General features: G+C 59.5%; 46 protein-coding genes, 8 pseudogenes and 1 riboswitch. Of the genes and pseudogenes, 15 read left to right on the top strand and 39 right to left on the bottom strand.

What is annotated here, in order from left to right; genetic code table 11:
* The first annotated feature begins 51 nt into the window (after positions 1-51).
* From A3AU_RS0131445 to metE, 4 genes and pseudogenes are all read left to right on the top strand, one after another.
* On the top strand, positions 52-744 hold the full coding sequence (locus A3AU_RS0131445) for an OmpW/AlkL family protein (protein ID WP_027056406.1): 693 nt from the start codon (positions 52-54) through the stop codon (positions 742-744).
* 97 nt (positions 745-841) lie between these two features.
* A complete protein-coding gene (locus A3AU_RS0131450) occupies positions 842-2,074 on the top strand; it encodes a cytochrome P450 family protein (RefSeq protein WP_027056407.1) in 1,233 nt (410 codons plus the stop codon).
* Between the two features lie 6 nt (positions 2,075-2,080).
* Positions 2,081-2,308, top strand: a pseudogene (locus A3AU_RS1000000138555) (cytochrome P450); the annotation flags it as partial.
* Positions 2,309-2,588: 280 nt separating this feature from the next.
* Positions 2,589-2,788: riboswitch (cobalamin riboswitch) on the top strand.
* Between the two features lie 92 nt (positions 2,789-2,880).
* A pseudogene (gene metE / locus A3AU_RS1000000137100) lies at positions 2,881-5,235 on the top strand (5-methyltetrahydropteroyltriglutamate--homocysteine S-methyltransferase).
* Between the two features lie 720 nt (positions 5,236-5,955).
* Here the strand turns inward: metE and A3AU_RS1000000138560 are convergent.
* Together A3AU_RS1000000138560 and A3AU_RS0131475 are read right to left on the bottom strand one after the other, a co-directional pair.
* Positions 5,956-6,204 carry a DUF982 domain-containing protein gene (locus A3AU_RS1000000138560; RefSeq protein ID WP_044549107.1) on the bottom strand — a complete coding sequence of 83 codons (249 nt, stop codon included), beginning with the start codon at positions 6,202-6,204 and terminating at the stop codon, positions 5,956-5,958.
* A gap of 271 nt (positions 6,205-6,475) precedes the next feature.
* Positions 6,476-6,778, bottom strand: coding sequence for a DUF982 domain-containing protein (locus tag A3AU_RS0131475; RefSeq protein ID WP_027056410.1), 303 nt, complete (start codon positions 6,776-6,778; stop codon positions 6,476-6,478).
* 244 nt (positions 6,779-7,022) lie between these two features.
* Between A3AU_RS0131475 and A3AU_RS0131480 the strand changes: the two genes are divergently transcribed.
* Entirely contained in the window at positions 7,023-7,487 is a 465-nt protein-coding gene (locus tag A3AU_RS0131480; RefSeq protein WP_027056411.1) for a Ros/MucR family transcriptional regulator, read from the top strand.
* 258 nt (positions 7,488-7,745) lie between these two features.
* Here the strand turns inward: A3AU_RS0131480 and A3AU_RS1000000140855 are convergent, their stop codons facing one another.
* The 7 genes and pseudogenes from A3AU_RS1000000140855 to A3AU_RS1000000137105 all read right to left on the bottom strand — a co-directional run bounded on the left by A3AU_RS1000000140855 (position 7,746) and on the right by A3AU_RS1000000137105 (position 14,516).
* A complete protein-coding gene (locus A3AU_RS1000000140855) occupies positions 7,746-8,372 on the bottom strand; it encodes a cold-shock protein (protein ID WP_272481107.1) in 627 nt (208 codons plus the stop codon).
* Positions 8,373-8,716: 344 nt separating this feature from the next.
* Positions 8,717-9,709, bottom strand: coding sequence for an adenosine kinase (locus A3AU_RS0131490; RefSeq protein ID WP_027056413.1), 993 nt, complete (start codon positions 9,707-9,709; stop codon positions 8,717-8,719).
* Between the two features lie 100 nt (positions 9,710-9,809).
* Positions 9,810-10,985: a methionine adenosyltransferase gene (metK, locus tag A3AU_RS0131495; RefSeq protein WP_027056414.1), complete on the bottom strand. Its 1,176-nt coding sequence runs from the start codon at positions 10,983-10,985 to the stop codon at positions 9,810-9,812.
* 58 nt (positions 10,986-11,043) lie between these two features.
* On the bottom strand, positions 11,044-12,381 hold the full coding sequence (locus tag A3AU_RS0131500) for a serine hydroxymethyltransferase (protein WP_027056415.1): 1,338 nt from the start codon (positions 12,379-12,381) through the stop codon (positions 11,044-11,046).
* Complete coding sequence (locus A3AU_RS1000000138570; RefSeq protein ID WP_209444687.1) at positions 12,378-12,758, bottom strand: winged helix-turn-helix domain-containing protein; 381 nt, start codon at positions 12,756-12,758, stop codon at positions 12,378-12,380. Before A3AU_RS1000000138570 ends, A3AU_RS0131500 begins: the two co-directional genes overlap by 4 nt.
* Before the next feature lie 305 nt (positions 12,759-13,063).
* Positions 13,064-13,408, bottom strand: a complete 345-nt coding sequence (locus A3AU_RS0131515) for a hypothetical protein (protein WP_027056416.1) — start codon at positions 13,406-13,408, stop codon at positions 13,064-13,066.
* Positions 13,405-14,516: pseudogene (locus A3AU_RS1000000137105) on the bottom strand (IS5 family transposase). The gene A3AU_RS0131515 and the pseudogene A3AU_RS1000000137105 overlap by 4 nt, the downstream one beginning before the upstream one ends.
* 78 nt (positions 14,517-14,594) lie before the next feature.
* Here A3AU_RS1000000137105 and A3AU_RS1000000140625 point away from each other — a divergent pair.
* Positions 14,595-14,840 (top strand): annotated as a pseudogene (locus A3AU_RS1000000140625) (transposase); the annotation flags it as partial.
* A gap of 43 nt (positions 14,841-14,883) precedes the next feature.
* Here the strand turns inward: A3AU_RS1000000140625 and A3AU_RS1000000137110 are convergent.
* From A3AU_RS1000000137110 to A3AU_RS0131540, 3 genes and pseudogenes are all read right to left on the bottom strand, one after another.
* Positions 14,884-15,052: pseudogene (locus A3AU_RS1000000137110) on the bottom strand (helix-turn-helix transcriptional regulator).
* A gap of 162 nt (positions 15,053-15,214) precedes the next feature.
* Positions 15,215-15,460, bottom strand: a complete 246-nt coding sequence (locus tag A3AU_RS1000000138575) for a helix-turn-helix domain-containing protein (protein WP_080680407.1) — start codon at positions 15,458-15,460, stop codon at positions 15,215-15,217.
* A 215-nt stretch (positions 15,461-15,675) separates the two neighbouring features.
* Complete coding sequence (locus tag A3AU_RS0131540) at positions 15,676-15,888, bottom strand: helix-turn-helix domain-containing protein (protein ID WP_027033328.1); 213 nt, start codon at positions 15,886-15,888, stop codon at positions 15,676-15,678.
* A 125-nt stretch (positions 15,889-16,013) separates the two neighbouring features.
* Here A3AU_RS0131540 and A3AU_RS0131545 point away from each other — a divergent pair, with 125 nt between their 5' ends.
* On the top strand, positions 16,014-16,265 hold the full coding sequence (locus A3AU_RS0131545; protein ID WP_027056419.1) for a DNA -binding domain-containing protein: 252 nt from the start codon (positions 16,014-16,016) through the stop codon (positions 16,263-16,265).
* Positions 16,266-16,294: 29 nt separating this feature from the next.
* Here A3AU_RS0131545 and A3AU_RS01000000136535 read toward each other — a convergent pair whose 3' ends face one another.
* From A3AU_RS01000000136535 to A3AU_RS0131605, 12 genes and pseudogenes are all read right to left on the bottom strand, one after another.
* Positions 16,295-16,723, bottom strand: coding sequence for a DUF2285 domain-containing protein (locus A3AU_RS01000000136535; protein WP_027056420.1), 429 nt, complete (start codon positions 16,721-16,723; stop codon positions 16,295-16,297).
* A gap of 121 nt (positions 16,724-16,844) precedes the next feature.
* Entirely contained in the window at positions 16,845-17,096 is a 252-nt protein-coding gene (locus A3AU_RS0131555; protein WP_032918492.1) for a transcriptional regulator domain-containing protein, read from the bottom strand.
* 1 nt (position 17,097) lies between these two features.
* Positions 17,098-17,721: pseudogene (locus tag A3AU_RS1000000140860) on the bottom strand (acyl-homoserine-lactone synthase).
* A gap of 100 nt (positions 17,722-17,821) precedes the next feature.
* Complete coding sequence (locus tag A3AU_RS0131565) at positions 17,822-18,547, bottom strand: LuxR family transcriptional regulator (protein WP_027056422.1); 726 nt, start codon at positions 18,545-18,547, stop codon at positions 17,822-17,824.
* 684 nt (positions 18,548-19,231) lie between these two features.
* The gene (locus tag A3AU_RS0131570) at positions 19,232-20,638 is read right to left on the bottom strand and encodes an aminotransferase (RefSeq protein ID WP_027056423.1); all 1,407 of its coding nucleotides are present in this window, start codon (positions 20,636-20,638) and stop codon (positions 19,232-19,234) included.
* Between the two features lie 162 nt (positions 20,639-20,800).
* Entirely contained in the window at positions 20,801-21,298 is a 498-nt protein-coding gene (locus A3AU_RS0131575; RefSeq protein WP_027056424.1) for an Lrp/AsnC family transcriptional regulator, read from the bottom strand.
* A gap of 65 nt (positions 21,299-21,363) precedes the next feature.
* A complete protein-coding gene (locus A3AU_RS0131580; RefSeq protein WP_027056425.1) occupies positions 21,364-22,908 on the bottom strand; it encodes a fumarate hydratase in 1,545 nt (514 codons plus the stop codon).
* A gap of 6 nt (positions 22,909-22,914) precedes the next feature.
* A complete protein-coding gene (locus A3AU_RS0131585; RefSeq protein WP_027056426.1) occupies positions 22,915-24,348 on the bottom strand; it encodes an NAD-dependent succinate-semialdehyde dehydrogenase in 1,434 nt (477 codons plus the stop codon).
* Between the two features lie 170 nt (positions 24,349-24,518).
* Positions 24,519-25,445 (bottom strand): LysR family transcriptional regulator, encoded by a 927-nt coding sequence (locus tag A3AU_RS0131590; protein ID WP_027056427.1) that lies wholly within the window; start codon positions 25,443-25,445, stop codon positions 24,519-24,521.
* 134 nt (positions 25,446-25,579) lie between these two features.
* Complete coding sequence (locus A3AU_RS0131595) at positions 25,580-26,482, bottom strand: HpcH/HpaI aldolase/citrate lyase family protein (protein WP_032918495.1); 903 nt, start codon at positions 26,480-26,482, stop codon at positions 25,580-25,582.
* Positions 26,483-26,604: 122 nt separating this feature from the next.
* Positions 26,605-27,756: a CaiB/BaiF CoA transferase family protein gene (locus A3AU_RS0131600; RefSeq protein WP_027056429.1), complete on the bottom strand. Its 1,152-nt coding sequence runs from the start codon at positions 27,754-27,756 to the stop codon at positions 26,605-26,607.
* A gap of 18 nt (positions 27,757-27,774) precedes the next feature.
* A complete protein-coding gene (locus A3AU_RS0131605; protein ID WP_027056430.1) occupies positions 27,775-29,028 on the bottom strand; it encodes a methylaspartate ammonia-lyase in 1,254 nt (417 codons plus the stop codon).
* 547 nt (positions 29,029-29,575) lie between these two features.
* On the opposite strand from A3AU_RS0131605, the pseudogene A3AU_RS1000000141045 reads away from it, so the two are divergent.
* Positions 29,576-29,771 (top strand): annotated as a pseudogene (locus A3AU_RS1000000141045) (IS481 family transposase); the annotation flags it as partial.
* A gap of 177 nt (positions 29,772-29,948) precedes the next feature.
* Here A3AU_RS1000000141045 and A3AU_RS1000000140640 read toward each other — a convergent pair.
* The 6 genes from A3AU_RS1000000140640 to A3AU_RS0131640 all read right to left on the bottom strand — a co-directional run bounded on the left by A3AU_RS1000000140640 (position 29,949) and on the right by A3AU_RS0131640 (position 35,527).
* A complete protein-coding gene (locus tag A3AU_RS1000000140640; protein WP_245235618.1) occupies positions 29,949-30,344 on the bottom strand; it encodes a MerR family transcriptional regulator in 396 nt (131 codons plus the stop codon).
* A complete protein-coding gene (locus tag A3AU_RS1000000140645; protein ID WP_245235619.1) occupies positions 30,338-30,514 on the bottom strand; it encodes a hypothetical protein in 177 nt (58 codons plus the stop codon). Before A3AU_RS1000000140645 ends, A3AU_RS1000000140640 begins: the two co-directional genes overlap by 7 nt.
* The gene (locus tag A3AU_RS1000000137120; RefSeq protein ID WP_245235620.1) at positions 30,471-31,460 is read right to left on the bottom strand and encodes a recombinase family protein; all 990 of its coding nucleotides are present in this window, start codon (positions 31,458-31,460) and stop codon (positions 30,471-30,473) included. Before A3AU_RS1000000137120 ends, A3AU_RS1000000140645 begins: the two co-directional genes overlap by 44 nt.
* A complete protein-coding gene (locus A3AU_RS0131625; protein ID WP_027056433.1) occupies positions 31,450-31,647 on the bottom strand; it encodes a hypothetical protein in 198 nt (65 codons plus the stop codon). Before A3AU_RS0131625 ends, A3AU_RS1000000137120 begins: the two co-directional genes overlap by 11 nt.
* 705 nt (positions 31,648-32,352) lie before the next feature.
* Entirely contained in the window at positions 32,353-33,579 is a 1,227-nt protein-coding gene (locus A3AU_RS0131635; protein ID WP_027056434.1) for an ATP-grasp domain-containing protein, read from the bottom strand.
* A 1,297-nt stretch (positions 33,580-34,876) separates the two neighbouring features.
* Positions 34,877-35,527 (bottom strand): GntR family transcriptional regulator, encoded by a 651-nt coding sequence (locus A3AU_RS0131640; RefSeq protein ID WP_027056435.1) that lies wholly within the window; start codon positions 35,525-35,527, stop codon positions 34,877-34,879.
* Between the two features lie 157 nt (positions 35,528-35,684).
* Here A3AU_RS0131640 and A3AU_RS0131645 point away from each other — a divergent pair, with 157 nt between their 5' ends.
* The 4 genes from A3AU_RS0131645 (at position 35,685) to A3AU_RS01000000136550 (ending at position 41,832) form a co-directional block, all read left to right on the top strand.
* Positions 35,685-37,094 (top strand): malonyl-CoA decarboxylase, encoded by a 1,410-nt coding sequence (locus A3AU_RS0131645; RefSeq protein WP_027056436.1) that lies wholly within the window; start codon positions 35,685-35,687, stop codon positions 37,092-37,094.
* Positions 37,091-38,617: a malonate--CoA ligase gene (locus A3AU_RS0131650; protein ID WP_027056437.1), complete on the top strand. Its 1,527-nt coding sequence runs from the start codon at positions 37,091-37,093 to the stop codon at positions 38,615-38,617. The genes A3AU_RS0131645 and A3AU_RS0131650 overlap by 4 nt, the downstream gene beginning before the upstream one ends.
* A gap of 648 nt (positions 38,618-39,265) precedes the next feature.
* Complete coding sequence (locus A3AU_RS0131655) at positions 39,266-40,783, top strand: acyl--CoA ligase (protein WP_032918498.1); 1,518 nt, start codon at positions 39,266-39,268, stop codon at positions 40,781-40,783.
* The gene (locus A3AU_RS01000000136550; protein WP_051355519.1) at positions 40,780-41,832 is read left to right on the top strand and encodes a 2-dehydropantoate 2-reductase; all 1,053 of its coding nucleotides are present in this window, start codon (positions 40,780-40,782) and stop codon (positions 41,830-41,832) included. Before A3AU_RS0131655 ends, A3AU_RS01000000136550 begins: the two co-directional genes overlap by 4 nt.
* On the opposite strand, the pseudogene A3AU_RS1000000141050 reads toward A3AU_RS01000000136550, so the two are convergent.
* A pseudogene (locus A3AU_RS1000000141050) lies at positions 41,776-42,089 on the bottom strand (transposase); the annotation flags it as partial. The gene A3AU_RS01000000136550 and the pseudogene A3AU_RS1000000141050 overlap by 57 nt on opposite strands.
* A gap of 523 nt (positions 42,090-42,612) precedes the next feature.
* Here A3AU_RS1000000141050 and A3AU_RS0131665 point away from each other — a divergent pair.
* The gene (locus A3AU_RS0131665) at positions 42,613-43,941 is read left to right on the top strand and encodes an aspartate aminotransferase family protein (protein WP_027056439.1); all 1,329 of its coding nucleotides are present in this window, start codon (positions 42,613-42,615) and stop codon (positions 43,939-43,941) included.
* A 14-nt stretch (positions 43,942-43,955) separates the two neighbouring features.
* On the top strand, positions 43,956-45,032 hold the full coding sequence (locus A3AU_RS01000000136555; RefSeq protein ID WP_032918500.1) for a phosphotransferase: 1,077 nt from the start codon (positions 43,956-43,958) through the stop codon (positions 45,030-45,032).
* 649 nt (positions 45,033-45,681) lie between these two features.
* On the opposite strand, the gene A3AU_RS0131675 is transcribed toward A3AU_RS01000000136555, so the two are convergent.
* The 8 genes from A3AU_RS0131675 to A3AU_RS0131715 form a co-directional block, all read right to left on the bottom strand.
* Positions 45,682-47,220, bottom strand: coding sequence for a gamma-glutamyltransferase family protein (locus A3AU_RS0131675; RefSeq protein ID WP_081709744.1), 1,539 nt, complete (start codon positions 47,218-47,220; stop codon positions 45,682-45,684).
* A 410-nt stretch (positions 47,221-47,630) separates the two neighbouring features.
* Positions 47,631-48,392, bottom strand: a complete 762-nt coding sequence (locus A3AU_RS0131685; protein WP_027056441.1) for an aspartate/glutamate racemase family protein — start codon at positions 48,390-48,392, stop codon at positions 47,631-47,633.
* 8 nt (positions 48,393-48,400) lie between these two features.
* Positions 48,401-49,573 carry a M24 family metallopeptidase gene (locus A3AU_RS0131690; protein WP_027056442.1) on the bottom strand — a complete coding sequence of 391 codons (1,173 nt, stop codon included), beginning with the start codon at positions 49,571-49,573 and terminating at the stop codon, positions 48,401-48,403.
* A 115-nt stretch (positions 49,574-49,688) separates the two neighbouring features.
* Complete coding sequence (locus A3AU_RS0131695) at positions 49,689-51,137, bottom strand: amidase (RefSeq protein WP_027056443.1); 1,449 nt, start codon at positions 51,135-51,137, stop codon at positions 49,689-49,691.
* A 29-nt stretch (positions 51,138-51,166) separates the two neighbouring features.
* Positions 51,167-53,242: an ABC transporter ATP-binding protein gene (locus tag A3AU_RS01000000136560; RefSeq protein ID WP_051355521.1), complete on the bottom strand. Its 2,076-nt coding sequence runs from the start codon at positions 53,240-53,242 to the stop codon at positions 51,167-51,169.
* Positions 53,235-54,092 (bottom strand): ABC transporter permease, encoded by an 858-nt coding sequence (locus A3AU_RS0131705; RefSeq protein ID WP_027056444.1) that lies wholly within the window; start codon positions 54,090-54,092, stop codon positions 53,235-53,237. The genes A3AU_RS01000000136560 and A3AU_RS0131705 overlap by 8 nt, the downstream gene beginning before the upstream one ends.
* Complete coding sequence (locus tag A3AU_RS0131710; RefSeq protein ID WP_027056445.1) at positions 54,089-55,042, bottom strand: ABC transporter permease; 954 nt, start codon at positions 55,040-55,042, stop codon at positions 54,089-54,091. Before A3AU_RS0131710 ends, A3AU_RS0131705 begins: the two co-directional genes overlap by 4 nt.
* 74 nt (positions 55,043-55,116) lie before the next feature.
* A complete protein-coding gene (locus A3AU_RS0131715; RefSeq protein WP_027056446.1) occupies positions 55,117-56,772 on the bottom strand; it encodes an ABC transporter substrate-binding protein in 1,656 nt (551 codons plus the stop codon).
* Between the two features lie 95 nt (positions 56,773-56,867).
* Between A3AU_RS0131715 and A3AU_RS0131720 the strand changes: the two genes are divergently transcribed.
* The gene (locus A3AU_RS0131720; RefSeq protein ID WP_027056447.1) at positions 56,868-57,206 is read left to right on the top strand and encodes an ABC transporter ATP-binding protein; all 339 of its coding nucleotides are present in this window, start codon (positions 56,868-56,870) and stop codon (positions 57,204-57,206) included.
* The last annotated feature ends 465 nt before the right edge of the window (positions 57,207-57,671 follow it).

Genomic DNA, 57,671 nt, shown 5'->3' on the forward strand with positions numbered 1-57,671 from the left:
GATTCAATCAAGGCGCAGTGCGTCGTTTCTGAAGATCAAGGAGAGAAGAGTATGGCGAGAGCGCGAATTGGCGTGGCGCGGGCAGTGACAGCGGCCGTCGTCCTCATCGTTGCGGGACAGGCCGGCGCGGCAGATGTTGGGCAAGCCGCGAGCGTCCCGCAGGCAGAAGCCTGCGTCGCGGAAGCGCCAAGCCCCTGGCAGATCCGCCTGCGTGCGTTGGGGGTGATCACCGAGGATTCGGGCTATGTCAATGCGGTGCCCGGCTCCGGTCTTTCCTATTCGAACACCGTGACGCCGGAACTCGATATCTCATATTTCTTCACGGACAACATCGCCACCGAACTCATACTCGGCACCACCTATGCCAACATCGATGGCCAAGGTGCGATCGGCGGGCTGGGCAAGGTCGGCAAGGTTTGGCTGCTGCCGCCCACGCTCACATTGCAGTATCATTTTACCGATTTCGGCGCCTTCAAGCCCTATATCGGCGCCGGCGTGAACTATACGATCTTCTATCATCAGCAAGCCGGCAGCGCCGATGATCTCAAGGTCAAGAATACATTCGGCGCCGCGCTGCAGGTCGGATTCGACTACATGGTGGACCAGCACTGGGGCGTCAACTTCGACGTGAAGAAGCTTTTCCTTAAGCCCGACTTCGACGTCACTGTCGCCGGCACGAAGCTCACAGGCAAGGCCAAGCTCGATCCCTGGCTGGTAGGCGCAGGTCTCACCTACCGCTTCTAATGTCGAAAGGACCCTGAAGGGGCACTTTTCGAAGTCCGCGCGCGGATCTTCCGTGCCGAGAAGTGGACCCGCGATGGTTCTTAAAGGAGTTGTTGGCATGCGCGTAGAAAACGATCATTGCGACGTGATCGGTGTGCCGGCCGCTCCCACGCAACTTGATCGTCTTTCTTCTGCGATTCTGCGGCAGGGGGGGATGGCGCGAGTGTCGCTGCCAGGCGATGTGGTGACCTGGGCGGCAGGCCGTCACCAGACGCTCAGGCAGATGCTTTCCGACCAGCGTTTCAACAAGGACTGGCGACAGTGGCGGGCGCTGCAGGACGGCGAGATTCCCGAGGATCATCCGCTGATCGGGATATGCAAAGTGGACAACATGACCACGGCGCACGGCGCCGATCACCGGCGCTTGCGCGGCCTGCTGTCCAGCAGCTTCGCGCCCAGTCGTATCGCCTTGCTGGCGCCACGGGTCGAACAATGCGTCGATCGACTCCTGGCCGAGATGGCGCAGCGCGGCGGCAGTGCCGATCTGATGTGCGAGTTCGCTGCTCCGCTGCCCACCAACGTGATCGCCGAACTGTTCGGTTTGCCGGACGAACAGCGCCAAGAGATCGTCGCGCTCACCTACAGCCTGGCCAACACCTCCGCCACAGCCGAAGAGGTGCGACAGACGCGGCAGCGCATCCCGGAGTTCTTCCGTCGCCTGATCGCGCTCAAGCGGGGCCAGCTCGGCGATGATCTGGCTTCGGCCCTGATCGTCGCGCGTGACAATGGCGAGCTCGTTTCCGACACCGAGCTCATCGACATGCTGTTCATGGTGCTCTCTGCGGGCTTCGTGACCACCGCCGGCGTCATCGGCAATGGCGTGCTGGCATTGCTGACGCATCCGCAGCAACTGCACCTGGTGCGCAGCGGCCAAGTTCCGTGGTCACAGGCGATCGAGGAGATCCTGCGCTGGGGCAGCTCAGCGGCCAATCTGCCGTTCCGCTATGCCACCCAGGACGTGGAGATCGACGGATGCATGGTCCGCCGCGGCGATGCCGTCCTGATGGCGTTCCATGCGGCGAACCGGGACGAAAAGGCATTCGGTCCCGGCGCCGACAGGTTCGATGTCACCCGGCGGCACAACCCGCATTTGTCATTCGGCGAGGGGCCGCATTCCTGCCTGGGCGCTGCGCTGGCGCGCCTGGAATTGCGCTGCGCCTTCCCCGCGCTGTTCGGGCGGCTGGAGGATCTGGCGCTGACCATCGCTGCGGAGGACGTCGTCTACATGCCGTCTTACGTCATTCGCTGCCCGCAGCGCCTGCCGGTCACCTTCCGCCCTTCCGTCGCTTAGAGAAGTGCGGCATTCACCCCGGATTCGGTGATTCTCGGTTCTCCGGGAGGCTGGACTCGCACGAGGGGGGCGAGCATGCCCGGTTACGCACGATCGTGGCGCCGGCCTTCAGCTGCTCGCGCAGCAGGTCGAGGCGATCGCCGCGCAGTTGTTCGAGACGCTGGCAGCCCAGCCCCAACCCGCCAACCTGAGGCGCCCCTCTCCTTTCCGCTTCCGGCCATGGTCCTCAGCGCTGATGGGCGAATGCGCAAGCACGCTGAGCGAAGCCGAGCGGGAACAACTACTGGGGTTTCCGGCGGACTGTGACGACCTGGCCCGACTTTACGCCTTTGAGCCCGGCGACCTCGATCTGATCAGGCGTCGCCGATGGGGACAAGGACCTCGCCGAGCCTGCACCGATGAGAGGCCGCATCGTATGCGGCTTTGGGCGAAAGAGACCGATCCGCGCAAGGGCATTATTCGCATCATCACATAAACATCTCGTTATATGTATTGACAAGGAGCGAAGCGGATGTGATTGTGCGCATGTCGTGGTTCTCCGCGCGGCACTGCCGTAGCGGAGCTAAGAGGGAAGCCGGTGCGATGCCGGCGCTGCCCCCGCAACTGTTAGCGGCGAGCCAAGCCCATTGGTGTCACTGAGGCGAACGGCCTCGGGAAGACGGGCAGAGGCTTTGACCCGCGAGCCAGGAGACCTGCCACGACGAACAACGTCCACGGGCGGGGTGTCTCGGTGGCCGCGGTAGCCTGGCTTCGTGCCGCCTACTCGCGCGTTCCTTGTCCCCACGCCCCAACCATCGGGGTATGGCATGACTGTCTCTCAACACATTCCTGTGGCAACGCTCGGCGTGCCGCGTATCGGTCGACGGCGGGAACTCAAATTCGCGCTTGAAAGCTACTGGTCCGGAAAATCTCCCGCTGCCGACCTGCTCGCGACGGCGAAGGCGCTACGCGCCGCCAGTTGGAGGGAGCAGCACGATCGCGGCGTGTCGAAAATCCCCTCCAACGATTTCTCGCTTTATGACCATGTGCTCGACACCGTCGCCATGGTCGGCGCCGTGCCGGCACGATACGCCTGGACTGACGGCGAGGTCCCACTCGATACCTATTTCGCAATGGCGCGCGGCAACTAAGGTCAGGCCGCTGATTGTGGACATGCCGGTGACGAGCATGCGGCCAACGGGCATGGCCTTGCCGCGATGGAAATGACCAAATGGTTCGACACCAACTATCACTACATTGTGCCGGAACTTACGGACGATCAGAGCTTTGCCCTCTCGTCGGCGAAACCGGTCGATCATTTCCTCGAGGCCAAGGCGCTCGGCATCCACACGCGCCCGGTCCTGCTTGGACCGGTTACCTTTCTCAAGTTGGCGAAGTCACCTGAGGAAGGTTTCAACCCTATCGCGCTCCTGCCACGGCTGCTGCCCGTCTACGAGGAGCTCCTGCGGAGGCTGAAGCTCGCGGGAGCCGATTGGGTGCAGATCGATGAGCCGGCGCTCGTGGTCGATCTGGTTCCCAACGAACGGGATGCGCTCCAATTCGCCTACTGCCGGCTGGCAAAAGCAGCACCGGAGTTGAAGATCATGGTCGCTACCTATTTCGGATCGCTGGGAGACAATCTCGAGACCGCAATTTCTCTGCCCGTGGCGGGACTGCACGTCGATCTCGTGCGCGCTCCAGAGCAGTTGGAGACCGTCGGCCGGCTCGCGCAGAAGGAACTTGTGCTCTCGCTCGGGCTGATCGACGGCCGCAACGTCTGGCGCGCGAACCTGCCTGCCATGCTTGACCGCATCAAGCCGATCGTCGCCGGCTGGCCGTTGGACCGCGTGGAGATCGCCCCGTCCTGCTCGATGCTGCATGTGCCGATCGACCTGGACATGGAGACGGCACTCGATGCGGATGTGAAATCGTGGCTCGCCTTCGCGGCGCAAAAAACCGACGAGCTGGTCGTGCTCGCCCGTGCCCTGGCTGAAGGCCGGGACGCGGTCGCCGCCGAACTGGAGGCGTCGGCTGAGGCTGCCGCCGCTCGCGCGACATCCGCGAAGGTGCATGATCCGCTCGTTGAAGGTCGGGTCGCCAGCATCAAGGTCGCCATGACGCGCCGGAAGAGCGCATTCGACGTGCGCTCCAAGCTTCAGGGCGACACGTTTGGCTTGCCATCCTTCCCCACCACGACGATCGGCTCCTTCCCGCAAACAGCCGAGGTTCGCAAGGCGCGGGCAGCCCATGCCAAGGGCGAGCTGAGTTACGTCGACTATGAGGCCTTCCTGAAAAAAGAGATAGAAGCCGCCGTTCGCTGGCAAGAAGAGATCGGACTCGACGTGCTGGTCCACGGCGAATTCGAGCGCAACGATATGGTGCAGTATTTCGCCGAGCAGCTCTGCGGCTTCGTCTTCACGCAACACGGGTGGGTGCAGAGCTATGGCTCGCGCTTTGTGCGACCCCCGATCATCATTGGAGATGTGTCGCGACAACAGCCGATGACACTACACTGGTGGCGATATGCCCAGTCGCTGACGCCCAAGCCGGTGAAGGGCATGCTTACCGGCCCGGTGACGATCCTCAACTGGTCCTTCGTCCGGGACGACCTTGCGCGCTCAGCCGTCTGCCGCCAGGTCGCGCTCGCCATTCGCGATGAAGTGGGCGACCTCGAAAAGGCCGGCGCCAGGATGATCCAGATCGACGAAGCCGCACTGCGCGAGGGCTTGCCGCTGCGCGAGGCCGAGTGGCAGGCCTATCTCGACTGGGCCGTCGAATGCTTCCGGCTGGCTTCAACGGCGGTCGGCGATGCGACCCAGATCCACACCCATATGTGCTACTCCGAGTTCGGCGATATCGTGGACGCGATTGCCGCAATGGATGCCGATGTGATCTCCATTGAAACCTCGCGCTCGCAGATGGAACTGCTCGATACGCTTCGAACCTTCAAGTATCCGAACGAGATCGGTCCCGGCGTCTATGACATTCACTCGCCGCGGGTCCCGGAAGTGGGCGATATTTCCAACCTCATCATGCTTGCGCGCGAGCGATTGCTGGATGGCCAACTGTGGGTGAATCCCGACTGCGGTCTCAAAACGCGCAGGTGGGAGGAGGTCCGCCCTGCCCTGGTGAACATGGTGGCTGCAGCACGCGCAATTCGGGAAAAAGCGCAGACGGCGTAGGGCTCGGTGCCACTCGCCGGCGGTGAGCGGCAACGCCACACACAGGGCGATCTTGGGGGAGTCTATCCGGCGCGCCCAAGGCAATCGCGCTGCCAGTGACGAAGCGCCTCGGCAACCTTGTCCTGGCTGAGCCCTTGTTACGGCGGGTTGAAGTCAGCTGTTCCAGAAGCCCCGCGTTGGCAGGCGATCGAAGGAGGCCGGCCGCAAATGAGCCGGCCAGAAACGAGACGGCTCACGGCCAGCCAGCTTCGGATTATTCCGTAGTCGATAAAATCCAGTATCATTATCATCTCCCCGATCTTGATCGCCGAAACCCCGCTCCCGACCGTCGGAAGAAGCATCGGCGATCACGCGCCGCCGGTCCGCGGAGCGCGTTCCAGGAGACCGGATGCAGGGCAAGCTGGGGAAACGTTCAAACGGCACTTCTGGAGACGATTGAGGCGGCATCGACGCTCTGCCATCTGCAGCGGGCCAACTCCCGCTCAATGGCTCCGTCTGCCTCTGTCTCCAATCACGATCGCCGCGAAGGCGAAGCCGAGCGGCCGCAGCTGGCAGGCGGACCCCTTCTGTTTTGATGGTCAAGATCCGGCGCCGGGACCAGCAAAGCCGTCGCGGAAATTGCGGGGTTAGCTTGCTCCTGGCCGATGCCGGCAGGGGTGTTCGGACCGCGCCCAATCGCGATGTGCAGACGGCCGAAATTCACGAGCGGCGTCCCAAATCTCAATCACTGCGCAGAATGCGTGCTTCGAGTGCGGCTGCGACGAAAGCTCGTCGAGCGGCTGGGGGATGGGTCTTACCGCGTAAAACCTGCAGACAGGTGTCCATCGCTATTCTGCGTTTATCGGTCTCATGATGCAGATCCCGCAGCAAGATAGCGGCCGCGTCGTTGACGTCGAACACGATACGCTCCGAGCTGCGGCGGCTAAGCTGAACAACGACTGGCCTCTCAAATCTGATCAACCCGGTCATCCCCCTCCTCCACAGCCACTAAGCGGCAAACAGCCCGGGTCGCATTTCTTAACTCAGCCGAACGCGACCGCTGCACCTGCGCCATTGAGCCTGGCCATTGGCGGGCAAGCGATCGCCATGAGGCGCGTCCGGCCATGGTCAGCTTGCGTGCGATCTGCGGTTGTGCAGTCGATGGTGAGGAACTGCTTCTCATTCGCGTGGTCTAGCTGTGAAACCTGAACATAGTGCACTGTTTGACGCGCCTCGCCAGTCTCAAACATGTCGTCGATGTCTACACCTGCACTTTTCCACTGCCCGATCTGCAGGCGGCGATCCACTGCATCGCGGAGGTTGGATCTTCCAATATGGCGACCCGCTTGGCAAAGCCGAAAAAGGCATTGCGCGCCGTGCTTACCGGCTTGCGCCCATCGTATGCATCGTAGCATGCTCTCAGGGCGGCTTCGTGGATCAGGTCTCTGCGATCTTCCGGCCATTCATTGAGAAAATCGATTGCATCCGCAAGGCCGGCAATCTCTTGGATGATGTGCGTTGCGCGCTTCACGAAAAGGGGGCTGCTGAAAGCCTCAGCGTTCATTGGTTTCTCCCAACTTTCTAAATAGCCAATTTGCGGTGAAGAGGCGCCGCATCGACACGGCGACCATGGCACAATGTGTTGTCAGGGCGATGACGGTTCAAGAGGAAGATCCGCGCCTGCGACCGGGCGTGCAGCGATCCGCCAACACATCATGCAATGGCTTGGTTGCCATCAAAGGCGGTCGTCACTATTAAGCTATGAAGTGATTCATAACCGGCTAGTCTAATTCCGCAGGAGCGTTTTCATGACCGACGAAACCGAGAGCAAAGCCGACAACCTCATCGAACTCACCGCCCATGTCGTCTCAGCCTATGTTTCGAACAATCCGGTTCCCGTCGGTGAACTGCCTGGGCTTATCGGCCAGATACACATCGCATTGAAAGGCACTGCTGGTGGTGCCGCACCAGAAAAGTCAGAAGCTCTCAAGCCTGCCGTACCGATCAGAAAATCGGTTACACCCGATTACATTTTCAGCCTTGAGGACGGTAAGAAGTTCAAGTCGCTCAAGCGTCACCTGGCCACCCACTATGGCCTTACGCCCGACGAATATCGCGCGAAATGGGAACTGCCGGCGGACTATCCCATGGTGGCGCCGAATTACGCTGCGGCGCGCTCGGCATTGGCCAAGACGATGGGTCTGGGCCGCAAGCCGAAGGAACCGGGAACGCCGGCACCTGCCAAGCGTCCCCGCAAGAAAGCCGCAGCCTGACCGCACTTTTTCAGGATCGACGAAGCGGGCCCGGCATGATTTCGCACTCGCGAGATAAAATTTGTGCGTTGCAATATCCGGGGCGATCGGTATGATCATGGTGTCGGCCATCTACTCCTCCCAGATGTGGTGCCGACGCTGAATGGGGCGCACCTCCTCCCGCGTCTCATTCTAAATCGAGCCCGCTGCCACCTCCTCCCGGTAGCGGGCTTTTTCTTTGTCTGAGGCGCGATTTCGGTAGGGCCAATGCATTTGGCTCTAAGCGAGGCGAAGGCTCCGAACTTCCAGGCCTTTCTTGCCCTGCCCGCATTGGACAAACACCTTCTGACCCTCCACCAGCATGCTCAATCCTGAGCGGGTCAGCGCGGTGGCATGAACGAAGATGTCCTTCTCACCATTTTCAGGAGCAATGAAGCCGAACCCCTTTTGGGGATTGTACCACTTGACGGTGCCCTCGCTCTCCAACTGGGCACTCGTCCCGGCGGTGGACTCTCCAGCACATCGAGTATGCAGCTGAGTTTTCGCGGTCTGATCGCCGACCGCCAGCACTCGCGCGACCTGGTGACCACCTCTTGGACTTTCTTGCGTTGTGACCTTGAGACGCATTCCCTCGGAAACACCGCTGCTCCCCGCCGCCTCCAGCACCCGGATATGCAGATAGGCCTCGATGCCCTCCGGCAATTTGACAAAGCCAAAACCCTTGCTGGTGTTGAACCAGATCACTTCGGCGTCAACAGGATCCGCGGTTACGGTGGACGAACGCTGAAAGTAGCTTGGCTCGGATGGCCGTTCCGCAAAAGAAACGGCGTCATCGTCATGGCGATGCCGTCGTGGCTCACGATGGTCTTTATATTTGCCCATGATCGTCTCGACTTGCTTGAACAACGCACTGCGCTCCCGGCAGGATAATCTCAATCGGGCGATGGGTTCATGTCAATTCACCAGTTGGCCGCTTACCCCTTCTATCGCATCACGATCCGGGCCGACCTGTTGCCACACGAAGTCGACGATAGCGGGTGAGCAATATGCGACAGGTCGAGCTGCTGATCCGAACGCTTCCCTATATCGCACGGCAGAAGGTTCGCACTGGAGTGCGACACCGCGATCAACCGTTTCGATCGTGACATCCAGCGGCTGCGTCTTATGCGGATGCCCAGCCGACATTTCGATTTACGCGCACTTTCCCGCACAGCCTGCACGAGGGGGCAGTTCGTCGTTGAATCGCCCGGCTAGATCAACCCCGCCTGCTCGGCCTCGCGGCGCAAATTTTGGCGTGGCCTGGGTCCGATCTGCTGGATCACCAAGCCGGCCGCCAGGGAGCCAAGGTCGCCGCAGGTCTTGAGGTCGCGGCCTTGCGTGTAGCCATGCAGGAAACCGGCTGCGTAGAGATCGCCGGCGCCCGTCGTGTCGACCAGCTCCCTGATGGCGGTCGCCTGGATGACCACGGTCTCGCCGCCGCGCACGATCACCGAACCTTTTTCCGATCGCGTCACGGCTGCGATCCGGCAATCCTTGCGGATCTGCGCCAGCGCCTCGTGGAACGAAGCCGTCTGGTAGAGCGACTTGATCTCGTGGCTGTTGGCAAAGACGATGTCGACCGTGCCCGATCGCATCAGCTCGAGGAACTCGTCCCGGTAGCGGTCGACGCAGAACGAATCCGAGAGCGTCATCGACACTTCGCGTCCGGCCTCGTGTGCGAGCTTCGCCGTCTGCCGGATCGCCTCCTTGGCGCGCGGCGGGTCCCACAGATAGCCCTCGAAATAAGTAACCTTGGCGCCCGACGCCTTATCGGCCTCGACGTCCTCCGGCCCGAGCTCGATACAGGCGCCGAGATAGGTGTTCATCGAACGCTCGCCGTCGGGTGTGACGAAGATCATCGAGCGCGCCGTCGGCGGCTGACCTTCGAGCGGCCTGGTGTCGAAGGCAACGCCCTGGGCATGAATGTCATGGGCATAGATTTCGCCGAGCGGGTCGTTCGATACCTTGCCGAAGAAGGCAGCACGGCCGCCGAAGCTGGCGACGCCTGCGGCCGTGTTGCCGGCGCTGCCGCCCGAGGCCTCGATCGCCGGGCCCATGCGGCTGTAGAGCAGTTCGGCGCGCCTGGTGTCGATGAGGTTCATCGCGCCCTTGATGATGCCGTTGGTCTCGAGGAATGCCTCGTCACACTGGGCGATGATGTCGACAATGGCATTGCCGATGCAAAGCACGTCATAATCCGGCATCAATGTCTCCGCCTGGGAACCTGCCGGCTTTCTTGCCACGCCGGCCGGGCGCGGTCTGGCGAGTTGAAATGGGTTGCCGCATGCGCTTGATTCACGACCTTCACGCAGCTGCCGGTCCTGCTTCACGCAGCAAGTCGTCGGCTTTGTCCGTCTTCTCCCAGGTGAACTCAGGCTCTTCACGGCCGAAATGTCCGTATGTCGCGGTCTTGCGGTATATCGGGCGCAAGAGATCAAGCATCTTGATGATGCCTTTCGGTCGGAGATCGAAAAGCTCAAGTACAAGGCGCTCGATCCTTTTTTCCTCGATCCTTGAAGTTCCGAAGGTGTTGACCATGACAGAAACCGGACTGGCCACGCCGATCGCGTAGGCAAGCTGAACCTCGCAGACCTCCGCAAGTCCGCTGGCAACGATATTCTTCGCGACGTACCGCGCCGCATAGGCCGCCGAGCGGTCAACCTTAGATGGGTCCTTGCCCGAAAAGGCGCCGCCGCCGTGACGCCCCGTTCCACCGTAGGAATCGACAATGATCTTGCGTCCAGTGAGGCCGCAGTCCCCGGCAGGCCCACCGACCACGAACCGGCCGGTTGGGTTGACCAGAAATCTGATCTCCGAAGTATCCAGGTGGGTCGGCAGGACCGGTTTTATGATCTCCTCAATGACGCCTTCGCGGACTGTTTCTTGGGAGACCGCCTCGTCATGTTGCGTTGACAGGACTATGGTGTCCAGCGCCACCGGGCGGAGACCCTCGTAGCGTACGGACACCTGAGATTTTACGTCCGGACGCAGCCAGCCAAGCTGTCCCGCTTTCCGGACCTCTGCCTGTCTTTTCGTCAACTGGTGAGCGAGTTGGATCGGCAAGGGCATCAATGTATCGGTCTCGTTGCATGCGAATCCAAACATGAGGCCCTGATCTCCCGCCCCCTGCTCGAGATCCTGCCCTCGTCCCTCGTCGACGCCCTGGCTAATGTCGGGCGACTGCTCGGTGAGGGCCAGAACGACGGCGCAACGTCGACCGTCAAAGCCGATGGCATCGTCGTCGTACCCAATATCGAGAATCGTATCGCGGGCAACTTGGCTGTAATCGATCTCTGCGTGGCTGGTGATCTCGCCAGCCAGAACGACCATCCCTGTCTTCACCAACGTTTCACAGGCGACGCGCGCCTTCGCATCGGTGCGGAGGACCGCATCGAGGATGGCATCGGAGATGTTGTCTGCCATCTTGTCGGGGTGTCCCGCGCCGACGGATTCGGAAGAGAACACGAACTGCCTGGTCATGGAATGTCCTCGCTTCAAGTGTTGGAGTTAGGTGGGGAGTTTCTGGATTCGGGCGGCCTTACCGGTCGCTGATGCCGGGGACGTCGAACGCAGTGCAGAAGTCGGCGACGTCTCTTCGTACGCTTGCATGAACTTCCTCGTCGTCGGGCTGGCGGCAGACCAAATCAATAAAAGCGGCGATCTGCACCATTTCCCGCTCACGCATGCCCATGGACGTCACTGCCGGCGACCCTAACCGGATCCCGCTTGTAACCGCCGGATCGCGCGGGTCGCCCGGCACCATGTTGAAGTTCGTAATGATGCCTGCCTTGGCCAAGCGCTCGGCATAGGCTTTGCCTGACAGCGGCCGGTCCCGCAGATCAAGGATCAGCATGTGATTGTCAGTCCCGCCGGTGACCAGGTCATAACCGCGATCCAGAAGCGCCTCGGCCAGAGCCTTGGCATTCCTGACAATCTGGTGACCGTAGGTGCGGAAAGAGGGGGTCGCGGCTTCCTGCAAAGCGACAGCTAGCGCGGCGATGGTATGCACATGGGGCCCGCCTTGCAGTTGAGGAAAGACCGCGCGGTCGATCCGTCTGGCGAGATTGTATTTACTCGTGGGATGATAGAGCGCCTGATAGCGATCTTCATTCTTCGACAAAATAAAGCCTCCACGGGGCCCGCGGATCGACTTGTGAGACGTGCTGGTGACGACGTCGCAATGGTGCACGGGATTCGGATGCACTCCTGCGACAATCAGGCCGCTGATGTGGGCGATGTCAGCCACCAAATACGAGTTCACCTCCGAAGCAATTTCGGCCGTTGCCGCGTAGTCAAAAACACGCGGATAGGCTGTCCCGCCGACCCAAATCAGTTTCGGCCGTTCCCGTCTGGCTGTCTCGCGCAAGCGGTCGTAGTCGATCTGCTTCGTCTTTTCGTGCAGCCCATAGGGGATGCGTTGATAATCAGTGCCGGAAAAGTTGACGGGCCACCCATGAGTCAGATGGCCGCCTTCGGGCAAAGGCAGCCCCATGACTTTGTCACGGGCGCTCAAAAGCGCGCGATAGACAGCCTGGTTGGCTGGTGAGCCCGAATAAGGCTGGACGTTGGCGTGCTCACTGCCAAATAGCGCTTTCAGGCGCTCGATCGCGAGGGTCTCAAGCTCATCGACGATCTCGTTTCCCGCGTAGTAGCGCGCGCCCGGGTAGCCCTCGGCATATTTGTTCGCGAAGATAGAGCCGGTCGCTTCCAGTACGGCTGAGGAGGCAAAGTTCTCAGATGCGATGAGTTTGAGCATCGTCCGCTCTTGCCGCCTCTGTCGTAGAAGCAGTTCGTGAACGCGGCAATCGACATGGACCAAGGAAGACCGTCCGAATGTGCCGGGCTCTGCGATGGCTGCGTCAGCGGAGTTATTCATGGTAGTTTCGCACTCCCGCAGATCTTTTCACGATTAAGCAGCAGTCCCCTTCGACCACGCGTATGTACCGCCTCGAGCCGCTCCAGGTCCCGCTTATGATAGCCATCGTCGTGGGGCAGGAGATCGACCAGGAATTGAACCAACCCTCCGTCCTTGCCCCCTGCATTGAGATGATATGAGGACCAAGGACGTTGTCCGTTGCCGCAAAGAAAGTCGGCTCTGGCCAGCATCCGGACGTGTCGCGCGACGCGCTCCCGACGAAGATCGAGAATCTCCGCCAGTTCGCGGACAGTCAGGTCGGCATGCGCGCAAAGGCCCAGGATCCGTAGGCGATCAAGATGTGCTGCTGTCATTAGGCGATCGACAAGTATCATCATTGGTCAGCACGGCGCCAAATAGAAGAACCGAACCCCTCGTCCTGCTCGCTTTTTCATGTCGGGCTCTTCGCAAATGCTGTTCGGCAGCGGAACATAACCACATCAGATTTCTGCCACCACTGAACTTGAAAGTTGTGGTGAGCGTACCATTGACAGCGATTTGTGGTCGCAAAGATTCCATAAATTTCCTTGAAGGATCTGTTGCAAGGCCTAAACAAGAACGCAACGAGACTGGCGAGGTGCTGGTAAGACGGCAAGCTGGCAAACAGCTTGGCCAACAGGGAGGCGAGCGGCGCCACCTCTACCTAGCAGGCTGTTGAAGAAGGATCACGCTTGGCCTTGAGGATGGCTTCGTCGCCGTTGTGGTAGGCGAATGTGATCTCGATCGAGCCGTCGTCGAGCAATTCGGCATGGCCATCGCCTGTGACTTCGTCCATCTCGTCACATCCGCCCCATGTGAAGTGAACTATTGAGGGGCTGTAGCTGAGATCGAGGCCGGCTTGCAGGGCGCCAAAGGCGATCTCGCCGTTGTTGTCGCCGCCGATGGTGATCATGGCGGGGCCGCTCAGGTTCAGGTAGCCGCGATCCCACAGATCGGCTTCGATGATCCGCCAGCGGCCGATCAGTTGGCAGCCCGCGGGCGCGGTCATGTCGGCACCGCCAGGAGCTTCGGTAGCGGCACCAGATTGTAGGCGGCAGCCGCGAAGATGAAGGCCCACCCGACGCGGTCGCGTCCGCGCAACTTGGACTTCTCCTGCCCGGCGACCGTCTTGATCCAGCCGAACGCCTCTTCGATGCGCTTTCTGACGCGCTGGCTGACGGCATAGCCGCCGTGCCGCGTCGTGCGGCGATCGATCGCCGAACGGCGGCCGTTCGTGTTCTGCGCTACATGCGGCGTCACCTTTATTGAGCGCAACTCGTTGATGAAGTCCTCCGCGTCATAGGCCTTGTCGGCGCCGAGCGTGATCGCCTGCGGCCGGTCGGCGCAGGGTTCGATCATATGCAGTGCGGCCACTCGCTCGGCATGCCCGTCGGCCAGCGTCAGGCAGGCATCGACCAGCAGGCCATGGCGGTTCTCCACCCGTGCCCCATGAAGCAGAGCTTGGCCTCCTTGCCCCGCCCCTTGCGGTAGAGCCTGGCATCGGGGTCGGTGGTCGAAGCATGCGTCTCGTTCGACCGTTTCTGGCCGTGGAAGTCCGCCTCCGTGTTACGCCCACCGCCCTGAGCCGGCGGCTCGCCTGAGTCATTCCCCGGCTCTTCGCCCGAACCGTCCTTCGGCTTGAGGCTCTTCATCGACGCCCAGGCCGCGATCAGCGTTCCGTCGACCGAGAAGTGATCCGTGGAAAGGAGCTTCTTCACCTTGGGCTGCGCCAGGACTGCACTGAGGAACTTCGCCGCGATGTTGCCCTCAAGCAGCCGGTCGCGGTTCTTCGAGAACACCGAATGGTCCCAGGCTGCGTCGTCGATGCCGATGCCGACGAACCAGCGGAACAGAAGGTCGTATTCCAGCCGCTCCATCAAAAGCCGCTCCGAGCGGATCGAATAGAACGCCTGCAAAAGCATCGCCCGCAGCAGCTTCTCCGGCGGGATCGAGGGCCGTCCGATCGGCAAGTACAGCGCCGCGAACTCGCGCTCCAGCGCCGACAGGGCTTCATTCACGATCGTCCGGATCGCCCGCAACGGATGATTGCGCCGAACCCGGGCTTCAAGGTCCACGTAGCTGAACAGTTCGCCAGTTCGATCGTCGCCGCCGCGCACCTCCGAATCCCTTCGGAACAGTGAATCACCGCTGCGGTCCGGTGGCGAGTGCCTTTTTCAACAGCCTGCTAGGCGACAGTGCTAACCTGCATCGTGCACCTGATCCGCCATCTGTTCGTGTCGCGGAAGGTCGCGAAGCCGTTGTGCCGACGCTCAGAGCCATCTGCCGGGGGCGGACGCTAGGCCGGCATGAAGGCTCTGCAGGACTTCGAGGCCGGCGACACCCGGCGATCACTCAGAGCTGGCGGCGCGACTGGCAGCACGTCGTGCCTCTTCCCCTATCCGAGTGTGCGCAGCATCATCTACACGGCGGATGCGGTCGAAATGTCCGTGGCGCGTCGGCCATTTCCAAATAGCGCTTATCTGGTCAGTTAGGTCGCACCCCTTCGATGTGGCTGACACGGAGGGCTTGTGCCAGTTCATAAAGCGTGACGATGGTGGTTCCCTTTGCCCTTCTCCAGCCCGCTGATTTCCTGCTGGCTGAAGCCGGAGATCTCGGCAAGCTGCTCCTGCGTCAAGCCGGCCTTCTCCCTGATCCTGCGTGCATTTCGTCAGACCAGCTTGCGGTCTCCATGCGAAGGTCAGCAAGTCAAAGCCATTGAGTTTATGCCATCGATGTGCCCGAACCATCTGCCGCCGGGGGGCAGCAAATCCAAGGCTACGATTTTGGTGACTTGTCGCTTGCCAAGCAGCACAAGCTATCGGTCACGCAAGCGACGCACACGTGCGAGAACCTCGCAAGGGTCGATTTCGAGCGCTTCCGCTACATCGAGGAACTCAATGACGTCCATGCGACGTTCACCGCCCTCATACTTGGCCACGAAAGACTGCGGGCGGCGAAGCGCTTCGGCAACCTTGGCCTGGGTTAAGCCCTTGTTCTTGCGCGCCGCTATCAGCTGTTCCAGCAGCCGGCGTTGGCGGGGCGATCGAAGGGATTTCGGCATCAGATGAACCGGCCAGAAGGGAACCGGCTCATCGACTAATCCCAGTTTCGGATTATCCCATTTTAGGATATATTTGCAATCCACAAGGCAAGCCGCGCCATGGAGCAAACTGTATGGTCGAGACCATGTCGAAGAAAAGCGGGCTCAGTTCATGGGCGGCGGTTGCGCGTCATCCAGATCGATTTCGGCAATCCGGGATGGACTGATCGCCTTTGTTACTGCGGCGGCCTAATCAACTCACAAGGATCAACGTCAAACGCTTTTGCGAGCCGGCCAAGCACACTGACACTTGCGGAAACCCGAGCACGCTCGATCGAGCCCACATAGCGCATGCTCAGCTCTGCGCGGGCAGCCAATTCTTCCTGCGTCAGGTCCTGATCATGGCGCAAACGACGCATGTTGATCGCCATGACTTCCGTGAGGTCCATGGCGAGATAGGGACCAGAACCGGAACTATCGTTCTAGGAACGATCGTTCCTATTCGCTATGATGAGCCAACCGAGGAGAAGCCGTGCCCGATCACAACAAACCCCAAACCGGCAAGAGGGTCGCGATGAAACGCAAAGTCCAAGACGAAGTCCCCTGGTCGGACAGCCTGACCGCTTACGACAATGAGCACTTCGCCATCTATATGAGGCTCCTGGACGCGTCCGCCGACGATGCCAGCGAAGACGAGATGGCGCAGCTCGTCCTCGGCATCGATCCGATGCGAGAACCTGAGCGCGCCCGAATGGCGGTTCGCAGCCATCTCGATCGGGCAAACTGGATGGTTACGACTGGATACAAAGAACTGTTCGCGCGCTGACAGGCTCCAGGTGAGCTATTCCAATCATCTTAGACGAGGAAATCCCGATAGCCGCGATCCATGAGCATGTGACCGCGCCGGACGGCACGGCGGATTCGATCGCGAAGGTGGTTGCGCGGATCCGTCCAGTCGGCCTGGACGCGTTGTCGAGCCAACAGGGCCATTGCGATTTGGCGATGCGATGCCCCGCCTAGCGAGCCGTCGAGCGCCTGAAGAACAAAGCGCAGACGGCTAGCGCGCGCTTCGGGGGGAAACAGCCTGTCGGGAAATTGTCCAGTCGCGTGAAAAGCATTGAGGCATTCGAGCGCATTCAGGTGCTGCCTCATCCGATCGGCGGGCCAGATCGCGTCGACGGAAAGCTGAACGGGGCGCAAAACCTCCGCGCCCTCCACGACAAGTTGGAGGTCCCGGTGAGCATTTCGCAGCATGACGTGCTGTCGACCGTCCGCCGTGATCATGAGTGCCGCCCGGCATGGCAATGTAGCGAGATCAAACGAAAGCGTTTCGGGCGACAGTGCCTTTTTCGCAATGACCGGCAGGACATGCGGGCATTGGCGGGAGCACCAGAACACAGCCGCATCAGGCCTCAACGAGCTTGCGAAACAGGAGCCCCCACTGCGTGAGATCGAGCGACGATCTCATCACTTCTACCTCGAACCACCTTTCTGCAAATTCTGCGTGCTCAAGCGCGTGCCTGCAGTCACGCTGGAAGGCCGGATTGCGCCGCAGGAATTCCCAGGCCCAGCCGCGTCGCGTCAAGTGCCGCGTATAGCGATAAGATTTCTCATCCTGCCAGTCCGGCCAGTCGGCGTCATTACCTATCATAGCCATGTCAGGCGCCCGTGCAGAGCATCGGCGCCCACAGTACGGGACCGCCAAGACTGCCACTGTGGCGGACCGCAGCAAGGCTCGCCTCTGAGACATCCAAACAGCCGGCAACGGCGCGCGTGGTGCCGATTGTCGTGGCGGACCGATCCGGGCCAGCGGCCATCCGGCGCGGCGCAGAGTTCGCTCCATGCGCAAATCGGTAACCGTGACGATATGGGTGAGCTGCCGCGACAGACCGAACTCGATCATGCCAGCGAGGACTCGCGACACCAATACACCCACTGCCCTTCGGTGCAGACGGTGGAAGATCAAGGGCGAATCGGCTGCTTTCCCAGACACTTGGTTGCTCGGGTGCCGTTCTTCCCTCCAACAGCCTCGAAAAGACTTCTCGCAACATCGTCGGCCCTGTCGAGGGCAGGAGGCGTACGCAGCCCCCGACGCGACCGGCGGAATCGCGCAACACAAGATAGTGCGGTTTCAGGGAATCGAATGAACCGATCTCGAAGCCGCCCGTCGTGCGCACGTTCCAGTCGAGTCGCTCCTTGAAGATGCGGTAGCGCAGGCGGTGCATTTCGTGAAGTTCGTCGGCAAAGGCGCCGTACCAGCCGGGCGCAATAAGCTCAATCATGATGGTCTCCTCGCAGGTATGACCCTGCCATTGGAGGCGAACCTTCATGCCGCGACTGCCTGTGCATTTGTACAGGTAGATCAGAGAGGGATTCTGTTCCTCAGAGGATTGATGATCGTGAGGAGGCCAGCAGCGTCACCGCCTGATTTTTGGTGCGCACGCCGAGCTTCTTCTTGGCATTGTCCAGATGGAAAGCGGCCGTGCGCTCCTTGATCCCCAAGATGCAGCCGATCTCCCAGGCGGACTTGCCCTTTGCCGTCCATTGCAGGCATTCGTACTCACGGGGCGTCAGCGAAACACCATCCACCGCCAGACCACCCGAAAGCTTGCGGCGAACGCTAATGTGAAAGCACATCGCCATAATCTCGAGCGCCTGTTCATATTGCTCGGCGATGCGCAGGAAGGTCGAATCGAGCCTGTCTGCCGCGAAGGTCATCGCAGCGACACCGCCGCGGCGATCGACAAGTGGAATCGTCAGTCCGCAGCAGATGCCGAATTCGGCAGCCTCATCGAAAAGCTGTTGCTGTCGCGTTGAAATGCCGGCATGGCCGAAACCCGGTCCCCACTGAAAGGGACATTCGCTGCACCTTGCCCATTCTATGACCGGGTCGATCTTTTCGTATTGGTGGCGCAAGTAGTGCGACGTCCAGCCGGAATGATAGTTCGATATCAGCCTGGGTTTTGTGACGCGATCAGACACCAGAGACAGATAGGCGAATGCGGGAATGTCGAAGGCGCCGGCGGCGCTGGCCAGTGCGTTATGGAAGTCGACTTCATCAACGCTCAAAGACAACTGTTCCAGCAAAGTTTCGAAGACGAGCTGCATTTTCTCCAGCGGCTGTTTTCAATTAGACATGGGACTTTCTGGCTTCTTGGCAGCTACGGCGAGAAGACTCGCCCCCCAAGATATTCGACGCTGGAGAAAATACACCGCGGTGACTGCTCCCCGGACCTTTGATCATATGAAAGCAGGTGCATGCGACCTCGACGCCGGCTGCCGTAAGCCGCTGGTCCGAAGCTGCGATTGTGGGCGGTTGCCATGGTGTAGTAGAAATATTGAAGCTTGATGTGCCATCCGGGTATGCAGATGACCTCCTTCTCGAACTTTCGATTGCGGACGCGCTACAATCACGCAGATCTAGCGGGGCACCCAGATCCGGCGGGTCAAAAAAGGCGCCCTGCCGGCGGGGAGGTACACCGGCAGGGCGCGCCGCACAAACACCCTGGTCGTTGGGCAACAGGACAGCGGCGGCAGAACTGATTTGGTTATCGCTTGCGATCGAAGGTATCCGAAGCATGCTTAGAATCTGACGGCTCAAGTTTAGCAGTTTCGGTCGGCTCGGCGCGAAATGCGCTGTCAACCCGCCTTCACCAATGGGACACCGTGGGCGACCAGCCCTAACGACAGGCTGACGTCAAAGCGCTTGGTCCGTGGGAAAGTTCCTCCCAGGGACCACTTTACCCGGGACGGCGTCGAACCCGGGGCTCGCTTCCGTCGGCACTCGCATATTCATATCGCACCCTCGGCCTTCAGCGCGCGATAGGTCGTCTCGACTGATTTCGCGGTTGCGTCGACGATTATGTCGATCTCCTTCCGCGTGATGATCAAAGGCGGGGCAAAGCCGAGGATATCGCCGTGTGGCATGGCACGGCCGATGACACCATTCTCGAACAGAGCAGCGGCGGCTCGAACCCCGACCTGAAGATCGGATTCAAACGGTATTCTCTGCTTTGGATCTCGCATCAGCTCTACGGCGGAGAGGATTCCGACACCACGAACCTCTCCGACGATGGGGTGTCCCGCCAGTTCGGCATTCATGCGGGCATGCCAATACGGTCCGACATCGCGGACATGCTCCAGGATATTTCTTTCCTTTAGGAGTCGAATATTGGCGAGCGCGGCCGCAGCGCAAAGCGTGTGACCTGAATATGTCCAGCCGTGGCCGAGAGCGCCGTGCTTCTCTGTTCCTTGTTCCAAGACCGACCAGACCCGGTCGCCAATGATTGACCCCGAGATGGGCAGGTAGGCGGAACTCAAACCCTTGGCGATGGTCACGAAGTCCGGCCGCATGCCATAGAGGTGGGAACCGAATTGCTCACCGGTTCGTCCAAACCCGCAGACCACCTCGTCGGCGATCAGCAGGATATCGTACTTGTCGAGCACGCCTTGGATCGCGGTCCAGTATCCTTTTGGGGGTGGAACGATACCGCCTGTCCCAAGCACCGGCTCGCCAATAAAAGCTGCGACGGTCTCCGGGCCTTCAGCGAGGATAAGGGCTTCAAGTTCATCCGCGCAGCGTGTCGAGAACGCTTGCTCACTTTCGCCGTCATGCGCCTGGCGATAGTGGTGCGGCGTCGTGGTATGGCGCACTAAATCCAGCGGCAGGTCGAAGAAATTATGGAAGAAGGCAAGGCCTGTCAGGCTCCCGGTGACCAGCCCAGACCCGTGATAGCCGCGATGTCGCGAGATGATCTTCTTCTTTTCAGGGCGGCCTAGAATGTTGTTGTAGTACCAGACCAGCTTGATATTGGTTTCGTTGGCGTCGGAGCCGGAAAGGCCGAAAAACACCCTTCGCATGTTCTTACCAAAATATTCGACGACGGCCTCTGCCAAGAGGGCGACTGGCTCTGTTCCTTGACTTGCATAGACATGAGCGAACGGCAATTCGTGTGCTTGCTTGGCAATGGCCTCGGCAATTTCCGTGCAGCCATACCCCATGTTGACGCAGTAGAGCCCACCGAAACCGTCGAGGCTCTTTCGGCCTTCGCTATCCCAGATGTACACGCCTTCCGCACCGGCCATGATCCGATTTGGGGTCTCGCCTCGACTGTGCTTGGCCAGATGCGTAGACGGATGAAAGACGAAGCTTCGATCCTTCTCTCTGAGTTGCTCGGTTCCCAGATTGCTCAACCGCATAGTCCCTCTCCTCGCGATGGATTGGCGGAGGGCACTCGGCCGGCCGCCTCCTTAGCAATTAGCATACCGCAAACGCCTCTCCAGTTTCGCGGGAATGCACGTCCTTCGCCGACGAATTCGCGGAATCTGGATCAAAAGCCGTGGAAACCAAGGCCTCGGCGTTTACCGTCGCCTTAGTGCGGACAAGGGGATTGGTGAATTGGATTTGACTGGTTTGGTCACGACAAGACTGTAATATTGATCGATCCCCAAGCCTGCCTGCAGCAGCCCCTCCATGAAATCCTGATACGCAGCCATAGAAGGAGATGCGACGCGCATCAGATAATCGATCCGCCCGCCGATAGCCCAGCAATCCAGGATTTCCGGAAATTCTCCGATCACAGTCTCGAAGTGTCTTTGGTCCTCGAGGCGATGACGTTCCAGCACGACCTCCACCATGACAAAGACCATGCCGCCGATGAGGGCCGGACTCAACCGCGCGTAGAACCCCTCAATAATCCCTGCGACCTCGAGTGCACGGAGCCGCTCCGAGCAGGCCGACGCCGAAAGATGAACGCGGTTTGCAAGCTCGCTTTTTGAAATCCGGCCGTCCGACTGAATCTCGGAGAGAATCCGGAAGTCGCAAGCGTCCAGGCGCGCAGGATTGGGTTTCGACTTCATGAGCTTCTGCTTAGCCGGTGTCGACAATGGAATTGACGCCAACCAACCGAGCTCGGTCGGAAGGCTCAAACGCCGATGTTGCGTGCGATGCTATCGGCCGCCATGCGCTTGCGCCACTCAAGAGGCCCGGAATTGTGAATGGAGTTTCCCTCAACATCGACAGCCATGATGACAGGCATATCCTGCACCTCAAATTCATAGACTGCTTCCATGCCCAGGTCTTCGAAGGCAATCAGCCGCGCTGACTTGATTGATTTTGATATCAGGTAGGCAGCCCCACCCACTGCGATGAGATACGGCGTTTTGTGTCTTACAATCGACTCGATGACAGCCCGTCCTCTCTCCGCTTTGCCCACCATCGCGAAAAGCCCGGTTTCGGCGAGCACCTTGTCCGTAAAATCGTCCAAGCGGCTGGAGGTTGTTGGGCCAGCCGGTCCGACGACCTCATCTCTCACGGCGCGGACGGGTCCAACGTAGTAGATAACGCGCCCCTGCAGATCGAACGGAAGCGGCTTGCCGGCGTCGATCAACTCGACGATTCGCTTGTGGGCGGCGTCCCGGCCTGTCAGCATCTTTCCGGACAGAAGAAGTGTTTCACCGCAGCGCCACGATGCTGTCTCCTCCTTCGTCAGCGTATCGAGATTGATCCTTTGGACGCCGGCCGAACTCAATTCGTCGGTTCCGATGTCTGGCCATTCGCGCAAATCGGGAGGTTCCAGCCGGATTGGTCCAGAGCCATCCAAGCTAAACTTCAGGTGCCGGTTGGCGGCGCATTGAGGAATGAGCGCCACGGGCTTGGACGCCGCATGGGTAGGATAGGTCGCAACCTTGACGTCGACGACTGTCGTCATGCCACCAAGGCCTTGGGCGCCGATCCCCAGCGCGTTAATCCGTTCATAAAGCTCGATCCGCAGTGCCTCCTCCACACTTGATGCCCCCCTGGCGATCAATTCCACCATGTCGATGGGCTGGTTCATGGCCTCCTTGGCCAGCAGCATCGCCTTTTCAGCGCTACCACCGATGCCAACGGAGATCAGGCCGGGCGGACACCATCCGCTGCCGAGGGTGGAAACGGTATCGACCACCCAGTCGGAAACGGACCCGCTGGGGTTCAAGGTGGTAAAGCGCGCCTTGTTCTCTGACCCGCCGCCTTTTGCGGCAATGGTGATCTCGATCTGGTTGCCTTGCACAAGGTCGACGTGGACGACTGCCGGGGTGTTGTCACGGGTGTTGACCCGTCCGGCAAGCGGATCGGCAACGATCGATGCCCGAAGGGGATTGTCACGGTCCAGATAGGCCTGACGGACGCCCTCATTCACGAGATCTGCGAAACTGACCGTTGATTTGATGCGGGCTTCCATGCCGACCTTTGCGAAGACCACCACTAGGCCGGTGTCTTGGCAGATCGGGCGCCGCCCGAAGGCCGCCATGCGGGAATTCAGCAGAATCTGCCCCATGGCGTTCTTCGCCGCTGGGCTCTGTTCACGCGCGTACGCCTGCGAAAGAGACCGGATATAATCTGGAGGATGGTAGTACGAGATGTACTGAAGAGCGTCTGCCACGCTCCCTATGATGTCCTTTCCGGCGATGGTCCGTGTTCTATTTCCCACCGGATTTCATCCAGATGAGCTGAGGCCGTTGACCATTTTCAAGATCTGGAAGCTCCGCACCCCCTGCTCGCCTCCTTCATATCCATAGCCGCTCTGTTTGACGCCTCCATAAGGCGCATCCGCTGAAACCCCTTTCAGGTAATTCACACTGACAGCGCCCGCCGAAAGACCGTTGGTCAGCTTTCGTTGCGTATCGGCATCGTCCGTGAAGAAGTAAGCGGCCAAGCCATACTCAGTGGCGTTGGCTTCCTCGATGGCCTCTTCGAGCGTATCGAACGGAGCGACGGTGAGGATCGGTCCGAACGGCTCTTCATGAAGCACTCTGGCATCCTTCGGCACGCCCGTCAGGATGGTTGGCGGCCAGTAAAAGCCCGGTCGGTCGAGGCGGGTGCCACCAGTCTCGATGCGGGCGCCGCGATCGACCGCATCCTTGGTCAGACGCTGCATGGCCTCGATTCGCCGCGCGTTTGCCATCGGTCCCATCTCCGTTGCAGGGTCGTCCGGTTGGCCGATCCTGATCTTGCGGGCTGCTTCTATCATCCGGGACAAGAATTGCTCATAGAGAGACCGAGCGACGAGAATCCTGCTAGGCGCATTGCAGCTCTGGCCCGCGCACTCGAACTTGTATTCCGAAATTGCCGGTATCGCCTTTGCCAGGTCGGCATCCTCACACACAACGACCGGGGAGTGCCCACCGAGTTCAAGGATGCAACGCTGCAAATTATTTGCGGCGAGCGTGGCTAGCTGCTTTCCAACCGCGGTTGAGCCCGTGAAAGTCAAGACCTTCACGATTGGCGAGCTGAGCAGATGCCGCGATATATGCACCGGCACGCCGAAGACCAGATTGACCACGCCCTCCGGGATCCCTGCTTGGTGCAACGATTCAACGATATGGACCGCCACGCTCGGGGTCTCTTCAGCCCCCTTTAGGATTACCGGGCAGCCTGCCGCCAGCGCGGGGGCGAGCTTGCGGGCTATGAGAACGGCCGGATAGTTCCAGGGCGTGAAAGCAGCAACGACACCAAGGGGCTCGGGGACGATCATCCGGTTCGGGCCCATCGGAATAGGGGCCGACAGCTCTTCGGCGTGCGCGCCGTTCCACTCCAGTGTTTCGACGGCACGTGCGTACTCACCTGTCGCTTCGGCAATCGTCTTTCCGTGTTCGGCCGACAGGTCCCTAGCTGCTGCTTCAATCTTCGTTGCCAAAATTCTTGCGGCTGCTACCAGGATCTCGCCACGATATTTGGCTGGCTGTGAGGACCACGCCTTGCGGCTGCGCTCTGCCGAAGCGAGGGCCTCATCCAGATCGGACACCGTCGCCGAGGCCACCGAGGCAAATACCTTCTCCGTTGCCGGATTAATCACCGACAACGTCGCTTTGCTACTACCGGGCCGCCATTTGCCGTTGATGAAGAGCTCGTGGCTCCTGGCGTCGGACATCGCGTGCTCCACTTGGGTGAATTTTTGCCATACGAGCGCTGTTCGATATCGAAACCATCGCTTGAGCCAGTTTCCTCGCGATGTCGAGGCGGGTCAAATATCGATTAATGCCGAAATCCATCTGGAATCCAGATTGATCTGTTCCTGATGGCGGCAAGCGGTCATGCCCGTCAGCTCGCCTCAGGAGCCATTGCCGCCCAGCCTCGGCTTTCAATTAATTCTCTGGAAACCTTGGGAATGAGCTTGCGGACCGCGGAAACGGCCGCAGAACGCTCGTCTTTAGGATTTACGGCAAGCACGACCGAGCGGGTAATCACCGGATCGACAATCTTGACCGCCCTGACGAGCCCCTGAGAGGCTTCTTTCTGGACGGCAGAAGGGGCAAGGATAGAATGGGCTTTGCCCTCTATCACCATGTTGATGATCGTTGAGAGCGAGTCCACTTCAAACTTGACATCTAGCGCGCAACCGTGTTGTGCGACCACGTCAGCCACCGAACGTCTGACATTGTTATTGCGCATGGGAACCGCCAGGGGGAACGCGTGTAGATCCGCCAGAGAAATCGAGTCTTCGAAAGGCGGTTCACCCGACGGCACCACCAGACAGAGCTCTTCGCGCGCCAGGACTGTCATTCGTGCCACACTGTCCGCAGTGCGGTAAAGAACTGCCAGATTGAACCGTCCAGCAGCCATCCATTCCTCCAGCGGTCCTGTCATACCCTCTATCATCTTTAGTGAGACCCTCGGCAGTTCAATTCTCACTGATTCAAGCAGGGGGCCACTAAGGACGCGAGCGGCTCCGGACGGAATGCCAATGGTCACCTCCCCCGCAGGGGATGCCCCTGTGTTGGTCAGTTCCGCCTGGGTGAGTTGAATTTCCTTCAGAATCGCGCGCGCCCGTTCGAGCAGCTTCGCTCCTGACGCTGTCACGCTGACGCCAGTCCTGTCGCGTATCAGCAGCTGAGTGCCGAAGCCTTCCTCCAATTGACGTACATGCAGGCTAAGGGCGCTCTGCGCAACATGAAGGAGCCCAGCTGCCCTCGTAAAACTGCCTGCTTCCACTACTCCGACAAAGTATTTTAACTGTCTGATTTCCACGGTTTAAGGGATCCAGCTGAGTCACTCTCCCAGTATCTTCATGTCTATCTCGAAATGAGATGGCGAGCAAGATGCAATGTCGCCGAGCTCACACCGGAAATAAGCTCCCTGATGAGTGGTTGACTAGGTGTATGTCAGTTACTGCCGGCGAGGGTCAGGATTTCGTGGGCGCGCCGCACCACCGGCGGGTCAATCATCTTGCCATCGATTGCGAAGGCGCACAGACCCCGCCTTGCGGCATCCTTTTGAGCCGCGACGACACGGCACGCCCAATCGAGTTCCTCTGTACCCGGCGAGAAAGCCTCGTTCAAGATGGCCAGCTGTGCCGGATGAATCGCCAGGGCGCCGGCAAAGCCAAGCCGTCGCGCATGCATCGCGTTTTCACGGAATTTACGGGTGTCCGAGAACTCGCCGATGCTTCCAATAAAGCCCAGAGGGAGCAGTCCGGCCGCACGGGCAGCGAACAGAACGGCTAGGTTCGGAGCCAGGAGCAGGTCAAATTCCGGGGCGGCGCCAACAGCGGCACTGAAGTCTTCAGGACCAAGAGCCATTGCGACCATCCTTGGACTGGCCGAGGCAATAGCCGCGAGTCTTTGCAGTGCTCCCGGGGTCTCGATCTGCGCAAGGAACCGCATGGATCCCAGCGCAAGATTTCTCTCCTGTTCAAGTTCCGTTACGACGTTCGCGACCTCTGACACCCATTCCGCCGAATCCACCTTGGGGAGAAGGAGTGCGTCAACACCCGCCATGACGGCTGCGTCGAGATCGGCGGCTAGGGCGCGCATGCCACGATTCACGCGAACCAAAACCGACGCACCCCTACGACCAACCTTTGTAACGGATTCAGGAAGTTGCAGCCGTGCCTCGCTTTTCCGGTCTTGCGGGACCGAGTCCTCGAGGTCGAGTATGATGCCATCTGCACCGCGGTCATGCGCATTCTCCACAAACCGGGACACGTGGGCGGGGACAAAGAGCAGGGACCTCCAGCGCGGGAAGGAGGTCGCGCTAAGGACGATTGGAAGGGTGTCCCTGCTCATGAAAATGCTCCTCCTGTCGATTTTTAAGTGAGCGAGGCGGCTCTGACCTTCCTTGGCGGCCGGTTGGGCCGGATGGCGACAGCCGCGATGGTTTCGAAGTCGTGAGCGCGCACCGATAGGGCTCACGCGGAAGCGGCCCTAGGCCGTAAACGCGCTTGGATCTCCTCGCGGACAGTCTCCGTATGGGCGCCAAGAGCAGGGACAGGGCGCAGCAAGGCGCGCTCAGAGTTGAAGATTGCAGCCGGCGCAATCGTTTCTACAGTTCCTTCAGGCGTGCCAACCTCAACCCTTCGAACGTGTGGATGCGTTGAAAGATCCGACACTTCGTTCAGTCGGCCATATGCCAAACCGGCCGCCTCAAGCTCCTGCATCGCCTCCTCGCAGGACAGTTCGGAAAAACGCCACTCGATGATCTCATCTAGACGAGCGCGGTTACCGAGCCGCTCCATGTTGTCGGCAAATCCGGGTGCGCGTGTGAGTTCCTGCCGCTTGAGGAACTTCTCGCAGAAGTTCACCCATTCCCTGTCATTCTGGACCGAGAAGATGACGTCTTTGCCGTCGGCGCAACGGTAGGCACCATACGGGGCCAGCGACGGGTGGTTAACACCACCACGCACCGTCCGGTAGCCGCTATAGTTGTGCTGCAGAACCGGTACGTTCATCCAGTCGGCGACGGCATCGAACAGCGAGACTTGTATGCCGGCACCCTCACCTGTCCGTTCACGGTTATACAGCGCCTGGAGGATGGCGCTATGCGCTGTCATGCCTGCGGAGATGTCGCAAACCGATACTCCCACCCGGGCGGGCCCATGTTGTGTACCGGTAATCGCGCACAGACCTGTTTCGGCCTGGACGATGAGATCGTAAGCCTTCAGGTGGGAAAACGGCCCTTCCTGCCCGAAACCGGAAATGTCGCAGGTGATCAGCCGAGGAAAGCGGCGACGCAGATCCGCAGATCCGAAACCCAGTTTTTCGATACTGCCCGGCTTCAGATTCTGGATAAAGACGTCAGCAGCGGCAACAAGGGTATCCAGGACGGCGTGGTCCGCCTCCGATCTCAAGTCCAGACAAACCGACTCCTTACCCCGGTTAAGCCAGACGAAGTAAGCGCTCTGCCCCCGCACCAACTTGTCGTAGTTTCGGGCAAAGTCCCCTTCGGGCCTTTCGACTTTGATGACACGTGCGCCAGCGTCAGCAAGACGAGACGATGCATAAGGCGCAGCCACGGCCTGCTCCACAGCAACGACGGTGATCCCCTCCAGACAGTTCCGCATCGTGACACACCGCGCTTTTCATCCAACGTGTTCGTCATGAGCCCGACGACGGTTCAGCATCGCCAGCAACCGGTTTTGTTCGTTCCCCACGATTGAAAATGCCTCGTCGACACCCATTCCGGGCTTAGCAAGCATCATGTCGGCCTGAGTTGCCACCGACACGTGGACAGAAACCTGAGCGGAAAGATCCGTCTCGGTACAGCTGCCTCCTACATACGCTCCGACGTTGTTCGCCTTGCAAATGAGAACGGCACGCGCTGTGTCGGCAATTGAGCCGACGTCCGGCGTCTTGATTTGGACGAGATGCGCGGCCTTTGCTTCGGCAAAGAGCCGGATATCCTCAAGCGTGTTGCATCTCTCATCCACGACAATGCGCGCACTGGAACCGCGGTCATCCAAAATGGATACGATCTGGGCGTAGTTCTCAATTTGAGTCTGTGTGGAACCAAAGTCCGCCGGCGACTCAATGTTAAGCGCGAAACCCGGAACACTATCGGCAACCGTGCAGATAAAATCGGCAATCCGTTGCGGTTCCAGGCCAATTTCAAGGCCAATCCAGCCGTACACATCGAAGTGCAGCACCGGCTGGTACCCCGCATGGCCGATTGCGCGTATGCGCGCCGCAACCCACTTTGCAAACTCCATGAAGGTCTGGCCGTTAACTCCGAATTTCTGCCGTGAGTTGATCAGGCCATGGGGAAGCACATCCACGGACTTCAATATCATCTTGTCTACATTGATCTCGCGAGCATCACCGCTCTGGCAGTAGATCGGGACCTTTCTCGTCGGCAGCGGCAGGTTAAATTCAGCGCATACAACCTCTGCCATGGTTCTGCGCTGGAGAAACGCCGCAGTTCGAAGCAGCGCCTGGCTGACGCCATACTCGATTGCCAGAGGTAGCCGCTTATGTTCGTGAAGATCGAGAACCTTCGCGGTAGCCTCAAGGTAACGAGATGCATCGACCTCGAGAAGCCGCGGCGCGACAACGCGCGACGTTAAATCTGAGATTTGAGCAGTTTCAAATAAAGGATCACGTCCGCCAGCACCAGAATACTGAACGCCCATAATGTCACCCCAAACAACAGTGTCGTCGGTGAGCACAAGCCCGATGCTGAGCGAAAATGCTGGAACGCGAATGGACACGAATCCAGGCGTTATCGGTTCGTTGATATAGATGAAGCCGTCCTGGATTGCGCCAGCCCTTATAGCAGCTTGGTCGTCATAGAAAAATGCGCCATTGCCGGGAGCGAACAGCACGTCTTTGATCTGCATTTCACTTCGCTCGATCTCTTATGGAACTACCGCTGTTGGCGGCCCGCAAGCAATTCTTTTCGCAGTCTGCCTAGTATGCGCCATATGGTGTTGAGTTCGCCAATACAATGTTCCGGAGGGTGCCATCGTGTTTTCAGATAGCTGACGCCTGGCCGACATACAGCTCGCGACGGCAGGTCCGAGTTGCCGGCGCGCAGGCGCATCCATGCCGCCGAGCTCGGGCGTCTGCTCGTCACGGATGCAACGCCAAAGCCAAGCCTGCCGCATTGTCATGTCGATCCGCGACATTGGCGCGGTCACCGCGACCTCTTTCGTCACCACCATTGAGAAGCGGACAATTTCAAGAAGCCCCGCTTAGTTGACGCGGCTTGGTTGACGACCCGCGACTGCCATCCGGAGAAGTCGATTATGACGGCCATTTATCCCGGCGCAGCGATCACCAGCGCTTCCGTACCAGGCGGCGTCGGAACATCCTGACCCGTAGCTCGACTGACGGCAGGTTGCGCACCTGGGGTCCCAGGCTCGGCGTTGACAATGCATGCGGCGGGAGATGGACTTCAAGGGTCACGTCGCCTTGCCGGCCGGCCGGCTGCATCCACTCGCTGAGCCCGATGATCTTCGCGCTTCTCGGTCGCGCTGTCGGCCTGCGCCGACCAGATCACTGAGACTGTAAAAGCCCGGCTGATCATCGCCTTCCGCCGCTACGGCCTGGCGTATCGCCACCGGCAATGGCCCGCCCTGGAACGATGGCGGCCGCAACGACTGCTGCCATCCCCAGACGCTCGCAAGGGCGAGCGCTTCCATCGTTCGTTAAAGGCCGAGTCCCTGCAGGGGCCGTCCTTCGAAGATATCGCCAAGGCCCAGGACGCATTCGATCGGTGGCGCCATGTCTAGAATCCTGTTTCATAACACCCATCTGTCTATGTCGTTGAAGGGAATAGGTTTTGCTGATCGGGGTGCGATCCCGCGGGGTATTTCGGGTTCTGTCGCGCGCGATGAACAATCTGCTGGGCCCGCGGCTTTCCAAGTTCTGATCGGCTGAAGATCCACGGGCCATCCGGCAAAGGATGAAGACTCTCGATCTCGCTGGCTTCGGCGGCAAGTCTGAGGGTCTTGGGTGCAACGCCAAGTAGGCGCGCCGCCTTGTTCAGGTTGAGCCATGGCTCGTTCCCATCCGGTGCCGGCCGGAAGACCGGGATCTTGTGATGCGATCTGTGTGCGGTGACCCGCTCCCGTGTCCAGCGATTGCCATGCCCGGTCACCAAGCCGTTGCGGTTGAGAATGCCGGCGATCAGATCATCGCTGGCGATCAGCACAGTTGCCGGATGGCTGCGATGATATCGGTGGAGGTGCTGTTGCGCTGTCCGCGCCGGCGCTTCGGCAGGCGCAGCTCGGTATGGGCGCCGCCAATCCAATGGATAAGCAGCACGATCTCGGAGGCTTTATCGTCGATATTGGCGACCACCTCCTGAATGACCGTGCGCACGATGCGCTTCTTGAGCCCGGCGTCCGTCGTTGGCGCCGACCAGACAGCCTGAAGGTCTGTGGCCAGCGCCGTGATACCCGCCTTCATGGCTGTGAGGGATCAGCGCCAGCCATTCCTCGCGCGTCCTGCGTCGGATACCTGCTCGAACGGCGGATCGGCCAAATCCCGGCGCGACACGAGTTTTACCATAGGCGTAGGCGCCGCCGTAGATCGGGTTCTCGATCATCCGGTGGATGGTCGCATGGTTCGGCCTGCGCCAGACCACATCGCCGTTGTTGCGCTTGGCGGGCAAATCCAACCCATGCTCGAGGAACCACATCAAGGCCTGACGGGCGCTGCCGAGCTCAGCAACCTTGTCGAACACCAGGGTAATGGATTCCTGCACACGCCGATCAGGATCCTTCTCAAGACGATCGCCGACCTTCGCGAAGCCGACAGGAGTTGCCACGACGAGTTCACCGCGCCGGGCCTTCTCGTAGCGTGCGGAAAGGGAACGCTGGCGCAGAAGATCGACCTCATACTCGCTGAGGCTCCCCTTCAGCCCCAATAGCAGCCGATCGTTGCCTTGCGGCGGCGCATAAACCGTCTCCTGGTCGACCAGCACGGTGTCGACGACGCGGCACATCTCGATGAGCTGCTGCCAGTCGCGGCTATTGCGGGCAAACCGAGACACTTCTCGCGCCGCAACCGCACCGACCTTGCCGAGGCAGACCTCGGCGACCATCCGGTCGAAGCCGGCACGCGCGACGCCGCCGGCGGCAGAACGGCCGAGATCGTCGTCGATCGTCTCTACGCGAGACCAGCCAAGCGCCGTCAGGCGATCGCGCATCGCGTACTGAAGCATGCTGGTCTCACGATTGTGCAGGACCTGATGGGCTGACGACTGCCGCACATACAGGATCGCTTTACGCTCCAGATGCTGCGGCCTAATCTTCTCATGCATCATGATCCGGGCCCTCCCGTTGTACGGCACTCTCGCCGTCGACGTGCCCGAGGATCAGGCTGACCATCAGCTTCGTCACTGATCGGCGCGTCGCGGCCGGCAGCGCCTGCCATTGCGGCGTCTGCACCGTGTTGGCGTCGTTCGGCTTCGAGAACAGATCGAACTGGTATGTCGTGGGCTGGCGCGGCATGGACGTCTCTCCGATTCGCGTGAGAGCCCGATGCTGCGCCCATCTCCGGCGATTGCGATGGGGCGCCGGTGTCGAGGAGCAGCTTCGCCAGGGTGCCCAGCGCGGCAAGGTCGACGTGCGGAGCAGTCGTGATGCGCCAACTCTTACTGAGGATCCGATAGAACATCCAAGCCGGGACCTCCAACCACCGATCCGAGGCCTGGCCGAAAACGCTACAGCGGAAGACTGCTGCGTCATTCCGATCGATCACTTCGTGAATATGGACTTGGCGACCCGCCCAAGGATGCCATGGATAGAGAAGCTCGCGCTCCGGGCCGGTCCCGTGGGTGTTGCGTCGCTGAGTTGTACAACGCCCAGCGTCCCCACGATGCTCTGGACGGCGGTGTGCAACTCGACCGCTATCAGGTCTCGCCGCGCCAGTATCGCGACAGGGTCGAGCTGAATACGCCAAGGACGATCTCATCCGCCACGACCAGCAGCACGGCTTCGTCTCCAAGCTTGATGGCCCCATGCGCTTGTGCAGGACTTTTCGCAGGAGAGCGTCGCCTTCAGGCCACCGCCACAGACGGCGTCTTCGACGCATGGTTCAGACATCAGAAAATAGAAACCATCGACCTCAACACCTGGCTCGATAGCATGCAAAACTGTTCGCGATGTCCTCGCCCACCTGTTCGCGATGCCCCGGCCCGGGGCCGCAGATTGTGCCTATTCGTCAAGGGCGGTCGGAAATGGCGTGATCGACCAGCCGACTAAGTCTGCGGCATGGTGAAGTATCGCCTCGGTTTCAGCAAGGGTGGGAGAAACCGCGATGACATACCCGATGGAGTCTCGGCAATTGCCTTCCCTAACGATCGGCGTCTTGGGTTTAACATAGAATTTGACTTCGGCGACACCCGATACAGCAGCCGCCTCACTGTCGCCACTGATCCAATCAAGGGTGCCATCGCTATCAGCAACCAATTTCCGTGCTGCCGCAACGTGCGAATGCCTTCTGCGCAAATTCCATTCCTCGCCGATGACAAGCTTGATATGCTCGGTGATGAGATCGACACCGCAAGCTAGCTGAACCAGTTGAGGATCGGGCGCGCCAGCAAGTCGCGGATTGACTTCAATGACGACTGGGCCACGCTTCGTCCACCGGAGTTCAATGCACGTTGGTCCCCAACCCAGGCCGAGAGCTCGCAAACTGTTTTTCGAAACATCGGCGATACGGTCATGCTCGTCATCAGTCAGCGGGGCCGGAAAGATCAACTTACGGAAGACAAAATGGGGCGGGGGGCCGAAGTCAGCGGCGGTAATTCCAATGACCTCACTTCCCATTATCTCAGCAATATAGTGAGGGCCTTGTGCGAATTCTTCGACCAGTATCCTCGGCGAAGACCGCCATACGTGCTCTCCGCCCAATAGATAGGCCGTATGCTCGGCCAACTCATCGACGCTGCGGCACAGTCGGACACCGATGCTGCCGATGCCCACCGCGGGCTTCACAACCACCGGCAGGCCGATCTCCGCGGCAGAGTTCTCCACGGCCGTCGCATTCTCGGCCACGCGGTGAGCAGGTATCGGAACGCTGGCCTCGCCGAGGAGCTGGCGCTGAGTAACTTTGTCGTAGCATCGTTCAATCGATGCGGGGTTCGGTCCTGGTAGATCGAAATGCCGGCAGAGCTTGCCAACCGTCGCATAGACCGACTCCTGGGCGCTCGTAATGCCAGCAATATCATAGGTCGCACTTAGCCGGGAACATTCGCCGATCAGGGCATCAACATTGTCTGTATCGACACCGATCACCTCAATTCCTTCCGCCCCAAGATAGTCGTACTGAGCTGGATCCGCCGACAGGGCAATTGGATGAAGCCCAAGACGCTGGGCCGCTTGGACGTATCGCAGCATATTGCTTTCGCCTTCAACCAGGACGAGCGCTCTTCTTGCCATTGGCTGGTAACTCCCACGTTGCGTGCTGTACGGCGGTGTCGCGTAGACCGGCACAGCTTTCTTGGCGGACCTCAAACCTTGCGCTGAACCTACCATTGGCCGTGATCGACGGTCGTAAAAGTTCTGTGAAATTGTTGGAAGGTTTTGTTGTAGCGGCTGACTCAGGAACGATCATGACCCGTGGCATGACGTCAGCATTGGTCGTCCTGCTCTCCGGCCTTGGCCGGCTTGACGCACTTCTGCGGCAAGGCAGCCCGACAGTTACATTCCGAACGCGCTATGCGTGCTCGGTCCGGCCTCGCACAAAGTGTCTTGACCCCGCGCGTTGGACGGCACGATCCTTGATCGTGGGATGCCCAAAGGCCGAATTGCGATGATTTATCGGCCTCGGTGATGAGTTTGCGCCGCGCATGACTAAATTTAGGCCGATATGCGCCAGAGTGCATTTCTACCTGAAGCTGTTCGAGGAAGCGCGCTCACCCTTCTGCCCGGATGCGCCCCAAAGCCATCCCGTCGAGCCCAGTTGTTCGTCCGCTCGATGCGCACATGGTATTTCCGCATAGATCATGTCCCCGAGCAAGCGGGCGGAGGCGGCCATGCGGTCGCTGGAATAGTTCGATGCCGAGCATCGCCTCGAGTGCGCCAGCGGATTCCTCTACAATCTGGATGAATATGCTCCGGAACTCCGACCACGGCTGACTTGGCCCGGCGCTCGGTCTGCTCATCGAATTGCGGGTCTTCGCACAGGAGTTATTCACAGGCGCAATCGCGGCCGCCATCGCGAATTTAGCGGAGTGCTGTGGCCGCTCGTTGCGGGCGGGGGGGGCCACCTATGGCCGGTCGCCTTGCTGCGTCGAAGCCGCGACGCTTGACTTTCGGTCCAGAGCTGCGCTGGCCTTCCTCCCGACAATGATACGTGGCGAGTCAATCAATGGATCGAAAATGCCATGAACAGCGAACTGGCATCCCTTGCACAGAGACTGTCCAGGCGGCGCTCACCCAGCCCTGGCACGAGCCCTGTCGAAGGCCAGATCAACCGCCAAGACGGTCAGTCGCGCCAGTTTCGGTCATCCATTACGATTCTACGAACCGCAGGTTCGCGCTCAGCCCAGATTCCATTGAGGACGTCGTCGGAAGGCCATTCAGAAACGATGAATTAGGGTGCCGCGCATCGCACCGCAGCGTAGTGAAGAATTCAGCCTTTCTGAAGCGATGCAGCAGCTCGCCCTATTCCAGAGATGTCCATCACCGAGAGTCTCTTTTTCAAGCGCGAGCGACTACTGCCTGAGATTCTAGTTCATCGTGTTGCCATGCTCGCGACCAGATCGCTGAACCTCTCGCCCTGCACGCCGACATGCGTCCGCAGCAGGTGGCGGGCTTCCTCCCCTTCCCCCGCGACGATGGCGTTTACGATTGCGCAATGTTCCGAAAACGAGGTAGATAGGCGATTGCGCACGCGCAGCTGCAGCCTGCGGTACGGTCGGAGGCGACGGTGCAATTGGATGCACTGCTCCTGCAGAAACTCGCTCCGGCTTGCCGCGTAAATCGCCTTGTGAAACTCCTCGTTGGCATAGTAATAGTCGTCGCTATCGCCGGCCCTGGCTGAGAGTTCGCAACGTTTGTGGGCGGCCGTGATCGCTTCGCGAGCTTCGCCATTCAGCCGGCGGGCAGCCAGTGATCCGGCGAGCCCTTCCAGTTCAGCCATCACCTCGAACATTTCATAGACTCGGTGCGGTCCCGGATCGATCACGACGGCACCTCTTCGGGGCCGGATTTTAATTAGGCCGATGGCGTCAAGCTGCATCAGCGCCTCGCGCACCGGCGTCCGCGACACTCCGAACCGATTGGCGAGCACCATTTCGTCGAGCCGCTCGCCAGGGCAGAACTCGTTGGAAAGGACTGCATTTTCAATCTCGTCTCGGAGCCACCGGCCAACAGTTTCGGGCATAGGTGCGCTTTCGTTATCCACAACCAAAGTTCTTGTATACGCGTGTCTTAATGTCGTATGCCTATTGTGACGTGTTTTATATTACCGGGAAACTCGACGATGGGAAGCAGCCGCTAGCGCCCGAAACCGAGGCGAGCGAAGTTAAGGGGAGATAGGCATGCCTGACACCTCTTTTTTCAAAGACATGCTGCAGAACATCACCGACCGCGGACGCACGCTTTTGTCTTCCGGCTCGCGGATCACGCTAGGTGTAGCCGAAGCCGATCTCGAAACGCTCTGTGAAATGCTGCTGTCTAGCCGGGGCGAAGCATCAGGCATGGCGCTAGCCACCGAAATAGTCGATCGCTGGAGCGCACTTGGTAGGGGGGATGCGCAGGACTTTCTGCATATGCTTCATGAAAAGTTCGGCCCCGACATGACGAAGCTCGACCGGGCGATCGAAAAGTACCGAGACGACAGGAGTTCTGCTGCAATCATGGCTCTACACCGTGCGGCAGAACCGCGTCGGCAGGAGCTTCTGCGCCGCTTGAATCATGCGCCGAACGGCACGGCCAAGCTCGTCAGAATGCGCCAGCAGTTTCTTTCCTGGAAAAAAATGTCTGTTGAATTTCACGCGGTCGACGCCGATTTCACCCATCTCTTAGGATCCTGGTTCAATCGTGGCTTTCTCACGCTTCGGCGTATCGACTGGGCGACGCCAGCCCACATTCTCGAAAGGATCATCAAGTACGAGGCCGTGCACGAAATCGCCGACTGGGAGGAGCTGCGTCGCCGCTTAGCGCCGGCCGACCGTCGCTGCTTTGCCTTTTTCCATCCGAGGCTAGCGGACGAACCGCTCGTCTTCGTCGAAGTGGCGCTCACCCGGTCCGTCCCTGCCGCGATCAGAGACGTGCTCGATGAGGACAGGGAACAGATCAATGCTGATGAGGCGACGACTGCGGTCTTCTATTCAATTTCCAACTGCCAGGACGGTTTGCGCGGAATCTCTTTCGGCAACTTCCTAATCAAGCAGGTCGTCGAAGACCTCCGCAGGGATCTCCCCGGCCTCAAACACTTCGTCACTTTGTCACCGGCACCGGGCTTCGCCCGTTGGCTTGCTGAGGCGCGCAGTTCGGCAACCGACGTGCTCTCAGATGGGAACCGCGAAAGGCTAATGCTGCTCGACGATACGCGATGGCCCGATAATGAGAGCATGGCGGTCGAGGTCCAGCTTGTATTGCTGCCGCTCGCAGCACGCTACTTCATGACCGAGCTGACGCCGGAGGGCCGGCCGGTCGATCCGGTGGCGCGATTCCATCTTGGCAACGGCGCTCGATTGGAGAGACTGAATTTTCTCGGCGACCGCTCGACCAAGGCGATGCAGCAGGCACACGGTCTGATGGTCAATTACCTCTACAAGCTCGAGGACATCGTGGCCAATCACGAGGCCCTCGCCCAGCGCGGTGAAGTGATCGCCTCACCCGAGGTCAGGAGCTTGCTCAACCAGAGCGGCGAAAGCCGGCGCGGAGTCAAGCGCCAGCCACGCTCCCGGCCATTCGCACAGAGGATCGAAGAAAGAAAAAAGTGAGCAACTATCTTTTTGACGCTATACAAGCAAACTCGCCCGGCGAGGCGCCGTTCATTCGAACTGACGACGGCCGCATCTGGACCTACAATGACGCGCTCGCCTTTTCGGGCCGCCTCGCCAGTGCGATGGAAATGCTTGGCATTCGCCCTGGCGACCGGGTTGCGGTGCAGGCCGAGAAAAGCGCCGAGGCCCTGATGCTCTATCTCGCCTGTATCCGCAGCGGCGCGGTCTATCTGCCGCTCAACACCGCTTATACGCTGACTGAACTCGGCTATTTCATTGGCGATGCCGAGCCGCGCCTGGTGGTCGTTTCTTCGGCTGCTCGGGAGAACGTTGAGAAGATTGCGAAGGCTCACTGGGCGATTATTGAAACGCTGGAGGCTAACGGCAGCGGCTCCCTGCTCAATCTTGCACGTGACGAGCCATCCGACTTTGTCGATGCCTCGCGCTCGCCGGACGACTTGGCAGCGATCCTCTACACTTCGGGAACGACAGGGCGCTCCAAGGGAGCGATGCTCACCCATGCAAACCTGCTCTCGAACGCGATGACGTTACGCGACTACTGGCGCGTCACCGCCGAAGATCGGCTCGTCCATGCCCTGCCGCTATTTCACACTCATGGGCTGTTCGTCGCGACGAACGTCACGTTGCTCGCGGGCGCCTCAATGTTTCTGCTGCCGAGGTTCGACGCGGACGAGGTGATTTCGCTGATGCCCCAGGCAACAATGCTGATGGGGGTACCCACATTTTACGTGCGCCTGCTGCAAAGCCCGCGTCTCGACAGGCAATGGGTCGCGAATATGCGCCTTTTTATATCGGGCTCGGCACCGCTGCTTGCCGAGACACACGTCGAGTTCGAGAACCGCACCGGGCACGCCATCCTGGAGCGCTACGGCATGACCGAAACTAACATGAATACCTCCAATCCGTATGACGGAGACCGGATTGCCGGGACGGTGGGCTTCCCGCTCCCGGGCGTCACGGTGCGTGTGACCGATCCAGCCACCGGAGCCGCACTGTCTGGGGAAGAAACCGGCATGATCGAGATCAAGGGGCCGAACGTCTTCAAGGGTTACTGGCGCGTGCCCGAAAAAACCGCAGCCGAGTTCACCGACGACGGCTTCTTCATCAGCGGCGATCTAGGCAAGATCGATAGGCGCGGCTATGTCCACATTGTCGGCCGCAGCAAAGACCTAGTGATTTCGGGCGGCTACAACATCTATCCGAAAGAGGTCGAGGGCGAGATAGACCAACTCGAGGGTGTCGCGGAGAGCGCCGTGATCGGTGTTCCGCATCCCGATTTCGGAGAAGGTGTGACGGCGATTGTCGTGCGCAAGCCAGAGTCCGCCCTTGATGAAAAAACAATCTTGTGCGCTCTCAAGCATCGGCTAGCGCGCTATAAGCAGCCCAAGCGCATTATCTTCACGGAGGACTTGCCGCGCAATACAATGGGCAAGGTCCAGAAGAACGTCCTTCGACAACAATACGCCGATCTATACTTGGATCGTAACCGCGCCTCCTAGCAAGAAGGCTCGCCGACATAATCTTCGATCCTGAAACCGCAGCTACGGCGCTGGAGGCATTAAAGTCTCTCTAGTTGGTTGGTCGCTATTTTCGTCATCGCGACGATCCAGGCGATCGATGTGGCGCTTAGTTATTTGGCCACCCGTTCGCGCTCGGGCTCCGGCTCGGGGTGCTGCGGCCTTAGTTCCCAGTGTTCGTTCTTTTCCCGGCTGCAAAGCCCGAGTGAGCAAATGACTCAAAGGGTCGTTGTGTGTCCGAAGTCTCGTCATCGCTGCCACGGGACGCCAAGCGATTCGGTTAATTTCGCGCGGAGCCGATTCCGTCGGGCGGAACAGAACGCTTCGACTCCTTCAGATAAGCGGGCACTTCGCAGTTTCAGGTGGGCCATCGTCGCCTCAAGTGCATCTCGAAGTCAGATGACGACGATATAAACACTGCATTTGACTCAGCCCGCCGCTGCGGACGAGTCTCAAATAGTGAAGGGGATTGACATTGGATCATCAAGCGACGGCCCAGACCGGCAATGCCATGGCCCGTCAAGGGAGCGGGTCCCGTGCAGATCCGCGGGCGATCCGCTGCCACGGCAGACCCATCCGGTCTGCCTACTGAACAACGCGCCGGATTGGCTCTGACAAGCGGGATGCCAGATGTCAATAACCATACCCGAACTTCTTACAACCGCCGATGGTGCCAATATTGCCTTCACGGCGCCTAAGCGGCGTCCCATGACTATCGAGGCGCTGCGAGATCTGATTGCGGCTACGCAGCGCCAGCTTGCCGCGCGCGGCATCGGACCTAGCGATCGCGTCGCGATCGTGCTGCCGAATGGTCCGGAAATGGCGGCATGCTTCTTGGCGGTTGCGTCGGGCGCCTCCGCAGCTCCGCTAAACCCTGCCTATAAGGATGCCGAATACGAATTCTACCTCGCCGACCTGAGGCCCAAGTTGCTAATTGTCGAATCGCGTTCAGGGGAGGTGGCAGCCGCTGTCGCTGCCCGGCTTGCCATCCCTGTCTGTGAGTTGGAAATTGGCGAGAACGCGGTTGCCGGCTTCTTCCGTCTTTGGCCGGAGGAGAAGGTTGAGGTCCCTTGGCCTACCAAAACCAGCGAAGCGCTGGTCCTGCATACGTCCGGAACGACGTCGCGGCCGAAACTCGTACCCCTTACACACGCCAACCTTGTCGCTTCGGCACGGAATATTGGTCGAACCCTGGAGCTTTCGCCCAAGGATCACTGCCTGAACATCATGCCGTTGTTTCACATACACGGCTTGATTGCTGTCGTGCTGTCATCCGTCGCTGCTGGTGCGTCCGTTTGCTGCACACCGGGTTTCAATGCTTTACGATTTTTCAATTGGGTGGCCGACGAGAAACCAACATGGTATTCTGCCGTCCCGTCCATGCATCAGGCAATCCTGGTGCGCGCACGACGCAACGAACAGATCCTGAACAACCTCGCCCTTCGCTTCGTCCGCTCGTCTTCAGCGTCGCTGCCGCCCCCGGTATTCCGGGAACTTGAACAGACATTCCGTTGCCCGGTGATCGAGGCCTATGGCATGACCGAGGCCACGCACCAGATGGCGTCCAATCCAGTGACGCATGGTCAACAACGGCCAGGTTCCGTTGGCATGGCCGCCGGTCCCGAAATCCGCATTCTGGATCGGGCCGGCCTAATGCTGCCCGTGGGGCAGGAGGGCGAGATTTGCATCAAGGGAGACAACGTAATGGCCGGCTACGAGAACAATCCGGCGGCTAACGCGGCGAGCTTTGTCGACGGCTGGTTTCGCACTGGCGACCAAGGCTACCTAGACGAGTCTGGCTACCTTCGAATTACTGGTCGCATAAAGGAAATTATCAACCGGGGCGGGGAAAAGGTCTCGCCATTGGAAGTCGACGCCGTTCTACTGGAGCATCCCGCCATCGCCCAGGTCGTGACCTTCGCGATTCCGGACGAATCATTAGGCGAGGAGGTCGCCGTGGCAATTGTGCTGGTGGAAGGAACATCCCCAACGGCGGTGGAACTGCAAAATTTCGCTGCCAAACGCTTGGCGCGTTTCAAAGTGCCAAAAACCGTGCTGTTCTTGGCGGAGTTGCCGAAGGGACCCACCGGCAAGGTCCAACGCATCGGTCTGGCAAAGACGCTCGGGCTCGCAAAGGAACGTCTATGACGAGGATTTGCGTTTTCGGCGCTGGTGCCATCGGCGGTTACTTAGCCGCCGCCCTGCTGGTCGCGGGCGCCGATGTCTCTATTGTGGCGCGCGGACGGCATCTGGCAGCAATCCGGTCATCCGGCCTGAAACTACGCCAACAGAAGTCCGAGCGGACATTTCGGGTTCGGGCAACCGACGATCCGCGCGAGTTGGGCGAACAGGACTACGTCATTGTTGGCCTAAAGGCTCATGCCGTGGCTCCTGTGATCGATCTCTTCAAACCCCTACTCGGGCCTGCAACCGCAGTCGTGCCTGCCGTCAACGGGGTCCCGTGGTGGTATTTCCACCACGCAAATTCTGGAACATCGTTGGACGAAACTTGGCTTGAAAGCGTTGACCCAGGCGGGGTCCAATGGCAGTTCTTTGGTCCAGACCGGGCGATCGGCTGTGTCGTTTATCCAGCCTGCGATATTCCAGAACCGGGCGTCGTCCGGCACCTTAGCGGCAACCGCTTCACTATCGGCGAGCCAGACGGCTCGCAAAGCGAACGCGTCCGCTTACTCTCGGAATTGATGATCACGGGCGGCCTTAAGGCCCCCCGAAAGCGAGGGCTGCGCGACGAAATCTGGATTAAGCTCTGGGGAAATTGCTCATTCAATCCGGTTTCTGCCCTGACTGGGGCCAGCCTCGACATCATCGGTGCCAACGGAGGATGTCGTCAGCTTGTTCAAGATATCATGGGAGAGTGCCGCGCCGTGGGCGAGGCAATCGGCGCGCGTTTTGCAATCGGCATCGAACAGCGTATTAGAGGCGGTGCGGAGATCGTGGGACACAAGCCGTCGACTACGCACGATATTGAACTTGGACGACCGCTGGAGATCGATCCCATCGTCTCTTCAGTTATCGAGATCGCGCGGCGGCTGAACATCGCAACACCCCATCTCGATTCAATCGCGGCCCTTTTGCGGCTTAAAGGCCAAATTCTTGGACTTTATGAGCGTAAGCCAAGCCTGGAAGCGCTCATACTGAAGCGCCATCAGGTGTCGCAGACGTCGCGAAGGCATTGAGATCGGACCGTAACGATGCGACTTATCGGGAAGGGTCGTAGCTCCTCGAATTCGAGCCCTCTCCACCCAGGTGTCAACAGTTCGCATCAAGGAGCGCTCCGGCGTGCGCTCGCCGTTCGAAGCACCAAGCGCCTCGTCCATCTCGGCCTCGAGCACCTTCTGCATCACCGCACGGGTGACTTCATTGAGTCCATCAGAGTTCGAAAGAAGAATGTCTATGACGGCAGCGCTGGCGGTTTACTTTCAATCTTGGTCATGGTGGCGTTCCTTCGCCGGAATCGGTGACGTTGAGCATCAACGGTCTGCCATGACCGCCCTCTCTCAGCGAATTTGTAGAATTCTCAGTACACTACCTCTCACGATGAGTGTGCTTGAACCCGGAGCTAACCCTTGCCCTAGGATCTGGGGGGCGTCACGACAGATGCGGCCGTCGGGGATGACGCGCAGAGCGCCGGCGAATTGCGCCGGCGCATCGCGACCGACCGGACGCCCGCGCTCCGGCCGCCGCGGTGCATGAGTCATCTGGTCGCGAGAACATACCAATCTCCAAAATGCATTGGACCCCCGCGGCCGCCGGCTGTCTACTGCCGATTGTGAACATGGCACTGATTACAGCCGCTAGGACACTCCGAATGAACGGATGCTTTTCCCCAGCAGTTAACGTCCCGGGTGCAATGGCTCGCATCCAAGCTGAACCCGCCGTCGTTATGCGAAGCGTTGCTATTGTCCGCAAGATAGAAGCTGACCCGACGAAGGCTCCGTTGCCGGTGGGAGGCTGAAATGACTGCGCGCCCCCCTAAGCGGATTGACCCGAGCGGCGTCAGCGACCTCCCAGATCGACTCCAGGAAATTATCCGACGCCGGAACACCGTCCTCGGACCTGGCTACCAGTTTTCAGAAACCATACCGGTTGAATTTGTCTCGGGTTTTGGCGCCCACTTGGTAGACCGCGAAGGCAATGATTATCTCGACGCATTTAACAACGTTCAGGGCGTCGGCCACTCGCACCGGCATGTTGCAGACGCCGTGTCGCGCCAGATAGCATCAATCAACACTGACACGCGCTACCCCCAAGAAGCACTGGTGGTGTATGCTGAGCGGCTACTTGCAACATTCCCAGCTGAGCTGTCGAAGCTAAGTTTGCCCTGCACTGGATCCGAAGCGAATGATCTCGCCGTTCGGGTCGCGAGGTTCCATACAGGCGGCGAGGGAATCATAGTTACTCGATGGGCATTTCACGGCCGTACGCGTGAGGTTGCTAGTTTTTCGCCAATGCTGGGTGCAGGTTCCCCGCTCGGACCCAACGTCCGGCTTATCACCGCTCCTGACCCTAGACTTTGCGCATCTGAACAATCACTTGAGAATTATATGCGGGAGCAAGTGCGTACCGCGATTAATGACCTCAATCGGCATGGTTACAGGCTCGCAGCCTTGATCGCCGATTCCGCTTTCACCTCCGACGGCATTTTTACCCATCCTGTGGGCTTTATGCAAGCAATGGTCGACGAGGTCCATGCCGCTGGTGGCCTCCACATTGCCGACGAGGTTCAATCGGGGTTCGCTCAGCTTGGAGATTCAATGTGGGGATTCAGCCGGCACGGCGTGGTTCCGGATATTGTCACGATGGGCAAGGCAATTGGGAACGGTTTTCCTATCTCGGGCGTCGCCTTCCGTCCAGAAGTATCTGACGAATTCGGACAGAAGGTCAGCTATTTCAACACGCTGGGCGGCCGATCCCTTTCAGTGGCCGCAGCGTCCGCAGTGCTCGATGTATTCGAACAGGAGAACGTGCGTGGACGCGTCGTAGTGAACGGAGCGACCTTGCTCGCAGGGCTTGATACGCTAACACGGAATTCTCCTTACGTCTCAGAGATCCGAGGCAGCGGACTTTACCTTGGTATCGAGATCGTCAAGAACAGAGAGACGATCGAGCCCGATCCCATTCGTTGCGAAAACATCATCAAAGACCTTCGTGATCGTCGAGTTCTAATCAGTCGAACCGGGCCGGCGGGTAACGTGCTGAAAGTTCGCCCTCCAGTCGCTTTCACCGCTGCCGATGTATCCCGACTCCTAGAAACCTTTGCCGCCGTAGCGAAACTGCTGCTTTAGAAGGTTCCAACAACATGAAAAGATCTCCCAATGTGTTGCAACGGCTCCTGGAGGATAGCAGCCTGCTCTCATCAAGAGAATCTATTGACCCCTTGCTGTTGAAAAGCGTGCTTGGGAAGCACTTCGGACTCAGTGGGCATTTTGAACGATTGGGCAGTGAAAAAGGCCACACGTTCAGGCTTAAAGCCGATGCGAGTGAATACCTCGTAAAGGTCTCACCATCTGACGAGCCCGAACAAATGACGGCGTTGCAGATTGGGGCGATGCGTTATCTTGATGATGCCGCTAACGCCTTGCCGATCCAGCGGATCAAGCCTACCCTTGATCAAAGAGATAGCGTTCCGATCGACTTGGGCGATGGCACCTGTCGAACGCTCAGTGTCTTCTGCTTTGTCAAGGGTCTACTATGGGAGCAAATGGATGCCAACATTGAGCAGTTGACCAAGGTGGGACACATACTAGGGCGAGTAAACGTTGCGCTGCGATTATTTCGGCATCCAGCTGCCGCGCGCAGCTTAGTTTATGATATTAGGCACTTCCTCCATTGGGCCGGACTTGTTGAATACGCGCCAGACCCCAAACACCGATTGCTGGCTAAGCGAGTGCTTAATATCTTCGAAGAAGTCGTGCTGCCGAGGCTGCCGAGTCTCGAGATGCAAGTAATCCACGGCGACTACGCTCCCAACAATGTAGTGGTGGATCCGCACAGCGAGGTCTTCGTGAAGGCCGTCCTTGACTTTGGTGACGCTGTCCATAGCGCGGTGATCTTTGATCCTGCCAATACGGTAGCGCACCTGATCGGCCGCACTCAGGATCACCCTTGGCACGATGCCTTTGCTTTTGTCGCCGGGTACGAGCAGAGCCGGCCAATAGATGATTCAGAACTTCCACTTTTGCCAGTTGCGGCTCTCGCGCGGCTCACCATGCTCGCGTTGATCAGGTACTGGAAGGCGGAACGTGCACCTGACCAGACTGATGAGCTACTCGCTAGCGCCGAGTACTACTGGGCGAATCTAGAGCGGGCCATGGCAGTACCACTTGATGACGTCATTGCGCGATTCTGCTCCCGCGCCGCTGCTCCTGGTGGTTAAGCGCAGCAACCGGAGGCGTGGTGCGCCGCGAGCGAACACACGTGGGCTGTGCGTGGCGCGATTTTTCGCTTTTCCTGCTCACCACTCCATAAATCGCGCACTGCGGCGACCGTACGTTGCAATGACTAGATGCAATTGACAGGACCGTTCTAGCCAAGCAAACATTCCCAAGGGAAGTTACGGTTGGCTCTCGTATTCAATCGAAAAGGTCCACGCCGCAGAACCTGCGTCAACTTTTTTGTTTTCTGACACTCTTCACGAGGTTGTATGTTACGCTGTTGGAGGTGAAGGAAGATTGACTTGGGTTGCGCATCCACAAAAATCTTCTTTAGTGGAGTACGTTGCCATAGGCCGTGCAAAGCGACCTTAAGCCGCGCGCCCATGAATGACTTTTCTAAAAAGCGCCTGTAGCCTGGCTATGGAACTCGCACGTCGCCCTCGCACTTTTGGGACATAGATACACGGGAGGCATGTCGGCGCGATAATGAGTCGCTAATCTTATGCGGCAAGAACCGTGACCATCGACCATGAGATGGGCTGACCAGACGCAATCCCCATGAGCCACGCTTCAGCAGGGCTCCGTCGCGTATGATAAGAAGGTCAGGCTCTGAAGCGCGAGCATGATCCACAGCGAAGGATCTGGCGCGCTTCACTCCGCAATCGCATAGGAGGAGCGTCGCGGATCCGCTCCGCCCATAAGGAGGCCCTCACATTTTCGGATCGCGTTTACACCCCCCATCATCCGAGACCAGCTCTCCAGTCGCTTTACTACAAAACCGGCATCTGTGAGAGGAATGTCCCAATCGGGCGGACATCTGGCCTCCAGCATGACAGTCCGACCTTGGTCATGACGCAGGCGCGGCCACTCGATCGCGGCCTGAATATCAAGCCCCTGCTCGAAGTGACGCCGGATAACTTGAAACAGGGACTGCGGCTGTCCGTGGTCACCAGGTGTCGCAATCGCAAGCTCCACGCCCTCGTCTGAAGTCACCAAGGCGGGGCAAAGCGTATGGAAAGGCCGAAAGCCACCGCGCAAACCCCGCAGCGGGTTGTCATCGAGGGACTCGAGCATTGCACGGTTGTGTAAGACGATCCCGTGGCTTGGACAAACAACACACGAACCAAAGGTCTCGAATAACGATTGCACCCAAGACACGGCATGACCGGCGGCGTCCACGACGACCAGGGTAGAGGTGTCGCCTCCTCCTGAGAGGCTTATGGCTGGTGCGGCCTCAAGCGCTAACGTTTTCAGCCGATCAGGCGAGAGAAGGTCCTGCGGTAGAGCAATCCTGCGCGGGTCACTACAGTAGGAGTCGCGTATGCCAAACGCGGCCTTCTTCCGCGCTAGATAAGAGACCGGATCAATAAGCGGATCAGATCCGTCTGACGGCGCGGGAGCCGGCTGAGCTTCGGAAAGACCAAGCATGGCAAGGAGTGCAAGCCCTTGAGAATTTGGGGGCGCCACGTGGACCCGCCGCCCTCGCCATGTCATAGACAGTGCTCCTTCAAAGGAAGTCGCATGCGCCGCGAGATCTTCGAGATCGATTTGAACCTCCTGATGCTGTGCTTCCGCCAGCCATTGCCGGGCAAGGTTCCCCGAATAAAATGATTGCCAGCCCTGCCTAGCCAAGACCCGCATCGTATCGGCGGCCTCGGGTTGCTTCAAACGTTCTCCGAGGCGGCGCCCGCCAGCCTTACCGAATTTGGCCTCCAGCGCGGGGAATTCGCCTACGAGCTCCGCATATTCATCTCCGTTAAAAAAATCGACCGCTGATACATCGAGCCCAACACCCTCCTCGGCAAGCGCGATTGCCGGCTCAAGGACCTCCATCAGTGAGCGACTTCCAAACTTCTCAAGTGCTTCGCCCCAAGCAGCAACCACACCGGGCACGGTGACCGGAATTGGGCCACGTCGCGGCATCGAGATAATCCCACGCTTGCGTAAAGCCGCTACCGATATTGACCGCGGACTTGGGCCGGAGCCGTTTATCGCGGTGACATCTCCATTTGGCCCCGCGTGAAGAGCAATTGCGTCGCCGCCAAGGCCATTCATGAACGGAATAGCAATCGCAAGGGTTGCGGCCGCCGCCACTGCGGCATCCATTGCATTTCCGCCCTTACGTAGCATCGCCACACCTGCCTCTGAAGCCCGGGGGTGCCCAGCGACGACCATTCCGCGCTCGCCCATAACTACAGGACGATGCGACCTAAACGTTTCGCTTCTGATGTTCGCGGTCACGCTTGGTTACTCCATAAATCTTGATGCATTCATCAACGTTCTTATGCGTTCGCAATTGCTATGAAAATCTGACGTCACGTAGAGACGAAAAGTCGCGTGGCCGCGGCAACGGGACCTCAATGATCTCATGGATGCGCCCAGGATGGGCGTCATTACCACGACGCGATCTCCCAGCATTACCGGCTCTGTGATACTGTGTGTGATCAAGACTACGGATTTCCAGATTTCATCCACCTCGTTGTAATTCTAGGGTCATTTGCTCTCTGCTACCAGTCAGTTGTTTATCGTCTCGACTCCGAAATCGCTGAACAGGAATTGGAAGGCGCTAGTCCCCTGCGCCCGGAACTGTGCGATATGCATCATAGGAGGCCCGAAAAGGCCGTGCGCGCACACGCACTGTGCACCAATGTCACCAAATGAGTGAAATCAAAAACTGGCAGGCGCGTTTCCGCCTGGATTGCCGCAGCATAGGGCGGAAACAACGAGCACTCGAGGAGTATTGCGCCTATGTCCTTCCGATCGGCGACCAATTTCTTGGCCACCTCCACTGTCTCGGCCTCGGCAGCGGCAAAATCGAGCGTCCTCCTGTCTTCCCAAGCCGTCGCAGCAAATTCAGCGCACCCCTCCATGCCGATGACGTGGATAGTTTCGGGGTCAATGGAAGCTCCTTTCAAATGTCGCCTGGTCAGGCTGGCTACTTCGGCAGTGATTATTCCCACTTTTCGGCCTGTTCGAAGTGTCGCGGCAATGAACGGCACGAGCATCAGCGACGAGGCAAAAACCGGAATGTTGACTGCTTCGCGCAAATGAGACTGAAAGAGTGCGGCGAACCCGCATGAGGTGGTTATCGCCCGGCATCCCTGATCTTCAAGGTAGCGCGCGCCTTCGAGCCACGGCTCAATCGCCTTCCGAAATTCACTGCTTGCTGGATCAAGTACACCGAGATCTCGCGCCGTTCGACTCCCGGAAGCTCCCTTCACGACGTGATGCATTACGGGAAACGGAAATGTCGACGCGTTACCGATAGCACCGGGCGGTCGAGGGAAACGCCCCTCGATCATCAGTATGCCTATTCTGTGACCATAAAGGTTGTGTCCGCCCGTGAGCAAACCGCGTTTCATCACAGACCTCACTTTTTGGATAGCAGGGTGCGTGGGAAGTCGGCCAAACAATTCACGCCTCGATCAGTCACCTCAAATGTTTCCGAAACTACGAGCCCGTAGTTTTCCATCCAGATCACGGGAATGCAATGGAACGTCATATTCGGCTCGAGTTCAGTCCGATCACCGGCGCGGATACTGGCGGTGAGTTCGTTCCAAGTTGGCGGAAAACCGATGCCGACCGGGTAGCCAATTCGGCCATCCTTCTCGATGCCGTATCGTGAGATCACCGCCTTCCACGCGGCGGCCAGTTCTTCACACACCACGCCCGGGCGCACCTTCTCAAGCACTGCATTCAGGCCCTCGGCAATCACCTTGGCGACATACTCCATACGCTCAGGCGGCTTGCCAAGGTAGATGCACCGGGAAAGGGGTGAGTGATAACGATGCCTGACGCCGCCGAGTTCGATGTAGAAGAGGTCGTTCTCGACAAGCGGCGCGTCGGTCCATGACAGGTGCGGCGCGGCGCAATATTCGCCCACCATGGCGTTGGGCGGCTTGCACGGAAACGTGCCACCGAACTCGGGCAATCCCGCTGTTGTGACGCGATAGACTTCGGCCATAACGTCGCACTGACGCACTCCGGGTCGCGCCGCATCGAATGCTGCCTGTTGTGCTGCAGCAGCGATTCGGCCGGCCTGGCGCATAAACTCGAGTTCGCGTTCGGACTTTACCATCCGGCAGCGATTGATAAGCAGAAAGGCGTCGACGAACTTACTATTTGTAAGATGCTTCTTGAGAAGGGCATCCCACTTGGCCGTGTAGTAATAATCGTCAGTCTCCACTCCGATTGTTCCGCCATCCCAACTGCGGCGCTGCAGTTCTTCGGCGACAAACTGCATTGGATGAAGATCGGAGGAGCCAACATATTGGTCCGGATAGGGGACGACGTTCTTCTCGGCGAGAAACGCAGTGAACTTCGCTCCGACCGAATCCATCTTCCGACCGATCCAAATCGGTTCTTCTTGCCTTAAACTCACGGCAACCATTTGGGGTGTATAGAACGACCATCCGTCATAGCCGGTAAGCCAGAACTGATTGGCCGGCGACGCGACGAGCAGCACATCGATGTTTTGGCGCTCCATCGCTTTCTTTACACGTGCGACACGCGTCAAATATTCTGATCGCTCGAATAACAGCATATTCAAACCTCACTTTCGGGCTCACGCCCTTCATCCGCGCCGTTTCACCGAGCGCCCTCTATTGATGGCAGCCCCCACGGGAACAAAAATCGGCCAGCTTCCGGACGCGCACACATTAACCGACTCCTGCTCGAACACTTGGTCGCCGGTCGATCCACGGTCTGGCTTCCTCCAGATCGCGTGCAATTCGAACCAGCGTAGCCTCATCGCCAAAGCGGCCGACGATCTGGAGGCCGATTGGCAGTCCGCTGTGGCTTTGTGCCAAGGGTAGCGATACCGATGGATGTCCCGTTACATTGAATATCCCAAGATACGCGTATAGCGCCTCATTCGCGTCCATGTGTTCCTTTGCAGAGACCGTTGGGTTCGTTGTACAAGTACCGGTGCCATGCGGTAGCGCCACGGTTGGCATCGTCGGGGTCAACAGAATGTCAAACGGCTGGATCGCTTCCCCGACACGGAACCGCATACTCCGCAAGGCCTCAAGCAAGTCCGCAAAGTTCGATGGCGGTGAATCTCGGCTATGTTCGAGAAGCTTGAGATTCACTGGCTCCAAGGTGTCTGCGCTGATTGGGCGCCTCATAGCGCGTGCTGTGTCTTCAAGTGAAGCTCGGCTGAGGCTGAACCTTCCTTGCATTATTGTCATGCGTAGCCTTTTGCGCTCCTCAGGCTCTAACGGTGGCGCAATTTCCGTCACGATGTGCCCCATTTCCTCAAGAAGTGCCGCCGCCGAGTCGACAGCGTTCAGGATTTCTGGCTCGACATCGATCTCGCCCCATTTGGTCCTGGCAACCCCCACTCTCAGCCGCCCCGTGGGCTGGGAAAGCTCATCAACATAGCGACGGCTTGGTTGGACGATGATAAAAGGATCGCCGGGATGAGGAGCGGAAAAGACGTCAAGCGCGGCGGCCATGTCGCGCACAGTCCGACATAGAACGAACTCGCGCGGTATGCCAAACCCTGTGTCCTGGGTGTTCGGGCCGCCAGAAATACGCCCACGGGACGGGTTCAGTCCGACAAGGCCGCACCAGGCAGCAGGGACGCGAATTGATCCACCGCCATCGTTGCCATGGGCAATCGGAGTGATGCCAGCGGCCACCGCCGCCGCGGATCCCCCGGAGGAACCGCCCGCGGAGCGCTCCAAATTCCATGGATTGCGGGTGATGCCATTGAGTATGGATTCGGTGAATCCGGAGGTGCCGAACTCCGGTGTTGTCGTTCTTCCAAGCGTTCGGAGCCCGGCGTCCCTGGCATGGCGAATAAAGTAGCTATCTGTCTGCGGACGAAAGCCCTTGAGTAGACGGCTTCCATCTTCTTGTAACCGGCCAGCTTCGGTGGCCCCGCTATCCTTACGAAGGAAAGGCACGCCATGGAAGAGCCCTCCGTCCGAGCCGGCAACAGTCTCAGCATCTTCATAGAACTCAATGACGGCATTGATGCGGGGATTGATTTCGTCGTGGGCCTGCCGGGCTAGCCCCGTCAACTCCAAGGGCGTCACTTCGCCCGTTCTCACAAGAGAGGCCAAACCGGTGGCATCGTGATCGACGTATTCGCTTAGTTTCATGTTGGTTACGTCCTTACTCGATGGGGTAGTTAATATTGATGGCTCGCATCAATAACCGCAGTCTCAATTTCCTGACCCGCCTCGACGTTGCGCGCGCCGGCTTTGTATTCCCGCTGGAGGCGCTCAAGGTCTGCTGCCGGGATATGGCAACGGATGACGTGGCCGGGCTCCGCTTCAGTCAGCGGTGGCTCTGATATCTCGCAGATTGCGCCGATCTTGCGCGGGCATCGACTCTGGAAGGGGCATCCTGAAGGCGGATTGGCCGCGGACGGAATTTCTCCAGATAGCCGAATGCGGGTGTTCCGGGTGCCATCGAGGTTGGGGACCGCGGAAAGAAGCGCCTCGGTATAAGGGTGGTTTGGTCCTTCGAAGACGCGCTCCGATGGCCCCATCTCCATGATCCGCCCGAGGTAGAGCACGGCAATTCGGTCGGAAAGGTAGCGCACGATGCCAAGATCATGAGAGATGAAGACGTAACTGACAGCGCGGGCCGCCTGAAGCTCGGCGAGAAGATTCAGGATCGCGGCCTGGACCGAAACGTCAAGCGCCGAGGTGGGTTCGTCGCAGACCACAATGCGAGGGTCGCCCGCGAAGCTTCGTGCTATGGCGACGCGCTGCTTGAGCCCGCCGGAAAGCTGGCGCGGGCGGAGAGCTAGGTGCCTGGGCGTCAAGCGGACGGCCGCCACGAGCGCATTGAGACGGCTAGACAGGTCGGCGCCTCGGAAGCCGCCCAGCCTGCGCAACGCACGCCCAATAATGCGGGAGACAGAATGGGAGCGGTTCAGCGCCGAGTCCGGGTTCTGGAAGACAATCTGCACCGCCTTAACCTCTTCATCCCGACGTCGGTCGAGACTGGCGGCAAGGGGATTGCCGTCAAGCTCGATGGTCCCACCGAGATCGGGCGGCACCAGGCCCAGGAGCATTCGGGCCAGCGTGGTTTTGCCGGAGCCGGATTCACCGACTAGACCCAGTGTTTCCCCCGGGAGCAAGCTTAGCGATACGTCGGCGACCGCACGGATCGCATGGCTGCCCTGGCCGTAAGTCTTTGAGAGGTTGCTGACGCGCAGTACCGGCGCGCCCCCCATTGTAGGCTTTGGCATCACCACGTCGGCAGGCGTGTTACGCGGAAGGTCGACCGCCCGATCCGAATAATGGCAACGCACGAGCCGACCGCAAACAGCCCGCAGCTTCGGAACTTCCGTCCGACAGAGGTTGTCAGCCAGTGCACAGCGCTCGGCGAAGGGGCAACCGGGCATCAGCATGCCGGCGGTGGGCAGGAAGCCCGGAATGGTGTCGAGCCGTCGACGGTCCTTTCGTTGCCCACCCCGCGGAAGGCACCGCAAGAGAGAAATAGTGTATGGATGGCGCGGTGAGCCGAAGATCTCTCGTGTCGGCCCCTCCTCCACCAGCATCCCCGCGTATAGGACGCCGACGCGGTCGCACATTTTCGCCACTACGGCGAGGTTGTGACTGATGAACAGGACCGAGGTCCCAAGCTCGCGCCGGAGATCGGTGATGAGGTCCAGGACCTCGGCCTCCACGGTGGCATCAAGGCCCGTCGTGGGCTCGTCGAGGATCAGCATTGTCGGATCATTCGCCAGCGCCATGGCAATCGCCACCCGCTGCTGCATCCCGCCTGAAAGCTGGTGCGGATAGCGCTGCATTACCGAGCCGGGATCGGCGATCCGCACCTTTTTTAGCATCTCGAGCGCACGAGCTTCGCGCTCGGCCAGCGGAACTCCCACCACCTCGAACACCTCGACCAACTGTCGTCCGACCTTCAGCGAAGGGTTCAGCGCTTTGCCAGGGTCTTGATAGACCATCGAGACATCTTTTGCTCGCAGGTCCTTAAGCGCTTGGGGCCCAAGCCGCATCACGTCCGCTCCGTCGAGCGTGACCGCCCCGCCAGTGATCCTGCCGTTCCGCGGCAAATAGCGTACCACGGTCAGCGCCACGGTGGACTTGCCGCAGCCCGACTCGCCGACCAGCCCGTACGCCTCACCACGGGCAATCTCAAAGCTCACGTCGCGCAGTACAGCGCGATTGCGGCCTCCGGCGCGATAATCGACCGAGAGTCGGTCTAGGCGCAGCGCTGGCTCAACCATCGAGCGCCTCCTGCAACGCGTCGGCCGTCAAATTTATCCCCACCACGAGAGTAGCGATCGCCAGCGCGTCGAATAGCACAGTCCACCAATAGCCCCCGCTGATCATCGAGTAATTGTTGGAGATCGAGAGCCCCCAATCCGGCGAGGGTGGCTGAAGGCCGAACCCGATGAAGCTCAGCGTGGCGACTGCGAAGATCGCATATCCGAGGCGCACCGTGGATTCGACGAGGATGGGCGGGAGTATGTTGGGTAGGATTTCGACGAACATGATATGGGCTGAATTCTCATGGCGGAGCTTGGCGGCTGCGACGTAGTCAAGCTCCCGCTCCGACAGGACCGCGGAGCGGACAGTGCGGGCGATGCCCGGACCGAAGGATAGGCCGATGACGATGATGACAGTGGTCTCGGACGTGCCTAGCGCAACAATCGCGAGAAGTGATACGATCACTCCTGGAATTGCCATCGTGGCCTCGATCAGGCGCGAGGCGATGTCGTCGATGATGCCTCGGAAATAGCCGGTGAGAAGCCCGAGCACTGTGCCCACAACGGTCGCCAGGATCGTCGCGAGGGGCGCGACGGTCAGAATGTCGCGCGAGCCGACGATGACGCGGGAAAAGATATCTCGGCCGATCTGGTCGGTCCCGAACCAATGCTCTGCAGAGGGCTGCCCTAGCGCGTTCAGGATATCCTCGCCTAGCGGGTCGTACGGCACCAAGTCGCGGCCGAAGAGGGCACAGACCACCCAGAAGAGCACGATGGTTAGGCCGGTCAGGAAGGCGCCGGAACGGGACAGCGCCGTGAAGACCTCCTGACGCCGGCTCGGGGCCGCAGCGGCGGCAAAGCCCGTCATTGGCCGTCTCCCATCTGAATGCGTGGGTTGAGGAAGGAGTAAAGGAGATCGGCGAGCAATGTCGCCACAGCGTAGGTGATCCCGATGATTAGCACGCACGCCTGTAGCATCGGGAAATCCTTGGCCTTGGCCGCGTTGAAGATCAGAGACCCAATCCCTTGATATCGGAACAACGTCTCCACCACCAAAAGACCGCCGATGAGGTAGCCCGTCTGGCTGGCGATGACCGTGATGGTCGGCAGCAGCGCGTTCCTGAGTACGTGCCGCCAGATGACCAGGCGCCAAGGCAGGCCCTTCAGCACGGCAGTGCGGGTGTAGTCGGAGTCGAGCGCCTCAATCATGCCCGCTCTTGCCATGCGCGCAATGTAGCCGAACAGCCCGAGCACGAGTGTCATCGCGGGCAAGACCAGGTAGTAGAGCTGGATCAAGGGTCCCGCGCCATCAGGCCAGGCGGCGTCGATCGGCAACCAGCGAAGCCAAATGCCAAAGATCAGGATCAGCACGATGCCGCTGACGAATTCCGGCAGCACGGTCGCCGACAGGCCGCCGAGGCTGATGACGCGGTCAAGTGGCCGATTTACCTTCAGCGCAGCCACTACCCCGCCGAGGATGCCAAGCGGCACGACGAGCAGGAAGCCCACCGCCGCAAGCTTCAGCGAATGGCCGAGCGCGGGAACTACGAAGGCGGCGACAGGGGAACGATAGATGTAGGACTGGCCCATGTCGCCTTGGAGAAAAGGCCAAATCCACGCGCCATATTGCACGAGGAGCGGTCGATCGACGCCAAGCTGGTGGTTCAGCGCATCGACCGCTTGCTGATCGGCGAGAGGGCCAAGGATAGTTCGGCCGACGTTCCCGGGCAGAATCTGCCCGAGAAAGAACACGATCAGGCTCAGCACAAAGAGTGTCACCAACGAAAAGGCGAAGCGTCGGGCAAGGAAGCGGTTCATCAGGTCTGCTTTAATGAGGTTGCGAAACGGCAGTTGATCGGCGGGCCGGCTCGTCCCGGTCCGCCGAGCCTGCGTTACGCCTTTCCGACGCCCTGCAGGAAGAGCTGCCCCGTGCCGGCCCTCTCGACGCCGATGACGCCCTTCTTCGTCGCAGTCAGGCGGTCGTAGAAATAGCCATAGAGCATCGGCGTTTCCTCAAGCAGTAGCCCTTGGATTTTGCCTGCAACCGCCCGTTGCGCCTCCAGATCGAGCGTGGCGATGTAGCTCTTGGCCAGCGTGTCATATTCCTTGTTGCTGAAACGCGCTGGGTTCCAGGGGCCATCACTCATCAATATCGACGTGAGGAACAAGTTCGGCACACTGCGATGGCTGAAGTCGCCGATGCCAATCTCCGAGTCAAGCCAAGGCGACTTTCCGGGAACCACATCGCCGTAAAAGGGGTTCCGGTCCATGATGTTGAGCTTCAGGTCGATGCCGATCTCCTTTACCCAGCTCTGGATGAGCTGCGCATAGGTGGGGATTTCCAGATATTGCTCTGTGGTGAGCGTCACTTGGAAGCCCTTTTCCATCCCCGCAGCCTTCATGAGCTCTTTGGCCTTGCGGATGTCCTGTTTGCGCTGCGGCACTGTCGGGTCGGTCGAAGGATAGGCCGGGGCAAAGGGGCTGTCGTTGCCGACGACGGCGCGGCCCTTCATAAGGCCATGCACGAGCTTTTCGCGATCCAGACACAACGCCATCGCCTGACGGACACGCCGATCCTTGAACAGGCCTGTGTCGCAGTGCATGTGGACCGGCTGATGCGCGGAGGATTTCATGCTGAGGATTTCGACTGTCGGGTCGTTGAGCAATGCCACACCGGCAAGCGCGGGAAGCAAACTGATGATGTCGACCTGCCCAGCCTGCATCGCGAGGATTTGTGGCTGGATATCGTTAAAGAAGATGAATTCTGTCCTCGCGGGCAGCACCTTCGGCCCCCAGTAATCCTCATTGCGCACGAAACTCGCCCCGACGTTTTGGGTGTACTTCTCGAGTTTGAAAGGACCGGTGCCGTCCCAGGTTTTCTCGAAATCCCCTGAATAGTTCGCTGGCAGGATGATGACGTTGTAGTTGCCGGACGATACCAGGTAGGGGAAGTTGCCGTTCGGAGCGTCGAGATGGAACTCGACGGTATAGTCATCCACCTTCCGGGTGCCGCCCTTCTGCAGGAAGCCTTTGAAGGACGAGAGCGCTTCCGAGCCATTCTTCGGGTCGGCCAGCCGGTCCATGGTGGCAACAACATCATCGGCCTTCATCTCGCCGCCAGAATGGAACTTGACGCCCTTGCGCAGCGTGAAGGTCCAGACGGTGCCGTCCTGATTGGGCTTCCAGCTTGTCGCGAGACAGGGCTTTAGCACCAGGTCCGACCCGTCGACGCAAAGGTACTCGGCGACCTGCTGGTACAGCAGGAGCCCGCCGGGGTAGCTTACCAAAACTTGGCCACTGGGCGTAGGGGATGCGATCCGAATCGTGGCACCAGGCTGAGGGTTGGCCCGGGCTACCGACGGTGCTGCGCCGAAGCCAGCCGCAAGTGTGACCTGTCCAAGAAAAGGCAGCGACAGGCCAAGCAAACTGCCGTGCCGCAAAAACTCCCGCCGGCTCAGGCGGCCATCGACGTAACCATCGATCAGGTGGTGCTCGACAGGTGTGAGGCCGGAGCGAAGACCGTCGAGGGAGCTAAAGTTTCGTGTCATAGAAATTCCCCTTTCTCTATTGGTTGTGTCGATGAGAGGCTTTCGCCGGCTGCAGGTCAAATACAGTTTTGCTATTGTTACGATCTAGCAGCTAGATGCCCTCCGGCTTGTGCGTCGCGTCAGAACACGGCCCTCCTCCTCACACGCACGATTTGCCTGTTGCCTGGCTGATCGCCGACCGGATTGCGGCCTTTTATCTTTGGCGGTTGATCGAGATGGGTACCGACGACGACATCACGTTCAACCCCGCCACCCCTACAAGCGCGCTGCGCAGCGCCACCCCACAGATTGGCAGCAAGGTGAATCGCGGCGAGCGGCTGGTCCTGCAAAGCGAGGTTCCTAGCGCCGCGGGCGTGCTGAAGGGGTGCCGTTTTCATCCGTGTTGCCCACTGGCTTCCCTCGGAAAGGAAGCGGCCGCGAACGTCCCACCATGACGATGAAGCCCGGCCAGCAAACGTGTAGGGTACCGCATGTTTCGAATCGCGCCCATCGCGATAAGGTTCTTTGCTATAGGGTGTACAGAGCAGGATGGTTGGTGGCCGCTCCCGGCTCCGCGCGGACGGTAAATGTCGGCGTAAATGCCCACGCCGTCTGTCATAGGTATGCGGACATCATGATCGAGATTGACATTGAAACGCTGCTTCGGGTAGTTGTTGCATCTTGCGGGACAGCCGCTCGTCATGTCCTGGTCCTCTTTCTTGGTTAGCGGCGCGGAGGATCCGCGTCTCACGGGATTCCCTGCTTCAAGCCTTGACAGAGGCATCTGGAGCCTCAGTAACCTTTCTATGAAAGTAGCAGAGTATAAGGGGCCGCTTTGCACCGAAGTATCCTCTTTGAACGCAGGAAATCGGCGTTCTCCGGGTTTCGCGCATATAAGCCCAGGATTACCAGTGGTGGGC

Source organism: Mesorhizobium erdmanii USDA 3471, from assembly GCF_000472705.1.
Lineage (GTDB): Bacteria > Pseudomonadota > Alphaproteobacteria > Rhizobiales > Rhizobiaceae > Mesorhizobium > Mesorhizobium erdmanii.

Coding starts and splice junctions, on each gene's coding strand:
- A3AU_RS0131445 (WP_027056406.1), top strand. CDS start 52: ATGGCGAGAGCGCGAATTGGCGTGGCGCGGGCAGTGACAGCGGCCGTC.
- A3AU_RS0131450 (WP_027056407.1), top strand. CDS start 842: ATGCGCGTAGAAAACGATCATTGCGACGTGATCGGTGTGCCGGCCGCT.
- A3AU_RS1000000138560 (WP_044549107.1), bottom strand. CDS start 6,204: ATGACCGGGTTGATCAGATTTGAGAGGCCAGTCGTTGTTCAGCTTAGC.
- A3AU_RS0131475 (WP_027056410.1), bottom strand. CDS start 6,778: ATGAACGCTGAGGCTTTCAGCAGCCCCCTTTTCGTGAAGCGCGCAACG.
- A3AU_RS0131480 (WP_027056411.1), top strand. CDS start 7,023: ATGACCGACGAAACCGAGAGCAAAGCCGACAACCTCATCGAACTCACC.
- A3AU_RS0131490 (WP_027056413.1), bottom strand. CDS start 9,709: ATGCCGGATTATGACGTGCTTTGCATCGGCAATGCCATTGTCGACATC.
- metK (WP_027056414.1), bottom strand. CDS start 10,985: ATGACCAGGCAGTTCGTGTTCTCTTCCGAATCCGTCGGCGCGGGACAC.
- A3AU_RS0131500 (WP_027056415.1), bottom strand. CDS start 12,381: ATGAATAACTCCGCTGACGCAGCCATCGCAGAGCCCGGCACATTCGGA.
- A3AU_RS1000000138570 (WP_209444687.1), bottom strand. CDS start 12,758: ATGATGATACTTGTCGATCGCCTAATGACAGCAGCACATCTTGATCGC.
- A3AU_RS0131515 (WP_027056416.1), bottom strand. CDS start 13,408: ATGACCGCGCCCGCGGGCTGCCAACTGATCGGCCGCTGGCGGATCATC.
- A3AU_RS1000000138575 (WP_080680407.1), bottom strand. CDS start 15,460: ATGCCGAAATCCCTTCGATCGCCCCGCCAACGCCGGCTGCTGGAACAG.
- A3AU_RS0131540 (WP_027033328.1), bottom strand. CDS start 15,888: ATGGACCTCACGGAAGTCATGGCGATCAACATGCGTCGTTTGCGCCAT.
- A3AU_RS0131545 (WP_027056419.1), top strand. CDS start 16,014: ATGAAACGCAAAGTCCAAGACGAAGTCCCCTGGTCGGACAGCCTGACC.
- A3AU_RS01000000136535 (WP_027056420.1), bottom strand. CDS start 16,723: ATGATCACGGCGGACGGTCGACAGCACGTCATGCTGCGAAATGCTCAC.
- A3AU_RS0131555 (WP_032918492.1), bottom strand. CDS start 17,096: ATGGCTATGATAGGTAATGACGCCGACTGGCCGGACTGGCAGGATGAG.
- A3AU_RS0131565 (WP_027056422.1), bottom strand. CDS start 18,547: ATGCAGCTCGTCTTCGAAACTTTGCTGGAACAGTTGTCTTTGAGCGTT.
- A3AU_RS0131570 (WP_027056423.1), bottom strand. CDS start 20,638: ATGCGGTTGAGCAATCTGGGAACCGAGCAACTCAGAGAGAAGGATCGA.
- A3AU_RS0131575 (WP_027056424.1), bottom strand. CDS start 21,298: ATGAAGTCGAAACCCAATCCTGCGCGCCTGGACGCTTGCGACTTCCGG.
- A3AU_RS0131585 (WP_027056426.1), bottom strand. CDS start 24,348: ATGTCCGACGCCAGGAGCCACGAGCTCTTCATCAACGGCAAATGGCGG.
- A3AU_RS0131595 (WP_032918495.1), bottom strand. CDS start 26,482: ATGAGCAGGGACACCCTTCCAATCGTCCTTAGCGCGACCTCCTTCCCG.
- A3AU_RS0131600 (WP_027056429.1), bottom strand. CDS start 27,756: ATGCGGAACTGTCTGGAGGGGATCACCGTCGTTGCTGTGGAGCAGGCC.
- A3AU_RS0131605 (WP_027056430.1), bottom strand. CDS start 29,028: ATGCAGATCAAAGACGTGCTGTTCGCTCCCGGCAATGGCGCATTTTTC.
- A3AU_RS1000000137120 (WP_245235620.1), bottom strand. CDS start 31,460: ATGATGCATGAGAAGATTAGGCCGCAGCATCTGGAGCGTAAAGCGATC.
- A3AU_RS0131625 (WP_027056433.1), bottom strand. CDS start 31,647: ATGCCGCGCCAGCCCACGACATACCAGTTCGATCTGTTCTCGAAGCCG.
- A3AU_RS0131635 (WP_027056434.1), bottom strand. CDS start 33,579: ATGGCAAGAAGAGCGCTCGTCCTGGTTGAAGGCGAAAGCAATATGCTG.
- A3AU_RS0131640 (WP_027056435.1), bottom strand. CDS start 35,527: ATGCCCGAAACTGTTGGCCGGTGGCTCCGAGACGAGATTGAAAATGCA.
- A3AU_RS0131645 (WP_027056436.1), top strand. CDS start 35,685: ATGCCTGACACCTCTTTTTTCAAAGACATGCTGCAGAACATCACCGAC.
- A3AU_RS0131655 (WP_032918498.1), top strand. CDS start 39,266: ATGTCAATAACCATACCCGAACTTCTTACAACCGCCGATGGTGCCAAT.
- A3AU_RS01000000136550 (WP_051355519.1), top strand. CDS start 40,780: ATGACGAGGATTTGCGTTTTCGGCGCTGGTGCCATCGGCGGTTACTTA.
- A3AU_RS0131665 (WP_027056439.1), top strand. CDS start 42,613: ATGACTGCGCGCCCCCCTAAGCGGATTGACCCGAGCGGCGTCAGCGAC.
- A3AU_RS01000000136555 (WP_032918500.1), top strand. CDS start 43,956: ATGAAAAGATCTCCCAATGTGTTGCAACGGCTCCTGGAGGATAGCAGC.
- A3AU_RS0131675 (WP_081709744.1), bottom strand. CDS start 47,220: ATGGGCGAGCGCGGAATGGTCGTCGCTGGGCACCCCCGGGCTTCAGAG.
- A3AU_RS0131685 (WP_027056441.1), bottom strand. CDS start 48,392: ATGAAACGCGGTTTGCTCACGGGCGGACACAACCTTTATGGTCACAGA.
- A3AU_RS0131690 (WP_027056442.1), bottom strand. CDS start 49,573: ATGCTGTTATTCGAGCGATCAGAATATTTGACGCGTGTCGCACGTGTA.
- A3AU_RS0131695 (WP_027056443.1), bottom strand. CDS start 51,137: ATGAAACTAAGCGAATACGTCGATCACGATGCCACCGGTTTGGCCTCT.
- A3AU_RS01000000136560 (WP_051355521.1), bottom strand. CDS start 53,242: ATGGTTGAGCCAGCGCTGCGCCTAGACCGACTCTCGGTCGATTATCGC.
- A3AU_RS0131705 (WP_027056444.1), bottom strand. CDS start 54,092: ATGACGGGCTTTGCCGCCGCTGCGGCCCCGAGCCGGCGTCAGGAGGTC.
- A3AU_RS0131710 (WP_027056445.1), bottom strand. CDS start 55,042: ATGAACCGCTTCCTTGCCCGACGCTTCGCCTTTTCGTTGGTGACACTC.
- A3AU_RS0131715 (WP_027056446.1), bottom strand. CDS start 56,772: ATGACACGAAACTTTAGCTCCCTCGACGGTCTTCGCTCCGGCCTCACA.
- A3AU_RS0131720 (WP_027056447.1), top strand. CDS start 56,868: ATGCCCTCCGGCTTGTGCGTCGCGTCAGAACACGGCCCTCCTCCTCAC.